Annotated in this window: 43 protein-coding genes, 1 other RNA gene and 1 pseudogene (2 of these 45 only partly in view); 25 read left to right on the top strand and 20 right to left on the bottom strand. The window is 39.5% G+C overall.

Annotation, left to right across the window (positions count from 1 at the left end; all coding sequences use genetic code 11):
• On the bottom strand, nucleotides 1–125 hold the 5' portion of the coding sequence (locus tag CSB87_RS14130; protein ID WP_031952361.1) for a PilT/PilU family type 4a pilus ATPase. The gene continues 994 nt to the left of window position 1, outside the view; 125 of the gene's 1119 nt are visible here — the first part of the coding sequence; its start codon is at nucleotides 123–125; the stop codon falls past the left edge of the window.
• A gap of 27 nt (nucleotides 126–152) precedes the next feature.
• Nucleotides 153–1190, bottom strand: coding sequence for a type IV pilus twitching motility protein PilT (locus CSB87_RS14135; RefSeq protein WP_106105082.1), 1038 nt, complete (start codon nucleotides 1188–1190; stop codon nucleotides 153–155).
• A gap of 126 nt (nucleotides 1191–1316) precedes the next feature.
• Between CSB87_RS14135 and CSB87_RS14140 the strand changes: the two genes are divergently transcribed.
• Together CSB87_RS14140 and CSB87_RS14145 are read left to right on the top strand one after the other, a co-directional pair.
• Nucleotides 1317–2009, top strand: a complete 693-nt coding sequence (locus tag CSB87_RS14140) for a YggS family pyridoxal phosphate-dependent enzyme (protein WP_004888366.1) — start codon at nucleotides 1317–1319, stop codon at nucleotides 2007–2009.
• A gap of 106 nt (nucleotides 2010–2115) precedes the next feature.
• Complete coding sequence (locus CSB87_RS14145; protein ID WP_004888364.1) at nucleotides 2116–2958, top strand: undecaprenyl-diphosphate phosphatase; 843 nt, start codon at nucleotides 2116–2118, stop codon at nucleotides 2956–2958.
• 123 nt (nucleotides 2959–3081) lie between these two features.
• On the opposite strand, the gene CSB87_RS14150 is transcribed toward CSB87_RS14145, so the two are convergent.
• Nucleotides 3082–6678 carry an AAA family ATPase gene (locus tag CSB87_RS14150; protein ID WP_004888363.1) on the bottom strand — a complete coding sequence of 1199 codons (3597 nt, stop codon included), beginning with the start codon at nucleotides 6676–6678 and terminating at the stop codon, nucleotides 3082–3084.
• A gap of 9 nt (nucleotides 6679–6687) precedes the next feature.
• Nucleotides 6688–7956 (bottom strand): exonuclease SbcCD subunit D, encoded by a 1269-nt coding sequence (locus CSB87_RS14155; RefSeq protein ID WP_004888360.1) that lies wholly within the window; start codon nucleotides 7954–7956, stop codon nucleotides 6688–6690.
• A gap of 163 nt (nucleotides 7957–8119) precedes the next feature.
• On the opposite strand from CSB87_RS14155, the gene CSB87_RS14160 reads away from it, so the two are divergent.
• Nucleotides 8120–8593 carry an OsmC family protein gene (locus tag CSB87_RS14160; RefSeq protein ID WP_023188451.1) on the top strand — a complete coding sequence of 158 codons (474 nt, stop codon included), beginning with the start codon at nucleotides 8120–8122 and terminating at the stop codon, nucleotides 8591–8593.
• 74 nt (nucleotides 8594–8667) lie between these two features.
• On the opposite strand, the gene CSB87_RS14165 is transcribed toward CSB87_RS14160, so the two are convergent.
• Nucleotides 8668–9045: a VOC family protein gene (locus CSB87_RS14165; protein ID WP_004641669.1), complete on the bottom strand. Its 378-nt coding sequence runs from the start codon at nucleotides 9043–9045 to the stop codon at nucleotides 8668–8670.
• Between the two features lie 379 nt (nucleotides 9046–9424).
• Between CSB87_RS14165 and CSB87_RS14170 the strand changes: the two genes are divergently transcribed.
• Together CSB87_RS14170 and CSB87_RS14175 are read left to right on the top strand one after the other, a co-directional pair.
• Entirely contained in the window at nucleotides 9425–9877 is a 453-nt protein-coding gene (locus CSB87_RS14170; RefSeq protein ID WP_004888356.1) for an ABZJ_00895 family protein, read from the top strand.
• 83 nt (nucleotides 9878–9960) lie between these two features.
• Nucleotides 9961–10866, top strand: coding sequence for a TIGR01777 family oxidoreductase (locus CSB87_RS14175; protein WP_004888354.1), 906 nt, complete (start codon nucleotides 9961–9963; stop codon nucleotides 10864–10866).
• Here CSB87_RS14175 and CSB87_RS14180 read toward each other — a convergent pair.
• Both CSB87_RS14180 and hemB read right to left on the bottom strand, forming a co-directional pair.
• Complete coding sequence (locus CSB87_RS14180; RefSeq protein ID WP_004888353.1) at nucleotides 10858–11973, bottom strand: NAD(P)/FAD-dependent oxidoreductase; 1116 nt, start codon at nucleotides 11971–11973, stop codon at nucleotides 10858–10860. The genes CSB87_RS14175 and CSB87_RS14180 overlap by 9 nt on opposite strands.
• 25 nt (nucleotides 11974–11998) lie before the next feature.
• Nucleotides 11999–13012, bottom strand: a complete 1014-nt coding sequence (gene hemB / locus CSB87_RS14185; RefSeq protein WP_009504019.1) for a porphobilinogen synthase — start codon at nucleotides 13010–13012, stop codon at nucleotides 11999–12001.
• Nucleotides 13013–13154: 142 nt separating this feature from the next.
• Between hemB and CSB87_RS14190 the strand changes: the two genes are divergently transcribed.
• From CSB87_RS14190 to CSB87_RS14240, 11 genes are all read left to right on the top strand, one after another.
• Nucleotides 13155–13652 (top strand): thioesterase family protein, encoded by a 498-nt coding sequence (locus tag CSB87_RS14190; RefSeq protein WP_004710212.1) that lies wholly within the window; start codon nucleotides 13155–13157, stop codon nucleotides 13650–13652.
• Nucleotides 13653–13919: 267 nt separating this feature from the next.
• Nucleotides 13920–15071: an EmrA/EmrK family multidrug efflux transporter periplasmic adaptor subunit gene (locus CSB87_RS14195; protein WP_006581382.1), complete on the top strand. Its 1152-nt coding sequence runs from the start codon at nucleotides 13920–13922 to the stop codon at nucleotides 15069–15071.
• A 6-nt stretch (nucleotides 15072–15077) separates the two neighbouring features.
• A complete protein-coding gene (locus CSB87_RS14200) occupies nucleotides 15078–16601 on the top strand; it encodes a DHA2 family efflux MFS transporter permease subunit (RefSeq protein ID WP_004888346.1) in 1524 nt (507 codons plus the stop codon).
• Between the two features lie 302 nt (nucleotides 16602–16903).
• Complete coding sequence (gene ggt, locus CSB87_RS14205; RefSeq protein ID WP_004888345.1) at nucleotides 16904–18889, top strand: gamma-glutamyltransferase; 1986 nt, start codon at nucleotides 16904–16906, stop codon at nucleotides 18887–18889.
• Between the two features lie 162 nt (nucleotides 18890–19051).
• Nucleotides 19052–19411: a transfer-messenger RNA gene (gene ssrA, locus CSB87_RS14210) on the top strand.
• An 88-nt stretch (nucleotides 19412–19499) separates the two neighbouring features.
• Nucleotides 19500–21779 carry a type I restriction-modification system subunit M gene (locus CSB87_RS14215; RefSeq protein ID WP_004888344.1) on the top strand — a complete coding sequence of 760 codons (2280 nt, stop codon included), beginning with the start codon at nucleotides 19500–19502 and terminating at the stop codon, nucleotides 21777–21779.
• The gene (locus tag CSB87_RS14220; protein ID WP_004888343.1) at nucleotides 21779–23164 is read left to right on the top strand and encodes a restriction endonuclease subunit S; all 1386 of its coding nucleotides are present in this window, start codon (nucleotides 21779–21781) and stop codon (nucleotides 23162–23164) included. The genes CSB87_RS14215 and CSB87_RS14220 overlap by 1 nt, the downstream gene beginning before the upstream one ends.
• Nucleotides 23161–26427 carry a type I restriction endonuclease subunit R gene (locus CSB87_RS14225; RefSeq protein WP_004888331.1) on the top strand — a complete coding sequence of 1089 codons (3267 nt, stop codon included), beginning with the start codon at nucleotides 23161–23163 and terminating at the stop codon, nucleotides 26425–26427. Before CSB87_RS14220 ends, CSB87_RS14225 begins: the two co-directional genes overlap by 4 nt.
• Nucleotides 26428–26510: 83 nt before the next feature.
• Nucleotides 26511–28886 (top strand): McrB family protein, encoded by a 2376-nt coding sequence (locus tag CSB87_RS14230; protein WP_004888328.1) that lies wholly within the window; start codon nucleotides 26511–26513, stop codon nucleotides 28884–28886.
• Nucleotides 28887–28898: 12 nt separating this feature from the next.
• Nucleotides 28899–30212, top strand: coding sequence for an McrC family protein (locus CSB87_RS14235; RefSeq protein ID WP_004888326.1), 1314 nt, complete (start codon nucleotides 28899–28901; stop codon nucleotides 30210–30212).
• 162 nt (nucleotides 30213–30374) lie between these two features.
• Complete coding sequence (locus CSB87_RS14240; RefSeq protein ID WP_006581380.1) at nucleotides 30375–31325, top strand: hypothetical protein; 951 nt, start codon at nucleotides 30375–30377, stop codon at nucleotides 31323–31325.
• Nucleotides 31326–31329: 4 nt separating this feature from the next.
• On the opposite strand, the gene CSB87_RS14245 is transcribed toward CSB87_RS14240, so the two are convergent.
• The 6 genes from CSB87_RS14245 to CSB87_RS14270 all read right to left on the bottom strand — a co-directional run bounded on the left by CSB87_RS14245 (nucleotide 31330) and on the right by CSB87_RS14270 (nucleotide 38095).
• Nucleotides 31330–31632 (bottom strand): hypothetical protein, encoded by a 303-nt coding sequence (locus tag CSB87_RS14245; RefSeq protein WP_004888323.1) that lies wholly within the window; start codon nucleotides 31630–31632, stop codon nucleotides 31330–31332.
• Between the two features lie 335 nt (nucleotides 31633–31967).
• Nucleotides 31968–33127, bottom strand: a protein-coding gene (locus tag CSB87_RS14250) for an IS3 family transposase (protein ID WP_085945698.1) whose coding sequence is annotated in 2 segments (ribosomal slippage) — nucleotides 31968–32893 and nucleotides 32893–33127 — 1161 coding nt in all. Because the reading frame shifts where the segments join, the coding sequence is not laid out codon by codon here.
• A gap of 118 nt (nucleotides 33128–33245) precedes the next feature.
• Nucleotides 33246–33530, bottom strand: a complete 285-nt coding sequence (locus CSB87_RS14255) for a hypothetical protein (RefSeq protein ID WP_004888322.1) — start codon at nucleotides 33528–33530, stop codon at nucleotides 33246–33248.
• A gap of 636 nt (nucleotides 33531–34166) precedes the next feature.
• Entirely contained in the window at nucleotides 34167–35513 is a 1347-nt protein-coding gene (locus tag CSB87_RS14260; protein WP_004888321.1) for an OprD family outer membrane porin, read from the bottom strand.
• 79 nt (nucleotides 35514–35592) lie between these two features.
• Nucleotides 35593–36978, bottom strand: coding sequence for an MFS transporter (locus CSB87_RS14265; RefSeq protein WP_004888319.1), 1386 nt, complete (start codon nucleotides 36976–36978; stop codon nucleotides 35593–35595).
• A 172-nt stretch (nucleotides 36979–37150) separates the two neighbouring features.
• The gene (locus tag CSB87_RS14270) at nucleotides 37151–38095 is read right to left on the bottom strand and encodes a dihydrodipicolinate synthase family protein (protein ID WP_000050871.1); all 945 of its coding nucleotides are present in this window, start codon (nucleotides 38093–38095) and stop codon (nucleotides 37151–37153) included.
• Between the two features lie 187 nt (nucleotides 38096–38282).
• On the opposite strand from CSB87_RS14270, the gene CSB87_RS14275 reads away from it, so the two are divergent.
• Nucleotides 38283–39173, top strand: coding sequence for a LysR family transcriptional regulator (locus CSB87_RS14275; protein WP_004888317.1), 891 nt, complete (start codon nucleotides 38283–38285; stop codon nucleotides 39171–39173).
• Nucleotides 39174–39187: 14 nt separating this feature from the next.
• Here the strand turns inward: CSB87_RS14275 and CSB87_RS20270 are convergent.
• Nucleotides 39188–39346 (bottom strand): annotated as a pseudogene (locus CSB87_RS20270) (hypothetical protein); the annotation flags it as partial.
• A 329-nt stretch (nucleotides 39347–39675) separates the two neighbouring features.
• Here CSB87_RS20270 and CSB87_RS14280 point away from each other — a divergent pair.
• From CSB87_RS14280 to CSB87_RS14315, 8 genes are all read left to right on the top strand, one after another.
• Nucleotides 39676–42306 carry a type VI secretion system Vgr family protein gene (locus CSB87_RS14280; RefSeq protein WP_106105083.1) on the top strand — a complete coding sequence of 877 codons (2631 nt, stop codon included), beginning with the start codon at nucleotides 39676–39678 and terminating at the stop codon, nucleotides 42304–42306.
• Nucleotides 42307–43212, top strand: a complete 906-nt coding sequence (locus CSB87_RS14285) for a DUF4123 domain-containing protein (RefSeq protein ID WP_106105084.1) — start codon at nucleotides 42307–42309, stop codon at nucleotides 43210–43212. It abuts the gene before it with no gap.
• Nucleotides 43213–43220: 8 nt separating this feature from the next.
• Nucleotides 43221–43649 carry a hypothetical protein gene (locus tag CSB87_RS14290; RefSeq protein WP_004888313.1) on the top strand — a complete coding sequence of 143 codons (429 nt, stop codon included), beginning with the start codon at nucleotides 43221–43223 and terminating at the stop codon, nucleotides 43647–43649.
• Nucleotides 43650–43663: 14 nt separating this feature from the next.
• On the top strand, nucleotides 43664–44095 hold the full coding sequence (locus tag CSB87_RS14295) for a hypothetical protein (protein WP_004888312.1): 432 nt from the start codon (nucleotides 43664–43666) through the stop codon (nucleotides 44093–44095).
• Nucleotides 44096–44297: 202 nt separating this feature from the next.
• Entirely contained in the window at nucleotides 44298–44723 is a 426-nt protein-coding gene (locus CSB87_RS14300) for a hypothetical protein (protein ID WP_006581205.1), read from the top strand.
• The gene (locus CSB87_RS14305) at nucleotides 44724–46400 is read left to right on the top strand and encodes a T6SS phospholipase effector Tle1-like catalytic domain-containing protein (RefSeq protein ID WP_004888305.1); all 1677 of its coding nucleotides are present in this window, start codon (nucleotides 44724–44726) and stop codon (nucleotides 46398–46400) included. It begins immediately after the preceding gene.
• Between the two features lie 191 nt (nucleotides 46401–46591).
• Nucleotides 46592–47299: a YoaK family protein gene (locus tag CSB87_RS14310; RefSeq protein ID WP_004888302.1), complete on the top strand. Its 708-nt coding sequence runs from the start codon at nucleotides 46592–46594 to the stop codon at nucleotides 47297–47299.
• A gap of 148 nt (nucleotides 47300–47447) precedes the next feature.
• Nucleotides 47448–49361, top strand: a complete 1914-nt coding sequence (locus tag CSB87_RS14315; protein WP_004888301.1) for a lipase family alpha/beta hydrolase — start codon at nucleotides 47448–47450, stop codon at nucleotides 49359–49361.
• 54 nt (nucleotides 49362–49415) lie between these two features.
• Here the strand turns inward: CSB87_RS14315 and CSB87_RS14320 are convergent, their stop codons facing one another.
• The 6 genes from CSB87_RS14320 to betB all read right to left on the bottom strand — a co-directional run.
• Nucleotides 49416–50750, bottom strand: a complete 1335-nt coding sequence (locus CSB87_RS14320) for a basic amino acid/polyamine antiporter (protein ID WP_004888299.1) — start codon at nucleotides 50748–50750, stop codon at nucleotides 49416–49418.
• Nucleotides 50751–50755: 5 nt separating this feature from the next.
• Nucleotides 50756–51634, bottom strand: a complete 879-nt coding sequence (locus tag CSB87_RS14325; protein ID WP_004888298.1) for a homocysteine S-methyltransferase family protein — start codon at nucleotides 51632–51634, stop codon at nucleotides 50756–50758.
• 216 nt (nucleotides 51635–51850) lie between these two features.
• The gene (locus CSB87_RS14330; RefSeq protein ID WP_006581207.1) at nucleotides 51851–52321 is read right to left on the bottom strand and encodes a hypothetical protein; all 471 of its coding nucleotides are present in this window, start codon (nucleotides 52319–52321) and stop codon (nucleotides 51851–51853) included.
• Between the two features lie 91 nt (nucleotides 52322–52412).
• The gene (mqo, locus tag CSB87_RS14335) at nucleotides 52413–54053 is read right to left on the bottom strand and encodes a malate dehydrogenase (quinone) (protein ID WP_004888296.1); all 1641 of its coding nucleotides are present in this window, start codon (nucleotides 54051–54053) and stop codon (nucleotides 52413–52415) included.
• 511 nt (nucleotides 54054–54564) lie between these two features.
• A complete protein-coding gene (betA, locus tag CSB87_RS14340; protein ID WP_004888295.1) occupies nucleotides 54565–56223 on the bottom strand; it encodes a choline dehydrogenase in 1659 nt (552 codons plus the stop codon).
• A gap of 95 nt (nucleotides 56224–56318) precedes the next feature.
• Nucleotides 56319–57671: the 3' portion of a betaine-aldehyde dehydrogenase gene (gene betB, locus CSB87_RS14345; protein WP_004888293.1), read on the bottom strand. The gene runs 120 nt beyond the window's last position; 1353 of the gene's 1473 nt are visible here — the last part of the coding sequence; its start codon lies beyond the right edge, outside the window; it ends in the stop codon at nucleotides 56319–56321.

Raw genomic sequence — 57671 nt, forward strand, 5'->3', positions numbered from 1 at the left:
AGGCTATTTTTTGAAATTGGAACAATTTGCCCGTTAATCTTCATCGATGGTGCAACACCATCTGTAATAAACAGATCGGATGATTTTTTTTCAACCATCAGGTTGAGCAAGTCATTAAAATCCATAATTGTATTCTCGCTGTTTTGTTATTTTTATAGGAATGATTCAGGCTGTTTCGCCGCTGTACGGGCTGTTTGTGGACTAATTACACCACGTGAAACCAAACCTTTTAGGCTTTGGTCGAGGGTCGTCATACCATGGTTAGCACCAGTCTGAATAGCTGAGTACATTTGTGCGACTTTGTTTTCACGAATTAAGTTACGAATAGTCGGAATACCAATCATAATTTCATGTGCCGCAACACGACCACCACCGTTCTTTTTAAGTAGGGTCTGTGAAATAACTGCCTGTAAAGATTCAGACAGCATGGCACGAACCATGTCTTTTTCTTCGGCAGGGAATACGTCAATCACACGGTCAATGGTTTTTGCAGCCGATGTGGTGTGAAGCGTACCAAATACCAAGTGACCTGTTTCGGCAGCAGTAAGTGCTAATCGAATCGTTTCAAGGTCACGCATCTCACCGACTAAAATAATATCTGGGTCTTCACGTAGTGCTGAGCGAAGGGCTTCATTAAAGCCATGTGTATCACGATGCACTTCACGTTGGTTAATCAGACATTTCTTGGACTGATGTACAAATTCGATTGGATCTTCCACCGTTAAAATATGGTCATAGCGGTTTTCATTAATATAATCGAGCATTGCTGCAAGCGTAGTTGATTTACCCGAACCTGTTGGACCTGTGACCAGTACAATCCCGCGAGGATAGTCGCAAATATCTTTAAAGATTTGACCTAAGCCTAAATCTTCCATGGTGAGGACTTTAGATGGAATGGTACGAAATACTGCACCAGCACCACGGTTTTGGTTAAATGCATTCACACGGAAACGCGCAACATTAGGTACTTCAAAAGAAAAGTCAGTTTCGAGTTTTTCTTCATAGTCACGGCGCTGTTTATCATTCATGATGTCGTAAACAAGACGGTGGACATCTTTATGTTCTAAGGCTGGTAAGTTAATACGACGAACTTCACCGTCAACTCGAATCATTGGTGGCATGCCAGCAGAAAGATGTAAATCGGATGCGCCATTTTTCACAGAGAAGGCGAGTAGCTCTGTAATATCCATAATTTCCCCAAGTAAATCAAAATATGTCATTATTTTGTAGAATAATATACGGCTTTCACCGAGGCTTACCAACACCTCGCTTTAGGTGAAAAGCAAAAAAGTTTTTTGAAAATGAGAACCTTGTCAATGAATTACCTGCAAGATGCGCGACAGCACGTATTACAGCAAATCAGAACAGCTTGTGAACTTGCTCAGCGTGCGCCTGAAACTGTGCAACTTTTAGCCGTGTCGAAAACTCATCCGAGTGAAAGATTGCGTGAAATGTATGCAGCAGGACAAAGAGCATTCGGCGAAAATTATTTGCAAGAAGCTTTAGATAAAATTGATGCTTTACAGGATTTGGATATTGAATGGCATTTCATTGGTCATGTTCAGCGTAATAAAACTAAGCATTTGGCCGAGAAGTTTGATTGGGTTCATGGGGTAGATCGTTTAATTATTGCCGAACGCCTATCTAACCAACGTGGTGATGACCAAGCTGCACTTAATATTTGTTTGCAAGTCAATATTGATGGGCAAGACACTAAAGATGGCTGCGCACCGGAAGAGGTTGCCGAGTTGGTTGCTCAAATGAGTCAACTACCGAAAATCAAGCTGCGTGGCTTAATGGTGATTCCGGCACCTGACAATACAGCTGCTTTTGTAGATGCCAAAAAATTATTTGATGCGGTAAAAGACCAACATGCTCATCCAGAAGACTGGGATACATTGAGTATGGGAATGTCGAGTGATTTAGAAGCCGCAATTGCCGCTGGTTCAACCATGGTACGTGTGGGAACTGCTTTGTTTGGAAAACGTGATCCTGTTGTAAAAAAATAACTTTAAGGTTTAGTTAAATATTTTGTGGCGAAACTGTAATCGGTTAATTTAAATTTAATTTTCCTCATTTATAAACCAGATATTTTAATATTTGAGTGTGTAATGTATGGATTTGTTGCATGTTTTCATTCTGGCAATTATTCAGGGCTTTGCTGAATTATTGCCGGTTTCTAGTTCCGCACACGTTATTTTAGCTGAAAAGTTAATGGGGTATGATCCATCTGCACCTGACATGACCTTCTTACTTGTGATGTTGCACACAGGTACGATGTTTGCCGTGATCGTTTACTTTTGCAAATCTTGGAAAAAGACTTATTTTTCTTCTTGGGAAAGTTTTAAAAAACAAGCTTTCTATATTATTTTAGCAACCCTAATTACTGGTGTACTCGGTTTAGCGCTCCAATCTATTATTAAACATGTATTCTTCGGCGGCGCGAGCAGTTTCGAAATTGAGCATTTGTTTAGTAACTCAAAATTAATGGCAGCTGCACTGATTTCGGCAGGTGTCCTGATTATTTTATCTTCGCGTTTAGATCGCGGACAATCAGGTGAAATCAGTTTGCGTAGTGCTTCTATTATTGGGGCAGTACAGGCGTTATGTTTACCTTTCCGTGGCTTTTCACGTTCTGGCGCTACAATTTCTACAGGATTATTTTTAGGGGTATCTCGCCAAAAAGCTGAAGAGTTCAGTTTTGCATTGGCTGTGGTATTAACGCCAGCAGTAATTCTAAAAGAATTATATCGTTTAGTTCACGCTCAAGGCTTACAAACCGTAGCTCATGGACAAGTATTCCATTCGATAGTTCCAAGCTTATTAGGGATGTGCTTTAGCTTTGGTGCTGGGCTTTTAGCATTAAAATGGTTGTCTTCATGGTTAGAACATGGACGCTGGCATTTATTCGGTCTGTACTGTATTGGTTTCGCAATTGTCGTACTCTGCGTGAATTAATTTTTTGATGTTTAAAAAATAAAAAATTAGTACAAGACCATACAATAAAAGAGGGGGCGTAATTCATACGCCCCCTTTGTTATATAAGATTCAATCAAATTTAAGATAACTACCTAGATTAAATTAACCTACGACTTCAATAGTGCTCGCGCCAGCGCCAAGTGGTTTCACCTGAATTTGTACTGGAATACGTTCATGCATTTCTTGAATGTGTGAGATGAGAATGACCTGACGTCCCTGATTTTGCAGTTGGTCCAAAGCATTCATCACCATGTGCAAAGAAGAAGCATCTAAAGTACCAAAGCCTTCATCAATAAACAGTGATTCAATTTTCATTGAACCCGACGCCATATTGGCAATTGCTAAAGACAAGGCCAGTGCAGTTAAGAATGACTCCCCCCCAGATAAAGAAGCGACTGAGCGGGTTTCTCCATCCATATCGTGGTCAATAATGGCAAGGCTTAAGGACTGATCTAGGCGTTTTAGCGTATAACGCTGAGAAAGCATCGCCAGTTGTTGGTTGGCATGTTCAACTAAAATATCTAGGTGATATTGCTGAGCGTAGTCGCGGAACTCTTTACCTTTGGCATCACCGATCAAGCCTGAAATTTTACTCCAGCGGTGTTCTTCTTGCTGAATATTTTGAATTTGCTCAGCGTATTTTTGCTGTTTGGCAAGGTTTTGCTGATGTAATTCAAGTTTCAGCTTTAGCCCGTCACGTACTTCAAGCTGTGCTTTGAGCTTTGCAATATTGTCTTGAATGAGTATAACGAGTTTTTCATATTCAATATCTGGCTGAGTTTGTAAGTGCTCGCTTAATTGCTCTTGCATCGTTTTAAGGGCAGAAGAGGCTTCACTTAATAAACGCTCGGCATGATTAAGACGGTTACGAATGTCTTGCTCTTGTGCAGAATTAATCTGTATGAGCGCCGTAAGATCAGATGCCTGAAAATCAGTATGGGCTTTTAACCAGTTTTGAATTTGCCCATCAATTTGCTGTTGATGTTGTGCAGTGTGTTGATACTGATGTTTAAGTTGATCGAGCACCTGTTTTTGCTGTTCAAAGTGTTGTCTGGTTTGTTCGAAACGCTGTTTAGCCTCATGATACGCTGTTTGTTGGTGCTGACGTTTAGCATCATGCTCAATTAACCATTCATGCGGTTTAATGTCTGTGCGGCCCGTCATTTGCTGAATGAGCGATACTGCTTTTTCATTATTTTGTTGACCTTTAAGCGTAATCTCTTGGAGGTTTTGATCGATCTCATCAATTTGCTTGACCATTTGTTCAAGACTAGCAGTCAACATTTTAAGTTCTTGCTGCTGTTGTTCAAAACGCTGTGAAAACTGTTCTTGTTGTTCAAGTTGCTTAGCACGTGCATCCAGAATAGCCCAAGTCTGCTTAGCTGTTTGGCTACTTGCTTGCTGCCATGCCTGCTGTTCGGTTTCCGACAAACACTCGACAATATGTTGAACTTGTTGTTGCCATTGCTGTGCCGTATTGAGCAAGCTTTCATTACGCTGAATCGTTTGAACAAGCTGATTGTGTTGTTTAATGGCTTGGGTTAAACGTACGTTTTCTGAGTCAAATGAACTTATGGCAGTTTGTGTCGCTTGTCTGAGTTCGTTAAGCGTTTGCAAGATTTGTTCAGGTGCTTGATTAAGCTCAATGTGTAATTGATTGAGGTTAAACCCTTGCTCAAGTTCTTGCTGTAAGTGCGTTTGTTTTACTTGCAGTTGAGTTAAGTATTTCTGAACTTGCTCAAGCTCGGCACGGCACTGAGTAAGTGCATGTTGCTGGGTTTGCCATGTATTAAACTTAGTTTGCTCGAGTGCAATAGCTTGTTGCTCTTGCTGTTGCTGCAAGTCGAATAAAGCTTTAGAGACTGCACTGTCATCAATACGGTAGGGGTGATGGGTACTTCCACAGACTAAACACGCTTCACCTTCTTTAAGATTGGCCCGTAACTGCTCAATATTTTCGGTGTGTAGTAAACGCTGCTGTTGTAGGATGTGTTGTAGTTTTTCACGTTCAGTTTTTGCTGTTTGGTAGTCTTGTTCAGCTAACTGGCAAACGGTTTTAAGCTGCTGCTCTTGCGCGGAGGCTTGAGTATGTTTTTCAGTGAATTGCTGAAGCTCAGTATATAGCTCATGATAAATTTTTATTTTCTGTTGAATCAGATCTAACTGCGTGACTTGAGCAAGTTTCTGATCTTTATCTTTTCGCTGTTGTTCAAGCTTTAACTCAATCTGTTCAACGGTGCCTAGTGAAGCTGTGAGTTGTTCGAGTTCACTTTTAGCTTCCGATAGCTTTTGGCGAGCAAGGCTAGGGTTTCCAATCTGTTGTTCAATTGTTTGGTAATTTTGAATAAATTGCCCAAGCTGATGTAGATGTGCTGAGAGGCCCTTATCTAATACAGCATATTGCTGAGTCTGGATCAGCTGCTGCTGTAAATGAATTTTGTTCTGCTCAAGCTGTGCAATCTGCTGTTGTACAGCGTTTTGCTGTTGTTGCAGTGGGCTTAGTTTTTGCTCAAGTACCTGCCTTTTTTCTTTGCACTTTTTATATTCATCGGCAATAAAAGCACGTTCTTGAATGGACTGTCGAACTTGATTTAAAGCATGTTGATGCTGTTGCTCAAAATCGAGGGTTTGTTTGAGTTGTTGTTCTGCAAATTGATATTGTTTTTGTTCCGTTTCAAAAATTTGTAGCAGGTCATTAAACTTGGTTTGAGCTTGCTGAATTTGTGGCTCAAGTTGTTGTAGTGTTTGTAAATTTTGAGCTTGCTGAAAAACTTGTGGGCGTATTTCAGAGAAAACTTCGAGACGTTTTAATTGCTCACGCTCACTAGTCAATTGTTGATGGTGATTTTGCTGAGTTTGAAACTGTTGCTGTTTCGCTTGAACTTCTTGTTCAAGTTTTGCTTTGCGTTCAAACCATTGTTGCTGTTTGTCTAAGACATGTTTTTGTTGTTCTAACTGTTGATAGTTTTGTTCAGCTTGCTGGTATTGCTCGGTAAATGCAGCAATCTCTTCATCAGACAAAATTTCAATGTGACCTAAAAATTCTTCCAACTGTTTACGCTGCTTTGCAATATCGGCTGTTTTACGAAAAGCCAGTTCACCAATTTTAGCAAAAATACTGGAGTTGGTTAGGTACTCAAGTAATTCACCGCGTTCGCTGTCTCGAGCTTTTAAAAATGCGGTCACTTCGGACTGGGCAAGTAATACGGCACGCGTAAACTGTTCAAAAGAAAGCTGGGTAATTTGTTTAACTTTTTCATCAACCGCTTTGGCTTTGTCAGCAAGTACCACACCATCGGTTAGGCATTTTAAGTGGCGCTGCACACTTTGTAATTTGCCATTTGGGTTTTCACGTGCACGTTTAATTTCCCAACGAGCCAAATAACGTTTTTGATCTTGTGCAATAAAGCAAAGCTCAGCAAAACCATGCCCTGTACCACGGCGTAAGACGGTTAAAGGCGAATTGGTCAGTAACTCGGAACCATCGACATCTTTTAACTTACCATCGCTGTCTTTTAGACGTGGAACCCGATTAAATAAGGCTAGACACATCGCGTCTAAAATGGTCGATTTACCTGCGCCAGTTTTCCCCACAATTGCAATAAGACCTGCATGGGCCAGAGGTGCGCTTTCAAAATCAATAAAATGTTCATCAGCAAGCGATGCCAGATTTTTTATTCGAATGGATAAAATTTTCATGACATATCCTTAATGGCTTGCATCATTTTCAAGATGTTTTTGTGCTTCTTGTACTAGGCTCAGAAAATCTTTTAAGACCGCATCATCGGCACTGTAACCTTGTTTTTCCCAGATGTTTTGAAAGAGTTTTTCTGGTGTTGGCGGTTCAAGTGCAATATGCTGGGTAGTATTTGAATCAGTCGTGTCTTTATTTACATATTGACGTGAAATACGCACTAAACGATAGCGGTCAGGTGGTAGAGCTGCTTCAAACTGCTGACGTAAATTCGGCTGTGGCGGCGTTAAACTATAATATTCAATATCGACATATTCACGGTGGTCAATATTTTCAATCACGCCGTGTGGTAAGGCTTTGAGTTGTTGCAGTACTTCGTTTAGCTCACCACGAATGCGGTGCAATTGTATGCAGCGCGGAATTTCGATAGCTTCAAATTGCAAACGGCTATCTGTCTCTTGAGAAGGGTCAATTTTGACCTCAACCACTTGATGCTTATAGTTAATTTCACTGAAAGAAAGTGGAATGGGTGAGCCGCTATAACGAATGTGCGGCTGGCCTACTTTTTGTGGTTTGTGTAAGTGCCCTAAAGCCACATAGTCGACCGCATCTTCAAATAACGTCGTTGAAAGTGCCTCTTCATTACCAATAATAATGGGGCGTTCAGAGTCGGATGTCTCGCCACCTTGCATATGGGCATGTGACATCAAAATAAGCGCTTGGTCCGGTGTCTTACGACGTTTGGCTTCGGCAATGAGTTGCTGGTGCAAATAGGCAATTGCGTTTTTGCTATTGGTGGTATGTTCGTTAAAGCCCGTAATTTCAGCCGAGCGTAAAAAAGGCAGGGCCAGGCACCACGCCACAATATCTTGATTTTGATTATAAATAGGTAAAAGTAGTCGGTCGAGATCTAGGGTTTTATCTTCATTCCAGCGAACTACGCCCACGGTTTTTGCATTGTATTTTTCTAAAAGCGGTTCGACTTGTTCAATACGGTAGCCTGAGTCATGGTTACCCGCAATCATGAGTGTTTGCATGTGCGGTGCAATACGATGTGCATCTGCTAAAAATTGGTAGAGTTGTTTTTGTGCCTGAGAACCCGGGTTAATGACATCAAAAATATCGCCAGCAATAAGCAGGGCATGAGGTTGTTTTTCTTGAATTTGAGTGAGCAACCAGCTTAAAAATTGTTGGTGTTCGTAATGTCGTGAGTGATTATAAAAAAACTGCCCCAAATGCCAGTCAGAAGTATGTAGAAAATGTACGGACATAGAAACAGACATCAAGCCAAAATAAACACAGATACGTTAGCATAAATTGGCAGGAGATTTTATCAAGACATTTTAAAGTGCTCGTTATTTAAGCCAGCAATGAAACCTGAATTATTTTGTCCCTTTAAGCTTTGCTTTGTTACTATCAGGTCAAACCATGAACTTTGAGAACAAAATGGCTATTCATAAATACGAAGTAAAAATACAGTGGGAAGGCAATACGGGTACAGGCACTTCATCTTATCGTTCTTATAAACGAGACTTTAGTATTCAGCATCCTCAAAAGGCTACTATTCAAGGTTCATCAGACCCTGCCTATTTAGGCGATGTGACCAGATGGAACCCGGAAGATTTATTGGTCGCGTCAGCTTCAGCTTGTCATAAGCTTTGGTATTTACACCTTTGTGCAGTCAATCATATTCACGTTGTGAGTTATGTTGACCATGCACTTGGGTTTATGGAAGATACAGATCCGGTCAAACGTGGTCACTTTACCCAAATTATTTTAAGGCCTGAGGTTGTGTTAGAAAAAGGTGCTGACCCAGAGCTTGCAGCAAAACTACATGAAGAAGCACATCACGAATGTATGATTGCCAACTCGGTAAATTTTCCAATTACATGTGAAGCCAGCTTTAGCTTTGTTGAATAATTAAAATAAAATAGCCACCGATAAAAAGCGGTGGCTATACATTAAAAATAAATTAGAGTTGTTAAATAAAATCTTTAAGCTGCATTTTCATCGACTTGGAAAATACCAAAAACGTTGTGGTCTAAATCGACAAAATAGCCATGCCAAGCGCGGCCCGGAATAGCGAATTTATCCATTGCGACAATACCACCTTGCGCTAAAATTTTTGCAGCTATCTCATCGAAATTTTCCACCTGAACCGAACAAGTAAATGCATTGGTGCCATATTCCATTGGCGGTGTTTGAGCAGGGCGTTTTAATAGACCACCCATAATTGAAGGTGTCTCTATGCGGTAATATTCAATAGGTAAGCTTTCATCGAGTTTAAATTGCCAGCCAAACACAGCTTGATAAAACTGCGCATCGCGGGCAGGGTTTGAAGACTGGATTTCGAAATAGGCAATATTGTTCATATTATTTAAATCGTATTTTTATGGTGTAAAAAGTATACGCATAGCCTTTATAGCCACGAAAGCACTATTGTGTATGGTGAGCGTAAAATAAATGAAAGTGCTAGAAAATAAAAACCGACGATTCGAGTGATGAGAGAATCGTCGGTCAAAGACTTCATCAAGGGTTTCGGCTGCTAACAAAACCTAATCCGAAGGAAGAAAGAGTCGTAATGAAAGGTCACCGAAACAATTTTGCGGATGCCGTGCAAAGGAAGTATTCGGTTGCTGCGACCTTGTTACCCTATATAACGTCAAGAGATCAGGATTGGTTGACAGAAAAATGAAAAAAAATCGAAAAAAATTTATAATTATTTTTTGAACCCATAAATTAGGCAAAAATATGACCAAATTACGCTCTTACTTTCTCTGGTTTTTTGCTTTGTGCATCGTGCTTACCTTAATTGTCGGTGTGATTGCAGCACTATTACCAGCGAGTGTAGGCGGTATTTTAACAGCCGTTCCATATTTAGGCGCAATGATTTTTGTCTTATTTAGATTTTTAAAGAAAGAACGCCGTGCACCGACTGTACCAGAAAAAAAGAAATTTACTTTAGGCTTTACCCTCATATTTTGGGGCTATAACTTGTGTGGTGTTTTGTTCGGTCTGTTTTTATTTGCCAGAAAAGACCCTGAGATTTTGCAAAACTTTATGCTTTACCTCAAGCAGCCTCAGTTCTTAAGTATTATGGTCATTATGATTTTAATGTTGGCTATTCCGTTGTATTTAATTACTTACTGGTTTTATGGCAAACAGGCACAGCGTATGGCAGACAAAATGTTTAATGTGCAATAGATCACTACGAAAACTCATACGATTAAATATAAATGAGTCTTATACAATAAAATAAAACTTGAATCCTCAGCTTAGGAGGAAATATGAATAAGAATGTATTAATTACTGGTGCCAGTGGCTTTATTGGAACGCATTTAATTAAGTTCCTATTACAAAAAAATTATAACGTGATTGCGGTGACACGGCAGGCTGGAAAGGAATCTGACCATCCTGCCTTGCAGTGGGTGCAAAAGTTCGAAGATATCTCAACCCATAAAATTGATTATGTAGTGAATTTGGCGGGTGCAAATATTGGTGAGAAACGCTGGACCGAGTCACGTAAAAAACAACTCATTGAAAGCCGTGTGAATACAACCCGAAAACTTTATGCGTGGCTCAAGCAATCTCAAATTTTTCCCGAAGTGATTGTCTCTGGCTCTGCCATTGGTTATTACGGCATAGATGCTCAAGAAAAGTGGACAGAGGTGTGCACTGAACAAAGCTCGCCACAGCCTATTTTTATGTCCGAGCTTTGCCAAGAGTGGGAGCGCGCAGCGTTAGCAGACGCTCAGCAAAATACTAAAATTATTCGTTTAGGCGTAGTGTTCGGGCAGGGTGGTGGTATCTTGCCTAAAATGTTATTTCCTATACGACTTAATTTAGTCGGTCAAATTGGTCACGGGCGCCAGCCTGTGGTTTGGGTACATATTGAAGATGTGTTAAATGCCATCGAGTTTATATTTCAGCATCCTCAATCCGCTCAAATTCATAATGTGGTAGCGCCAGAAAATGTGACCCAACAAGCTTTTGTTGATCAAGCTGCACAAGTTTTAAATAAGAAACCAATGTTGTCAGCGCCGAGCACAGTTTTCCGCTGTTTGTTAGGAGAGCAGTCGCAATTGATTTTGAATGGGCAATACGTTAAACCTGCTGCCTTACAAGCTGAAGGATTTGAGTTTGCTTATCCTCAATTAAAAATGGCTTTAGAGAATATACTCGCCTCAGGCTAATATTTTATTTTGCAAACGCTCTGGTGAATATGCTTTGGCATCAACTAATGTTGGTTGACCTAGCATAAGCTGACGAAGCAATTGTGCAGAACCTGCGCCCATACACAAACCATTTCTAAAATGACCAAAGTTTGCCCAGAGGTTGTCCATTTCAGGCATTTTGCCAATGTATGGAACACCGTTTGGTGAACTTGGTCTGAGGCCTGCCCAGCGATGTACAATCGGGAAATCGGCCAGTTCAGGCACCATTTCTAAACATGCTTCTAAAATATTGTGCTGAGTCGTTTCGTCGGTAGAGGTGTCAAAACCACGATGTGCCATACTTGACCCACACACGATATGACCGTCCATACGTGGAATCAAATACATGACTCGATTCATACACATGGTCGGTAGCCAGTGAGCAGGGGTTTTAAATAACAGCATTTGACCTTGCACAGGTTCGACTGGAATTTCGAGTTGTAATTGAGAGTTCCAGTAATGGCTCCAAGCGCCTGAAGTTATTACAAAATGGTCTGCTGTATGTTTGCGACCATCTTCGGTTTGGAGCGCTTGTATCACATCACCTTGTTGAATCAGTTTTTTAACCGGAGTGTGTTCAAAAAACTCAACATTTGGATGTTGCTTTAAATAGCGAATCAGGGACTGTAATACACGCGGATTACGAATATTAGACAGTTCAGGAAAATAAATCGCTTCTTGAAACTGATCGGAGATATGCGGATTGACTTGCTCTAGGGCATCTCTTTGTAGATATTCACAGCGCTGCATCGGTTCTTGATGCTGCTCGGCGTAGGAAAGCCCGACGTCAAAATCTTCTTCATCAAAAATCAGCATGCCTGTGTCATGAATTTCAAAATCAATCCCTGTAATAGGGTAGAGCTTTTGGTTCCATGCTTGATAAGAGGCTTTACCAAATTGAGCGAGTTGGTTCACTGCATGCACATAGCGCCACGGGTACATCGGAGAGAGGATACCTCCACCAGCCCAAGAGGCTGCTTGTCCCGCTTGTTGTTGATCAAAAATGCTGATGGTACAGCCGTGTTCAACCAACTCCAGCGCAGACATTAATCCACTTATGCCCGCGCCAATGATTGCAATATGCATGCAGTGTTATCCTTTCTCTGCGAACTTAGTTCATTTCCTTGAGTTTTTCAGCAGCGGTTTCTGCAAAGTAAGTCCAGATTCCGTCTGCACCTGCACGGCGGCAGCACATGAGTGATTCTAAAATCACTGATTCTGATAACCAGCCATTTTGAATTGCGCCCGCTAACATTGCGTATTCGCCACTCACTTGATAAATGAATGTTGGAATACCAAAGGTATCTTTCACTTCACGTACCACATCCAGATATGGCATGCCCGGTTTTACAATCACCATGTCGGCGCCTTCTTGAATATCAAGCGCAACTTCGTGTAATGCTTCGGCACGGTTACCAAAGTCCATCTGGTAGTTATATTTATTACCACCTTTTAGGTTGGTTGCAGAGCCAACAGCATCACGGAATGGACCATAGAAGCTTGATGCATATTTCGCAGAGTAGGCCATGATGTTGGTATAGATGTGACCATTGGCTTCTAAAGCTTGACGAATTGCGCCAATACGGCCATCCATCATGTCACTTGGTGCAACGACATCGGCGCCTGCTTCTGCGTGACTCAATGCTTGTTTAATCAAGCATTCTACAGTCTCGTCATTGAGTACATAGCCAGTTTCATCAATAATGCCGTCTTGACCATGAGTCGTATATGGGTCGAGTGCACCATCAGTAATTAAAACCATTTCTGGCAATTCTGTTTTAAGCAAACGACAAGTGGTCTGAACTAAACCATCTTCACGCCATGCAGCTTCTGCGGTAAGGCTTTTATCTTCTTGAGGTGTTACAGGGAAAAGAGCCAGTTTTGATACACCTAATTCCAGAAGTTTTTCAGCTTTTTTCAGTAATAAATCTGCCGACAAACGCTGAATGTTTGGCATACTTGGAATATCTTGGGTCTGATTTTGTCCCGGTAATACAAATACTGGATAAATCAAGTGATTGGTAGTGAGCTGTGTTTCGCTGACCATCGCACGCAACTGGTCATTTTTACGGATACGGCGCATGCGAGTAGCTGGAAATGCAGGACGATTGAACGTATAAGTCATAACAATCTCGATGTTCGGTATTACACTAGGATAGGTTGGCGGATATTCCATTACTGTCAACCGACTGCTGTATTGTAGACCCATAATGCTAGATTTGTACAAAATTATGGGTATTTATCATGCTTTTAAATTTAGGCAACGTATGAGTGATGAAAAGAAAAATTGGACGGGGAACATACAATTAGGCGCTAAAACTGACCTAAATGTGGTTCTCAACCAATTGTGTAAAGCGTTTAATAATTGTCCTTTTTTTAAGCATAGTGGAATGATTATGCGTGTGGTAGATGGGCATATTGAAGGCTATGTTGAAATGAAACCTGATCTCATTGGCAATTTGGCTTTTCAGGTTTTGCATGGTGGTGTGGCTGCAACTTTGCTCGATAGCATTGGTGGAATTGTGGCAATGGAACATCTCTATCGTCGCTCAACGCCGGAAACCCTGCCTGAAACCATTAAACAGGTTACACGCTTGGCGACCGTCGATATGCGTGTAGATTATTTGGCGCCGGGACGCGGTAAGTATTTTATTGCGCGTGCAGAAGTGTTACGTTTAGGTCGTAAAGGCTGCACTATGCGTATGACGATGGTGAATGATGAAGATAAACCCATCGCTGCGGGGATCGCTTCATATGCCTATTAGGCGATGAATTGAACACTTTAAAAGCGCCATGTGCGCTTTTTTTAGTGCTTGAAAAGCTAGAATTTTCATAAAAATCTTGAGATAAACATTAATTTAATTAGAACGAACGCATGAGTTATATTTTTTTATTCTCACATCATGAGGTTTTAGCGTTAAAATTGACTGCTTTGACAATGCGATATGTCTTGTTTATAGAATAATAAAAACTCTATAACAAGGTGTAGTGCAAGATTGATGGCAAAGCCAACTCATCTTTAGGAACATACCATGACTGATGCACAAAGCAATGTACAAGAAACAGTGCCAACAACATCTGCCTCGGATGACAACAACCAAAACAAGCGCAAAAAATTTCTTGGTTTTTTTGCGCTGATTTTATTGATCGCCGCTATTTTATATGCAATCTGGGCATTATTTTTAAATCACTCGGTGAGTACAGATAATGCTTATGTCGGTGCAGAAACCGCGCAAATTACCTCAATGGTGAGTGGTCAGGTCGCTCAGGTTTTGGTAAATGATACTCAAACAGTACATCGGGGTGATGTGCTGGTTCGTATTGATGACCGTGATGCCAAAATTGCATTGGCACAAGCCGAGGCAGAGCTTGCCAAAGCAAAACGCCAATACAAACAGACTGCGGCAAACAGTAGCTCATTAAACTCTCAAGTTGTGGTCCGTGCTGACGAAATTAACAGTGCCAAAGCACAAGTTGCCCAAGCACAGGCCGACTATGACAAAGCTGCTTTAGAGCTTAATCGCCGTGCGCAGCTTGCTGCTTCTGGTGCGGTATCTAAAGAAGAACTCACCAAAGCACAAAGTGCAGTTGAAACTGCTAAAGCAGGACTAGAGCTTGCTAAAGCTGGCTTGGCACAAGCGACTTCTAGCCGTAAAGCTGCCGAAAGCACTTTAGCTGCAAACGAAGCCTTAATTCAGGGTGTAAGCGAAACATCGACTCCGGATGTACAAGTTGCACAAGCACATGTGGAACAAGCTCAGCTTGACTTGGAACGTACCGTAATACGTGCACCAGTTGATGGTGTCATTACACGTCGTAATATTCAGGTTGGACAACGCGTTGCACCGGGTAGCAGTATGATGATGATTGTGCCGCTGAACGATTTATATGTAGATGCTAACTTCAAAGAAAGTCAGCTGAAAAAAGTCCGCCCAGGTCAGCCAGTCACATTAACGTCTGATTTATATGGCGATGATGTTGAATACCACGGCAAAGTGGTGGGCTTCTCTGGTGGTACAGGCTCTGCCTTTGCCTTAATTCCGGCTCAAAATGCAACAGGTAACTGGATTAAAGTAGTTCAACGCTTACCAGTTCGTATTGCACTGGATCCGAAAGAACTTGCTGAACACCCACTACGTGTTGGCTTGTCGATGGAAGCAAAAGTCGACTTATCTGCGAAGTAAACGCTTATGAAAACGCAAACACCTTTTGCCGAGTTAAGCGGTGGACGTTTACTACTGGCAGCGTTTGTTATTGCCTTGTCGAACTTTATGGTCGTACTTGATACGACCATTGCCAACGTTTCTGTACCGCACATTACCGGTAACCTTGCTGTTTCAAGTACACAAGGGACATGGGTCGTTACTTCATATGCAGTTGCAGAAGCGATTTGTGTACCTTTAACGGGCTGGCTGGCTGGCCGTTTTGGGACGGTACGGGTCTTTATTCTTGGTTTAATTGGCTTTACGGTCTTTTCTTTCCTGTGCGGTTTGGCAACATCGTTAGAAATGTTGGTGTTTTTCCGTATTGGGCAGGGCCTTTGTGGTGGTCCACTTATGCCACTCAGCCAAACCTTGCTTATGCGTATTTTCCCACAAGAAAAACATGCGCAGGCAATGGGCCTATGGGCAATGACCACAGTCGTTGGACCAATTTTAGGGCCAATTTTGGGTGGTCTGATTAGTGACAACCTATCTTGGCACTGGATCTTCTTTATTAACTTACCGGTCGGTATTGTCTGTGTATTAGCAGCAATGCGCTTGTTAAGAGTAGCAGAAACAGAAACCATTTCTTTACGAATCGATACCGTTGGTTTAGGCCTGTTAATTCTCTGGATTGGTGCGTTACAGCTTATGCTCGACTTAGGGCATGAACGTGACTGGTTTAATAGCACGAGCATTGTGGTTTTAGGCTTAACTGCCGCCATTGGCTTTGTGGTGTTCCTGATATGGGAACTCACCGATAAACATCCTGTGGTAGATGTCAAAGTCTTTAGGCATAGGGGCTTTGCTATTTCGGTACTGGCCTTATCGCTTGGCTTTGGCGCATTCTTTGGCAGCATTGTATTGATACCACAGTGGCTGCAAATGAACCTTTCCTATACCGCGACGTGGGCCGGATATTTAACTGCAACCATGGGCTTTGGTAGTTTGACCATGTCACCGATTGTGGCAAAACTTTCGACCAAACATGACCCACGTGCGCTGGCGAGCTTTGGTTTAATTTTGCTGGGCATTGTGACTTTAATGCGGGCATTCTGGACCACAGATGCCGACTTTATGGCACTGGCTTGGCCGCAAATTTTGCAAGGTTTTGCTGTACCATTCTTCTTTATTCCACTGTCTAACATTGCACTTGGTTCAGTGCTCCAGCAAGAGATTGCATCTGCTGCAGGCCTCATGAACTTCTTAAGAACCATGGCAGGGGCGATTGGTGCTTCAATTGCAGTGACCGTATGGGATGACCATGCCAAAGTTGCCCGTAGTGAAATGGTATCAAACCTGAACCCAACCGAAGTACAAAACACACTTCTGCAAAATGGTTTTACGACTGACTCGACGCTTGGAATTATTTCAAACCTTGTCGATAAAGAAGCCATTACTATGTCAGCAAACCATGTGTTTTTGCTATTTGCGATTGTGTTTGTCTTTGCTGGGCTGGTGATTTGGCTGTGTCCAAAACCCAAACAGGTCAGCGGCATGCCTTCTCACTAAACATCAAAAAGCATCTCTTCGGAGGTGCTTTTTTTAGGCCTACTAAAAAATAGCGAGTTTATAAATAGAAAAATTTGCCTGTATTTTAAGAAATAAAACATGCCAGAGTTGAGCAAATCAGTTATAAAAGAGTGTGATATCAAGCGAGGAGGCATAACACAGGGCACAGGATTAATGCCCTTAATCATTTAATATTATTAAAACTTTATTTTTATCAAAGATTAAAAAACTGAAGACCTGAAAACAAAGAAGCTTGCATGGCAATTGCATGGATAGGCAGGCGTATATATTGGAGTTATCACGTGAATAAAAGATATTCATTTTTGTTCAGTAGCTTATTAGCAGTCGGTTTATTACAAGGATGTGGAGATGACTCCTCGTCAGATCAGCCCAAGGATGATTCAAATACAACCCTGCCCAATTTAATTGTAGATAATGACCCCACCAGTTGTAGCAAACTGGCACAAGACGGTTCAAGCGTGGTGGTCGGTTCAAACCAAAATGGTGACCCAGCAGCGCCAGAGGGTGCATCGGGTTATAGACTCGGTAACACGGTTAAATACGCAGATAAATATATGGTGGTGGCAAACACGCCACTTGCAGTAAAAGCAGGTTGTGATGTTTTAAAAGCAGGCGGTAGCGCAGTTGATGCAGCCGTAGCGGTACAAGCCGTGCTTGGTTTGGTCGAGCCACAGTCGAGCACCATTGCTGGTAGTGGTTTTATGATGTATTACGATGCCAAAACCAAGCAAGTCACTGCTTATGATGGCCGTGAAACCGCACCAGCGGCAGCCAACGAATTTTATTTAATTCGCCAAAATATATATGACCCAAATTCACCTCCGCCTGTACCAAGTGCGCGCCGTAGTGGTCGCTCGATTGGTGTGCCGGGTGTGATGCGTTTGCTTGAACAAGCCCAAAAAGAACATGGCAAACTTAAATGGAACCAGCTTTTTGGTGAAGCGATTGGTTTGGCTGACAATGGTTTTCGTATTCCGGGGCGTTTGGCAGATGCTATTGCAAGTAATGCAAGCAATTTAGCACTCGATGCAAATGCAATGGCAACCTATTTCTACCCAGATGGATCACCACGCAAAGTCGGTGAGACCATGACCAATAAAGCCTATGCCAGAACACTTGAAGCACTCGCTTCACAAGGGGCAAATGCTCTCCACACTGGACCTATTGCACAAGCCATTGTGGCAAAAGCAGGGCAAACCGTAGGGGATGACCCAGCAAAAACTCCAATTACCCCAAGTTTGATGACCTTGCAGGATTTATCGAACTATCAGGTGAAAAAACGCGACCCGATTTGTACAACGTACCGTGACCGTTACTACGTATGTACCATGCCGCCTCCATCTTCGGGAGGAATTGCAGTTGCACAGACGCTGGGTATTTTAGAAAACTTTGATATGTCGCTGTATCCACCTAAGAACCCTGAAAATGAAGGTGGTGTGCCCGATGTCATGGGTGTGCATTTAGTGTCTGAAGCAGAGCGTTTGGCCTATGCTGACCGTGATAAATATGTCGCAGATACCGACTTTGTTCGTTTGCCGGCACAGGGTATTCCAAGTTTTATTGATAAAAATTACTTAAAACAACGTGCAGCACTGATTAACCCGAACCAAAGTATGGGCGTAGCACCAGCAGGTAATTTCAATACAGCGGCAGGTGTAGATACCACTGTTGAACATGGCACAACTCAGTTTACGATAGTAGATGCCTATGGCAATGTGGTTTCAATGACATCGACTGTTGAATCGAGCATGGGCTCATTCCACATGGTGGATGGCTTCTTGCTGTCAAACCAGTTAACTGACTTTAGCGCGAACCCTTATGACAGCACTGGGGCGCTGGTTGCCAACCGTGTAGAAGGTGGCAAACGCCCACGTAGTACTATGGCACCAACCTTAGTGTTTAAAGGCACCACGCCAGATGAGTTTTATATGGCAACGGGTTCACCAGGCGGCGGTACGATTATTCAATATGTAGTTAAAACTTTAGTGGGAGCGTTGGACTGGAACTTAAATGCACAGCAGGCCACTTCGCTTGTAAACTTTGGCGCGACCAATAGTCCAAATACCAATATTGATAGCTCGAATGTACAGCTTTCCTTAGTTGACCTAATTGAAGGTTTAAAAGCAAAAGGGCATGGCATTTCTAATACTGCGCAAACCAGTGGTATTTCAACGATTATGAAAGTAAATATAAATAATCAAAGCAAATACGCAGGTGGGGTAGACCCACGCCGTGAAGGGATTGTGTTAGGCAATGGTGCTTTATAGGCTAAACTTTAAAAAAAAGCTGTCATTTTTGGCAGCTTTTTTATAAGGGGCCTTGAAAAAAACAAAAGGCACTCAATTATGTAAGTATGTTCATCAGTGGCAGACTGTTGATAAAATGCACAGCATTTTATTTTATTTATGCTATGATGTGCAGACATTCATGGGGATGTTATTGGCTTCGACGCCGGTGATGAAACTCATAGATGCATGCCGAGAGCGCATTTTCTCTCGTAAATAAAATTTGCATTTAAATAGTCGCAAACGACGAAACTTACGCTCTAGCTGCCTAAGGGCCGCTTGTCCGCTTCCTAGAATACTTGTGGTCTGGGAACCCGACTGAAGCGCACGCACACAAGTCCGTATAGAGTCAAGCCTCGGGGCTTTATACCAAACTTAGAGGATCGCACCTTGTACCCTGTTCGTCGGGTCACTTGGTGTTAAAACAATAGACGATATCTAAGCATGTAGTATTCTCGAGCGTAGTGCTGGCGGACGCGGGTTCAACTCCCGCCATCTCCACCAAGATTCGAAAAAGCCCCAAATATTAATTATTTGGGGCTTTTTTATTGACCAATTAAAATTAACGGTTGTACATAAGGTTTTAGTAAACATGACAAATACGAACTTTTCTCAGGTTGCTGCTTTTATTTGGTCTGTTGCTGACCTATTACGAGGAGATTTTAAGCAATCTCAGTATGGGAGAGTAATTTTACCTTTTACATTACTACGCCGTTTAGAATGTGTATTTGAATCTAGTAAAGCCAGTGTTTTAGAGGCAAATGAGAAAGTGAAGGCTATGCCTTTACCAGAAGAAGCAAAAGAAAAAATTTTATTAAAAGCAACAGATGGCCTATCTTTTTTTAATACCTCAGAGCTTGACTTGAGTAGTTTAGGGCAAAAGAATATTCGAGCAAATCTTGGTAATTACATTCAACACTTCTCAAAAGATGCGCGTGAAATCTTTGAACATTTTAAGTTTGATGAGTTTACGGGTTTACTGGATGATGCAAACTTACTTTATAAAGTCATTCAGAAATTTGCTTCAACCGATTTAAGTCCAGAAAATATTTCTAACCATGATATGGGCTTAGTATTTGAAGAACTTATTCGACGTTTTGCTGAAAGTTCGAATGAAACCGCAGGGGAGCACTTTACTCCACGAGATATTGTACGACTCACCACTGGCCTAATTTTTAGCCAAGATGATGATGCCTTAAATAAAGAGGGTGTGATTCGAACCATTTATGACCCAACTGCTGGAACAGGTGGTTTCTTATCCTCAGGTACGGAATATGTTTATGAACATAATCCTGAAGCAGTGATGCGTGTTTTTGGTCAGGAATTGAATCCAGAGTCTTATGCCATTTGTAAAGCGGATATGCTCATTAAAGGGCAGGATGTCCGTAATATTAAGCTCGGAAACACATTATCTAACGACCAACTCGCTTATGAAAAGTTTGACTATATGCTGTCTAACCCTCCATTTGGTGTGGACTGGAAAAAGATTGAAGACGAGATTAAAGATGAGCACCAACAAAAGGGCTTTAATGGTCGTTTTGGAGCTGGTTTACCCCGTGTATCTGATGGTTCACTGTTGTTCTTGATGCATTTGATTAGCAAGATGCGCGATGTGGATAGCACTGGTCAAGGCAGCCGTATTGGAATTATTTTAAATGGTTCACCATTGTTTACAGGTAGTGCTGGCAGTGGTGAAAGTGAAATTCGTCGTTATATTTTAGAAGCGGATTTGCTCGAAGCGATAATCGCCTTACCTACAGACATGTTCTATAACACAGGTATTGCGACCTATGTTTGGGTGCTCAGCAATAAGAAAGATGCTGAACGTAAAGGCAAAGTGCATTTAATTAATGCGTCGAACCTCAGCTCGAAAATGCGTAAGTCACTTGGTTCAAAGCGTAACTATCTAACAGAATCAGAAATTAGGACAATTACCCAAAACTATGGCGCGTTTGAAGCAGTAGATACACTGACTTTAGATGGTGAAAGTGAACAGCAAAAACCATTCTCAAGCAAAATTTTTAACAGCTATGAGTTTGGCTATCGCCGTGTGACCATTGAACGTCCGTTACGTTTATCAGCGCAATTGTCTGATGACCGAATTGCAACTTTACGTTTTGCGCCTAAGCCATTTAATGCCGTGATGCAAAAAGTCTATGAAAGCTATGGCAAAGATTGGACTGAGACAAGCTATGGGCAGTTGAGTGACGATGCTCAAGTTGAAATTCGTGCTCTGATTAAAGCTGAATTTAGCGAACTGAAAGAAAAAGATATTAAAACTGTACTTGAGCCAAAACTCTGGCTTGAACAACGGGCTTTAATGCGTAAAGCACAAAGCTTACAAACCAAGATCGGTACAGCACAGTTTGATGATTTTAATATCTTTGATGAGCTACTTAAACAGGCTTTAAAAGACAGTAGCATTAAACTCGAAGGCAAAGAGAAAAAGCAGTTCTTGGATGCCGTCACTTGGAAAAATCCAGAAGCTGAACCATGCATTAATAAAGTGATTAAGGGTAAAGAAAACCCGCTATATGGTCAGTTTAGCTATAAAGCTAAAGTAGTTGAGTTTGTACAGGATGGCGATTTGCGTGATGCAGAAAATATTGCGCTTGACCACCCAAGCCAAAGCACCATCGATTTAATTGAGTCTTATTTTAAGCGTGAAGTACAACTGCATGTGCCTGATGCATGGATTAATGCCGATAAGCGTGATGCACAGGATGGCGAGATTGGCATAGTCGGTTATGAGATTCCGTTTAACCGTCATTTTTATGTGTATCAACCGCCACGTGATTTGGCGGAGATCGATGCTGACTTAGATGCGGTGAGCCGTGAAATTATGGCACTGCTGCAAGAGGTGCATTCTTAATGATGAGCTATTCTGAATTCAAATATAGTGATTATTTTAAAACTGAATTACCTTCGCACTGGCAAGAAAAGCGGTTGGGCTTTCTTTCTATGCAAACAAAAAATGCTTTTGTAGACGGACCTTTTGGTTCAGATTTAAAATCGGATGATTATTTGGATGAAGGTATACCTTTAATCCAATTAAATAACATACGAGATGGAAAGCATATTCTTCGCAACATGAAATTTATCTCGCAAAATAAAAAAATAGATTTGATTCGACACTTAGCATTACCTCAAGACATAGTGATAGCTAAAATGGCTGAGCCAGTGGCTAGAGCAGCCGTTGTATCAGATGAATATGATGAATACGTAATTGTTGCAGACTGTGTCAAATTAAGCCCTGACTTAGAATTAGTGGATTTAAATTTTTTAATTTGGGCGATTAATTCAGATTGTGTAAGGGAAAACGCTGAACTCGTTTCAACAGGCACAACACGTATTAGGATTAACTTAGGTGAATTAAAAAAACTTAAAGTCCCTTATCCTTCTTTATCTGAACAAGTCAAAATTAGACAATATCTCGACCATGAAACCGCAAAAATTGATACCCTTATTGCCAAACAAGAAGAGTTGATTGCACTGCTTAAAGAAAAACGCCAAGCAGTGATTAGTCATGCTGTGACTAAAGGTTTAAATCCAAATGTACCGATGAAAGATTCAGGTGTGGAATGGTTAGGGGAAGTGCCTGAGCATTGGACTGTGAGTAAATTTGGTTATATTTCTCAAGTAGTCCGTGGTGGTTCGCCACGTCCTGCTGGTGATCCAGCATTGTTTAATGGTGATTATTCACCATGGGTAACAGTTGCCGAAATTACAAAGGATGATGAGCTATATCTTACAAGTACAGAAACTTTCCTGACAAAGAAAGGTAGTGAGCAGTGTCGAGTTTTTCAATCAGGCACTTTGTTGCTTTCGAATAGTGGTGCAACACTTGGAGTTCCTAAAATCTTGTCTATCAATGCTAATGCAAACGATGGTGTAGTTGGATTTGAGGATTTAAAAATAGACATAGAGTATGCTTATTTTTATTTATCCATTTTGACAAATGATTTACGTGAAAGAGTTAAGCAAGGTTCAGGGCAACCAAACTTAAATACAGATATCGTCAAAGCTATTCCGATAGCAATTCCACCTGAAAATGAAATTAAGAAAATTGTTGTAGACATCAAAAAGAAAATTGATCATTTCTCTAAGTTAATGGGATCGGCTGAAAAGGCTATTCAACTCATGCAAGAACGCCGTACAGCCCTTATTTCAGCAGTCGTAACAGGTAAAATTGACGTTCGTAACTGGCAACATTTGAATAAAAATAATAATCAAGATAACATGGAGTTAAGTGCATGAGATCAGATGTAACTTTAGAAACGATTTTCCAGAAAGATATTATTGATCAAATGCAAAGCCGCGGTTGGCAGGTGGGTTCAGCGCAGGGCTACAACCGTGAAAAAGCACTTTATGAGCAAGATGTTTTAGACTTTGTACAAAAGACCCAAGACTTAGAGTGGCAAAAATTTAAAAGTATTTTCCCCAATGATACTGAGCGTCATTTTTTAGATACCGTCGTAGCACAGCTTAAGAAAGCGGACATTAACGCCACAGATATTGAATCCCGCAGTTATGGGACTTTGGGCGTATTGCGTCATGGACTGAAAACCCGTGGTACACGCTTTTCATTTTGCCAGTTTAAACCTGAACATGGTTTAAACCCACACTTAAATGAAATTTATAAACAGAATATTTGTCGTGTTGTACCTGAGTTGGTGTATAGCCCATATGCTAACAAAGCCGAACTCGAAGCAACAGGTAAACAAGCAAAAAAATGGCGCATCGATTTAGTCCTGTTTATTAATGGCTTTCCTGTGGCAACACTGGAACTCAAGTCAGAGTTTAAACAAGCCGTGCAAAATGCCATGGCACAATATAAAAAAACACGTCTGCCAAAAGACCCTGAAACCAATAAGCCAGAACCGTTATTGACCTTTAAACGAGGTGCATTGGTACATTTTGCGGTGAGCCAGTATGAAGTCTATATGGCAACTCACCTCAATGGTGACAATACCTATTTCTTGCCATTTAACAAAGGCACCAAAGAACAGGGGGCAGGTAATGACGTACCTGAAGATGTGAATGAATATGCCACAGGTTATCTGTGGAATGAAGTTCTAACCCCAGATAGCTTGCTTAATATTATTGGTAACTTTATTCATTTACAGATTGAAGAAAAAGAAGATTGGGAAGGGCGTAAATATAAAAAAGAAAGCCTGATTTTTCCCCGTTATCACCAATGGAAAGTCGTGACCAAATTAGTCGAAGACTCCTTGGCACAAGGCACAGGACAAAAATATTTGATCCAGCACAGTGCAGGTTCAGGTAAATCTAATTCAATTGCATGGACCGCACATCAACTGTCTAGCCTATATGATGCTAACAATAAAAAGATGTTCGATTCTGTGATTGTAGTGACTGACCGAACGATTCTCGATGCACAGCTACAAGATACTATTTATCAGTTTGAACATGCTGACGGTGTGGTCGGACGAATTAATAATAAAGAAGGTGATGGTTCCAAATCTGAAAAATTGGCAAAAGCTTTAGAGATGGCGCAGCCAATTATTATTGTGACCATTCAAACTTTCCCATTTGTACTGCGTGCTATTGAAAATAGTACCAGCTTAAAAGAACGTAAATATGCCGTAATTGCCGATGAAGCACATTCTTCGCAAAGTGGTTCAACTGCACGCCAGCTAAAAGAAACTTTGATGCTTGAGGAGCGTGATGAGGATGATCAGCTTACTTCAGAAGATGTATTAGATGCGGTCATGGCTTCACGTAAAGGGAGTGAAAATTTAAGTTTCTACGCCTTTACGGCAACACCAAAAGATAAAACATTACAGCTCTTTGGTCGTTTGCCGAATCCTGAACTACCGCCATCCAAAATCAATAAGCCCGAAGCCTACCATGTCTATTCAATGCGCCAAGCGATTGAGGAAGGGTTTATTCTGGATGTTCTAAAGAACTATACCAACTATAAAGTCATTTATAAGCTTAAGCAAAAGATTGAAGAAAAAGACGATCAGGTTGATGCCAAGAAAGCTAAGATCAAACTCAATCAATGGGTACGTCTACATGACCATAATATCTCGCAAAAAGTACGAGTGATTATTGAACATTTTAAAAAGAATGTAATGGGCTTATTGGGTGGGCAAGCTAAAGCCATGGTCGTTACCAGTTCACGAAAAGAAGCGGTACGCTATAAGCAGGCTTTTGATAAATATGTGGCAGAACATAAATATACCAATATCCAAGCGATGGTAGCATTTTCAGGTGAGGTTGAGTTTTCGGAAAATGATGCAGATAGTAGTCATTTAATTGGGAAAAAATTTACTGAGAGTAATATGAACCTAAACTTGAAAGGACGTGAAATGCGTAAGGCATTTGATAGTGATGACTTTCAAGTAATGATTGTGGCAAATAAGTTCCAAACAGGTTTTGATCAACCAAAACTTTGTGCGATGTACGTCGATAAAAAATTAGGTGGTGTGGAATGTGTACAAACCTTATCACGCTTAAATCGTATCTATCCTGGTAAGGCAGAGTCTGGCACATTTGTACTAGATTTCTTTAACGATCCGCAAGATATTTTGGATGCGTTCCAACCTTATTACCAAACAGCAGAACTAGCAGACGTTTCTAATCCTGATATTGTCTATGACTTAGCTGAAAAACTTAAAGCGGCACGTATTTTCTTAATGACCGAAGTTGAACAATTTGTTGATGCTTTCTATAGCAAAAATAAATCCAATGCTGCACTTGCCAATATCTGTAAACCTGCGATGCAACGTTGGCAGCAAAGTTATACGAAAGCAATTAATGATTATGATGTGACAAAAAATCGTTTGGAAATTACTAAACGAACAGGCGAACCCGTTTTAATTGCCAATGCTGAAAATGAATTTGCCGAAGCGAAAAAAGCGCGTGATGCACTCGAAATCTTTAAAAAGGATTTAGGTAGTTTTACGCGCTTTTATGAGTTTATGTCGCAGATTGTAGAATATGACGATAAAGAACTCGAAAAAATCAGTTTATTCGCTCGTAACTTACGTCCTTTATTGCGTGAGCAAGCGGCTGATGAAGATGTGATTGACTTAAGTAATGTTGCTATGAGCCATTATCGACTCTCTAAGATTCGGCAGCAGGATATCCAACTTAAAGCCAATAGTACTGAACATAAATTAGAACCAGCTAATGATTTGGGTACGGCAAAGCCAAAAAATAAAAATGAAGAATTTTTATCAGTCATCTTGCAGCGTGTAAATGAAGTATTTATTACCGATAAGCTGACAGATCAGGACATGATTAATTATGTATATACGGTAGCAGACAAGATGTCTGAAAACACTAAAATGATGAAACAAATTCAAAATAATACTCGTGAACAAGCAATGTTGGGGGAGTTTGATAGTGCTTTAGATGATGCTGTTTTAGATAGTAATACTGCACATAATGAACAAACTATGCAGTTGATGAGCGATCCAGCTAAGATGCGTCAGTTTGCGAATATTATTTATGATGTATTAGCAAGCAAAGAGAATAAATCGGTAAATTAGTTTGAGTGCCGTAAAATTAAAAAAGGGGAAAGCTGATTAGTACCTCAATCAGTTATAGATAAATAGTATTTAGTGAATAATTTATGAATAGTAATGAACTTTATCAATTATGGGATGAGTTTTTAGAGTCATGGCCTGTACAACGAGTAGAAGCAATGACATTAGAAGAATATACCAAAGCTGGTGATCCTGATTCATTTATGAATTGGGTTGAGTTTAGAACCAAACCACTTGCAACTATTTCGGGTACATCTTCTTTTATATTTGGAATTTATAGTAGAAAAGATCAAACAGCTAAATCAAATACAAAAAATAATATCTATGAAGATCAATATGCTTGGCGAGTTGCTTATGGTCGCACCAAGGAGAGTGCTTTTCAGCATGTAAAGACTCAAATTTTAGCTGTAATTAAAGCGATTCAGAATAATGATCTTCATAAAATAGAAGACATAGATCTAATTAAAACAGTGAAGTGGAAAATCGCGTTTTTATATCAAGATCGAAATAACTTAAAAATTATTCCAACTTTTGCTGAGCAAAGATTACGTTATTTAACTGGTGTAGGCCTTAAAGATAAAGATTTCACCATAGAGAAGGCGTACCAGCAATTAATAAGCGAGAAAGGAGATCAGGACTTATTTGATTTTAATAGTGCTTTGACTCAAAAATATTTGGAAGCAAATCCAAAAGATAAGTTTAATACGCAAATTGCATATGATTATATGCATGAACGTTATCCTGAATTTGAAAAAAATACTGAATATTTATTTGTTATAGAAAATAAATATAACTATGAATTAGCTTTAGAAACAACAAATTTTGATAAATCTAGTCCACGACTATTTCTTAAATGTATACCACCTAAATATATAAAAGGATTACAAGTAAATTCAATTCTTAAAGGAAAAAGTCCTAATAGTAATTTAGAGAGTACAAAAACACTCACAAGAAATGATGAGTTTGTACAAGTGATAGTTACAAACATGCAGCAACTTGAGGCATTTTGTAATTGGTGGGATGAGTTAAATGAAAGTAATCAAGATAGCTCGGAAGCATCAAAGCTGGAAGTAAGTCAAATGGAAGAAATAGCACAACCTTTAAACCGTATTTTATTTGGCGCTGCTGGTACAGGTAAGACATACCATACGATCAATCATGCACTTTCAATTATAAAGAATAGTTCCTTAGAGAAAATTTTAATCGAAGAAAGAAAACTTGGTCGTAAAGTTTTAAAAAAACAGTTTGACGAGTACAGAGAACAAGGAAGAATAGAGTTTGTAACTTTTCATCAAAGTTTCAGTTACGAGGATTTTGTAGAGGGGATTCGTGCAGAAAGTAAAAAAAATGAAAAAAATGAATATATTGTTCACTACCCTATAATATCGGGCATATTTAAAAGAATTTGTGAAAATATAAAAAAAGAGAAAGAAAGGATTGATTTTGGTGATGATTACGTTAGTGATGAGAGTATTCAAAAAGCACTAAATGAGTTAATTGAAAAAGTCAAAAAACAGGAAACTTCATTTTTTACAAAGACTGGCTATGAGTTTATATTAAGATTAAACCAAAATGGAAAACTTGCTGCACGAGCGGTATCGGGTAAAGGCAGTACAACCTCATTATCTCATCCAGCAATTGCTAGATATCTCAAAGATCAATCAGATGAAATAATTGCAAATAAAAGTTATGAATGGGCAATCGCGAAAGAGCTACGCCAAGAAGTAAAAAAAGAAAAATATAAATCTGATTATATTCAAGAACCTTATATTTTAATTATTGATGAAATAAACCGTGGGAATATTTCTCGTATTTTTGGTGAGTTAATTACTTTAATAGAAGAATCAAAACGTACAGGGGCAGAAGAAGAACTATCTGTCACTTTGCCATATTCTAAACAGGAATTCACTGTACCAAGTAATCTTTACATTATCGGTACTATGAACTCTTCTGACCGTTCATTAACCGGTTTAGATGTTGCCCTACGCCGTCGATTCACTTTTATTGAAATGCCACCTAGACCAGATTTACTTAAAGATAAAAATGGACAACCTATTCAGATTAATGCCGTAAATCAAGAAGGCGTGAATATGTCTGTAAACATTTCTGAATTGCTTACAGTTATTAACCAACGTATTGAAGTACTGTTGGATCGAGATCATTGCATTGGGCATGCTAACTTTATGTCGCTAAATAGCCAGTCGACAGTAGAGGAATTGGCTCAAATTTTTAAACAAAAAATTATTCCACAACTTCAAGAATATTTTTTTGATGATTGGTCAAAAATTAATATGGTATTAAATAGGAATGGTATGTTGGAAGCTACTTCTTTAGAAAGATCAAAGATTTTTCCAAACGTTAATACAGAAGAAATAGGTTTCTTTGATGAACAAAAAATATGGAATTTGGTAGAAAGTGAATTTGATAATATTCAAAGCTTTGCAAAGATTATTAAGCATTAATTGAGAAGAGGCATGTCTGATTTTACCGTTAGAGAATATGCTTTCATAAGTATTGCTTATGATGGATGTCCTCAGTCAACACTCGATCACGCTTATATTCCTAAATCTGCATTTGAATATTTGTGCGAACTTTCAGCTTCTTTTTCAAAACATGGGGCAAAAGTATTTGAATTAGCTGGGCATAGAAAGCTTAGACTAGATCAATATGTTGGAGTTATCGAAACCAGATGTGGTACGCGTATTGAAATATTGCCCAAGCATGTTGATATAATTCTTAGTGAGTCTAATCAAACTGCGATTGAAAAAGAACGCGAGCTCTTAAAAAAGATGCTCAAAGTATCTCTACATTTACCATACCGTGATGCTGGGGAAGCTAGCCTAAATCGCTTTAAACAACCTATACATGAGTGGATCATAGAACAGTTTCTTTGTAATTTTGAAAAACTTATTCAATATGGTTTGCGTTTTGATTATCAACGTGTTCAGGAAGAACAAAAGTACTTAAGAGGACAATTACTGCATGTCAAACATATGCGACAATCCCCAGCAAGAAAGCATATTTTTCCGATTGAACACGACATCTATGAAGTTGATCGCCCTGAAAATAGGTTAATTAAAACTGCATTAGATGTCGTTTGTAAAAAAACACGAAGCTCTAAAAATTGGAAACTTGCTCAAGAGCTTCGCTTAATGACTGGAGAAATTCCAAAGAGTCAAAATATAGTTCAAGATTTCAAGCAGTGGCAATCAGGGCGTTTACTCGCACTATATGTAGATATAAGACCATGGACTGAGCTGATTTTAAGTGAATATATGCCTGTATCTACTCATGGTGGTTGGCGTGGGATGAGTTTACTATTTCCTATGGAAAAACTTTTTGAGCATTATGTTGCTTATCATTTACATCATGAGTTAAAAGAGTGGGATGTAAAAACACAAGTATCGAATCAACATATTTGTACTTTTAATGAAAAACCACTTTTTAGATTGAAACCTGATATTTATATTCAGCACAAGTGTTCCCCGTACAAAATTATTTTAGATACCAAATGGAAATTATTAGACCAAAATGATCGAAATCGACGCTTTGGATTGAAAGATAGTGATGTGCAACAAATGTTTGCCTATAGTCATTATTATTTAGACCATGCCAGTGAAGTAATTCTAATTTATCCTTATCATAAAAATAAGTTTGAAGACGAAATTTGCTTTAAATTTAATGTTCAAAATGATCAAGCTATGCTGCGGGTTATTCCATTTAATTTAGATAAGCCATATGACTTTATAAAATCTATTTCTTTATCAAATTTTGAGAGTAAACTTTAAACGATTGATAAGAAAGAGATATATCGGATAGTTTTTGAATAATATGTGAAAACATACTCTGAAAATTGGGGAAATTTCAAAACATGATTACTCCGCTGGGGAGCGGTTTAAGAAAGGGTAATCATCGATTCTTAAATAATTTATAAGATTTGGTTAGATCAAATGAACAACTTTATAACGAGATGTGTAAATAATCTGAGGCAGTGGCATGAAGTTGCGCTGACAATGACTAAAGCGATAGTTGCAATAGGAGTGTTGTGCTTAGTTGCATACCTTTTAACAATTAGCTATATCCCTTCAGAAATTAGCTTTGGCGATACACTTATTTTTTTACTGATTTTTGCAGCTTTTTCTATTGTTTATACCGCATTCTGCATGATGTTATTTTTCTTTGGTATTTCTTTACTGCCAGTGACTTATTTCATCTTAAGTGTGGTTGATAGATATCTGCCATCTCATATCAAAATCGGAGAAAAACTTCCATTTCCAAAGATTAGTATTATTACATTGGGCGTATCTGTTTACCTTCTCTACATTATTCGTGGTTTATTTTTCCTAGATTGGAAAATTAATGCTTATATTGGCATTACTATAAGTCTAATTTCTTTCTCTTATTATGCTTTTTATGTTAATCAGAAGAGAGTCAAAGAATACCGTTTAAAGTTTGAAAATTTAAGAGAAATTATTGATGATCCTAAAGCGAGTAAAAATCTAAAAAATTTTGCAGAAACAAAGTTAAAGCAATTAGAAATATGGATTAAAAATTCTATACAGTCAGCTCTTTTTCTTATTCTAACTCCACTAATCTTTATGTCTTTGATTGAAGACGTGGGCAAAATTTTTTTATATTACACTATGGAAAAAACTGGTGTAAGAATAGAAAAGGCAACCTTATATATTAAAGAACCGTATGCAAATTTAATTGAATTGCCACAAACAACAACTAAGGAGCTGAATCAGTATAAAACCTTTATTTTTAAAGATGTTAAAGTGTTATTTCAAGGCATTGGTAAAAGTACTTTAGTTTCTTACAAAGTGAAAGATATAGAAAAGCAGTTAGTGATTCCAAATGAATATATTACTGTAGAGCGAAGCAAGAAAATTGAAGAGTAATTAATTATAAAGAATAAGAAATAGTTAGAGCTATGAAAGCAAGGATATAAACAATTGCTATTGTTGTTCTAGCCATAGCGTTTGCATCACTACTTTTTTCCGTAAGTGGGGGGAAAAGTGGTAATGCTGCATTTTTTAAAATAAAGAATATTAAGGCGTACCCTGCAATAAGTGAAAATACATATTCAAATCCCAATTTTTCCTTAAAGTAAGCAATTAAAGCCATTATTAACATGAATAGGGCTAAGCTCATTAAAAGATATCTCTTAGAGGGAGAGTCTTTTATAAAGAAATCTTCAATTGACATAGAAATGGCTCGCTTTGAAATATTAAATTTTAGATGAACAATTTTTTTAAAATCAACTGATTAATTTTTTTGAGTATTCTTTCTATGTAAAAAGAATAGACTAAGTTTTTTGATTAACCTAGATACTTCAAGACAAATGGTAGGAATAAATCCTTAGAAAAGGAAGTAACGAAATTCCCCCCAAGGCCCCCGTGCCACAACAGAACTTTAATTTTTTGCGCTGATTTAAAGTCTGATCCTAGACAGTATCGTGGACAACAAATCCCTCTAAATTCTTAAAATATTTCTTCTCAAAGGCTTCAGGGCTTAACCAGCCATTTGCAGAATGTCTGATCCTAGACAGTATCGTGGACAACAAATCCCTCTAAATTCTTAAAATATTTCTTCTCAAAGGCTTCAGGGCTTAACCAGCCATTTGCAGAATGTCTTCTGACCCGATTGTAATAAATCTCAATATAGTCAAACAAGACAGCATTCGCTTCTTTTCGAGTGGCAAACACACTGCCATGGACCACATGACCTTTCAATGTATGAAAGAAGCTTTCAGTCACTGCATTATCCCAACAGTTTCCACGTCTAGACATACTCTGAGTACAATCATTTGTCAGTAACAGCGCTCTAAAATCACGACTACAGTACTGTGAACCTTGGTCCGAATGAACCATAACACCAGTTGGATAACCCTGACGAGCCATTGCATAGTTAAACGTATCACACACCAACTGGCGGTCTATTCGATGGCTGGTTTGCCACCCCACGATACGACGACTAAATAGATCCAGCATCACACATAAATACAGCCAACCTTGCTTGGTACGGATATAGGTAATATCCGTTGTCCAAACCTTGTTAGGCTGAATGACTGTAAATTGACGCTCTAACAGATTGGGTGCTGTAGGCAAACGATGGTTTGAATCAGTCGTATGCTTGTATTTACGCGCAATCCTGCTGCGTAAACCCAGATTTTTCAGCATTCTTCCAACAGTGCGTTCACTCATGCTGTAACCTAAATCATGCATGTCATGTACCAATGAAGGTGCACCCAATCGTGCATGATGCTGCCAATATACGGCTTTTAAATCATTATATTTCTCTACCGTATTGGCCTGACGTTTTCGCCAGGCATAATAGCCTGAAGTGCTGACACCTAGGTATTTACAGGCAGAAGATACCGTGACTTCATTCATATCTAGATCTTGAATTACCGTGTACTTTTCTTGGCATGATCTGTTAGAAAGTACACATGCGCTTTTTTTAAGATGTCATTGGCTTCCTTGAGCTGTTTGACTTCTTTCTCTAATTCCAAGATCCGCTGTTGTTCTGGTGAAAGTTGACGTTTGCTTGAACCCACTGGATTGGTTTCACGAATCCATTTGTCTAAAGTTGAATAACCCACACCTAATTTCTGGGCGATTGCAGCTATAGGCTCGTGTGAGTTTGAAAGTGCATAATCAATTGCTTGCTGTTTAAATTCAGCACTAAAACGTTTGGCCATTTCTTGGATCTCCAAAGTTAACGTTACGTTATCTTTAGAGGGAAGTACTGTCCATTATTTTGGCTAGGATCAGTCATCCACCATTGCGACACAGAGATAAGGGAGCTAAGCCAAACGCTTAGCCCATGTCGTTTTTATCGCACCGCCGCATCACACTAAAAAAAGTAGGGGCAAAGTCCTGTGGGAGAGCAGGACTTTGCAAACTGACATGTTCTAGGCGTTGCATAAGCTGAGGTGAATACACTTGTTCAAGCCGTTGGTAAATACAGTCGCAACTGGCTTGGGTGTGCCCACCCGACAGGCAAATTTTTTCAAACTCCTGCTGCGTGCGGAGGTCACAACCCGAAACGCCGTAATCGCCGACAACAAGGCCTAAAACCAAAATAGTTTTATAAAATTTCATATTATTCTCGTGATGATTTGGGGATATCTCAATGAGAAAAAATAAACTGCTATATTTTAAGTTTTAAAATCATTTTTTAGGCAATAGTTAACCTGCCTATAAAAGCAATAAAATAAAATGATTAAAATTTTAAAATAAAAATAATTTATAAATTTGAAAATTTAGATAATAGAAAACCTAAATTTTAAATAAATAAAAAGTTTATAAGGGAGAGGGGATAAGTTTATATAGTGGCATGGTCAACTCCTTAGAATTTATGGAGCTCTACCACCGAAAATCACCGTCAATTGATTAGGGTGGTAGAACGAAAAGGGGTTAGCAGACTGGGATCCATGGAACCAGCACGCGCAAGCGCGTCCCCCTCTCGTCCTACCGCAAAGAAAAGGGACGCAAGGGTCTAACGACTTATAGTAGAACTATAACCCGCCGTGGATCTACGGTCTGCTAAAACCGTCTGGCAATGTAGGCCAGCGAGACCATAATAATCATAAGTTTTTAATAGGTCAATTCAATTTAAATAAAATATTATAAAAATTTTAAATATAAATTTATATTTTAATTAAGCTCAAAAGTTAATGTATTTAAAGCCGTAAATTAATAAAAATAATAAAGCTAAACTAAACGTTTAGCTTGTTCTTAAAATATATAACGGTAATTAATAAATACACGGTGCTGGTCCCAATCTTTCCGAGACATGCCATTTATTTTTTCACCTAGGTTTGCATTTTCAAATTTTGACTCATAATGCAAAAATGAATAACGCACATCTAAGTTTTTCACCCACGGCAAGGCATAACTCACCGTAAAGTCAAAGTAACGCTCTTTACCCTCAATATCACTGCTGATGTTACTTTGGTGCGCGCCAAAGCCATAAATATACTTCGCCTCGGTTTTTAAACCTTTCACGTAGTCTTTCCAGTTATATTTCAAGCGAAGGGCAACGGCGGTTTCATCGTTATTGGTAAAATCAGGGCCAATGGTCGCCGAGGTCGGAAACGGGTTGGTGCCGTGGTCTTGCGTTAAAACCGAGTTACGGTCGGAATGCACGGCAAAGTTATCTTCAATCCAAAAGCCATCAAACTTTGAAACGGCAATGCCACCTTCGAGATTATTCTTGGCCATATTTACATCGACAAAGTAACCATTGCCACGGTTGTTAATGTCTTGGCCTTTGACACAGTCCAGCTCGGACTCGGCACTGCATTTAAACAGCTTGCCATCATCACGCGAGAAAAAAGCACCCGTGTTGAATGTCCACACAAGGCTATGCAGAGGCAATTTATATTGAGCAATCGCCCCGTACTTTTTTAAATAATCTTTGCTATTTAAATATTCGGCATTCACGCTCCAGTTTTTGTATTGATACTTGGCACCAAGCAAACCGACATAATCAATTCGCTCGTCATTTTCAGTCACCAGTTTTTCAAATGAGTCCATGCTGCGCGGTTTCCAGCGATCATAGTAGGCGATGTAAGTCTGTAGCTGATCATTCAGCTGAAACTGACCACTCGCCCCCGAAAAAGTGTCGGGTACCGCGCGGTTGTTGGTGCTTTTAAGCAACAGCGAATCGTACAACTGGCGGCCTAACTTAATTTCACCTTTGTCGCCGAGTTTTGCTTTGATGTAGAGCTGCCCTAAAGTTGCAAAGTTTTGATCAAGCTTGCCGTTATTTTCGACTTCTAAAAGCTGAGCACTAGGCTTGCCAGAGTCAAATAACTTGGTGACTGCATAGATTGAACCATCTACCCCAAGCCAGTCCCACAAGTAAGGTGACTGATAATTTAACTCCAGGCCTAAGGCACTTTGCTCATATTCACTCGACGAAGGCGAAGGGTTCGCAAGCGTGGGGTGGGCGGTGCCTTCATCGTTCCAGTAACGGGTGTTGAGTTTTAATTCTAACTTGCCAAATTCTTGAGGAAGCTCTGCATAAGCATTGCTCACGCTGCCTAAACCGATACAGCCCCATAGCAAATATTTATTCATTTTAAATTCCTTTTTTAAGCATGAATAAGCCCTTTGCCTAACGCTGAGGTTAGGCAAGCTTTTTTATGAAATGGATGAATTAAGGAGATAGTTTTTCGAGCACTTGGCCTTTGGTTTCAATGGCAAACAAGAATGTCACCAGACCACCAACGAGTGCCACAACAGCCAGCACACTAAACACATATTGAATGCCATAGCCACCAACCACGAGGCCCACCATCACAGGCCCAATTGCAGAGCCAGCACGAAGCCAAGCAGTACTAAAACCAATGCCCATCGCACGGAGGCGAGTTGGGTAAAGTTCGGCAGCGTAAAGATATAAAGAGAATGAAATAGTCTGCAAAATGGCATAACTCAGCGTTGCTAAAATCACCACTTGCATGGCCGATTTTGCGCCTAAAATCGAAAGGCTCATGAGTGGAATAATCGCCAAGAAAAATGCTGCACTGTACCAAGGGCGGCGACCGACTTTATCAATCATTAACGCACAGATAATAGAAGCAATCACACCTACGCCCGAAGTAATCCAGCCATAACCCAAACTGGTTTGCAGCGACAGACCAAAGTGTTGTTTGTAGAGAGATGGCAGCCAAGTCACCATGGCATTGTTCACCATGTATACGCAAAACCACATGCCCCACAGGGTAAAGGTACGTTTACGGTAAATACCACGGAATAGCTCGCGCCAGTCGGTTTTTGCCATGCCTTGCGGGTTAATTTCTTTAACCACAGGTTCAGCCAAAGTTTTACCGCTTTTGATGGCACCGTCTTCAAAGCTTTTGACGACTTGATCGGCTTCTTTAAAACGACCTTTTGAGGCAAGCCAACGCGGTGACTCAGGTAAGAAAAACCGTAAAGGAATGACCAAGATTGATGGAATTAAGCCCACAATAAACATGACTTTCCAGCCGTAAATTGGCATCAGGAAAAACGCTGCCATACCTGCAAACATAAGACCGAGTGGAAATAAAACTTCATAGAGCAAGAAAAACTTACCGCGCTTTTCTGCACCAATAAACTCATTAATATAGGCACTCGCAACAGGCACTTCGCCACCTGTACCAACGCCTTGTAAGAAACGGAAAATTAACAGCGACATTCCGCTCCACGCAAACAGACAAGAAATATCCATTGCCACAAACAGTAAAATGGTAAAAGACAGCACTTTTAAACGACCGACTTTTTCGGCAAGAGAACCAAAAAAGATCGCACCGACCAGTTGCCCGACATAGCCCGCGGCAATGATCGCACCGACATAGGCAGGCGTGAGGTGCCATTCGGTAATGAGTTGGGGTAAAGCAAAGGCAATCGCAAGAACAGTATAAGCGTCAAAAAAGGTCGCGATACCGATGGTAATTCGCATAAATTGCAATCGTCCGGTGACGGGTAGCCGTTCGAGTCTTGCAATAATTTCCGCATTTTTTTGATGATGACTAATTTGTTCTACATCCGCTAGATTTGTCATCTTATATCTCCTTATCACTACATTCCTCGTAGTTTTGTTGTTCTATTTCGCACTACCTGTTCACCACAGTTTGCATGCTTTTTATTATTGTTTTTAAGAGACATGCCCGATGTTTGGCCTCAGGCAGCGTACAGGAAAAAAAGGCTAGCGTATATGCTAGCCCGAATGGAATTTAAGCAACGGCTTGGGTTAAATCGACCTTGCCAATTCCGGCTTGACGCATTGCATCATGAATTTCTTGCTCAGCACCATCTGCTAGTGGAAGCAGAGGTGAACGCACAGTGGCATGGTCCAAAATTCCGCGAGCAACCAGTGCATGTTTAAGTGCGACTGTTCCTTCCATGTGTGAACCGCGGTGATAAACATTGCGAGTCACTGGTAATAATTGGTCGTGAATCGCACGTGCTTTGGCGTAATCTTTGGCTTTACCTGCTTTAATCATTTCAATTAATAGTTCAGGGGCAATATTGCCGTAGCCAACCAAAGCGCCGTCTACATCAAACATGGTGTGAAGCAAATATTCATCGTGGCACGTCAACACCTGTAAGTCTGGACGTTCACGGCGAATAATCGGAATTTCGACATCCCAGCGGCGCATGTTACGCACACCATTTTTCATGGCAAATACGCCCGGCTGTGCAGAAATATCAAGTAGAGTGTCTAGGTCGTAAGTGGCCTTCGTTGCATCTGGATATTGGAATAAAATAGATGGCAAACCACTTTCTTCATAAATCGCTTTATAGCGGTCTTGTGGTGCGCCTTTTTGATAGCCAAAACGCAACCAGCCATGTGAAGGGTAAATCAAACCTGCTGAAGCACCTGCACTCACTGCACGTTTTGCTTCTTCTGCTGCAACCGAAGTACCTTCGAGCGTAATCCCTGCGATTACCGGAATTTTGTCATCTACCGATTTAACAAAGCTTTCGATGACCTGCATTTGTTCTTTTTGCGACAAGAATGTTCCTTCACCTGCATGCCCAAGAACAACCAAGCCTTTCACACCATCAATACTGCCTAACCATGAACCTAAACGTTGAATTGCATCATGGTCTACTTGTCCGTCACGGGTAAAAGGAGTCACAGGTGCTGGGGTTAATCCACGTAAATCTAAACTCATAATCGTACTTCCTATACAGTGTAATTAAATATTCTCTGGTTCTTAATCTGACTTAAATCGTGTTGTAGAGAACATGATTGGAGTATAGAAATAGGTGAGCTATGTAGGAATTACCAATTCTTGAATTTCAGTTATACTGAAAATGTATGGCTCAAAATGCTGCCTATTTACGATTTAGGAAGAATCGATGAATTATGAATTATGGAAAATATTTTTAGATGCGGTGGAACTCGGTAGCTTAAGTAAAGTCGCGATGCTGCATAACACCAACCAACCGCAAATCAGTCGGCAAATGAACGAGCTTGAGGCCCAATGTGGCGGACGTTTATTTAACCGAACTGGACGCGGCGTAGAACTCACCGATTTAGGCCAGCATTTACTTCCTAAAATTCGTTCATGGCTGAACGTAACCGACCAACTGAATAATGAAATTTTGCACTCGACCGACACCCCAATTGGTACGGTGCGCATAGCTAGCTTACCGTCTACAGCACATCCGTTGTTATCGACTTTGTATAAAGTGCTTCAAGAGAAATATCCCCTAATTAAACTTTCAGTACGTGAAGGGCAAGGCGTGCATTTAGAAAAATGGCTAGAAGATGGCAGCGTCGATTTAGCCATACTCTATCGCTTTAACCCAACGCCTAAACAGGGCGATGTTTACCTTACCCAAGCCGATACCTATTTGGTCGGCTGTGAAGGAGATGTGTTAACTCGTGAAAATGAAGTCGACTTTAAAAAGATAAGCCAGTTACCGCTGGTCACGTTTTGCAGGCCAAGTAACTGGCGCAATTTTTTAGACCACATGGCTTATGAAAATGGGGTAGAGCTGAATATTGTGTTTGAAGCCGATTCGATTAGTTTACAAACCCATTTGGTTTCCGAGTCTCGCATGTATACCATGCTGGGGCCGCAAGCGTTAAAGAAAGCTAGCCAATACACTCCAATTCAAGCTGCAAAAATTATTAACCCCGCGCTCAAGCGTTATATTTCTTTGTCTATTTCTAAACATGGCTATTTAACGCCTGCGTGTAAGGCGGTGATGGAAGAAATCAGGAATCTTGCCGATTTGCTTTAAAAAAACTTGTAACTTCATGACTGGCACTGCTGCATCGTACGCAGCATGGTTTTTACAAAATCACGCGGCACTTCTGGGCTTTGTAGACTTAACCTTCCAAGCTTCTGCATGAGTTTTGGGGAGTATTGGCGTTCTAAACGATGATAAATACACAGACAGGTCGCGCAACTATAAATTTTAAGTAAAAGTCACTGTTTCATCATAGTCGGAGCGGTTTTAGAGGCCAAATTGATTTGACGATAGAAGCATTTATGTTTTTGAAATGAATATTATTAAGTAAAATTTTAATAATATTTTATTTTTAATTAATAATAAAAATATTGCAGAATATTTATTCAATAAAGTGAAATAATTTATTTAAGATAACTTTTTAATACAAAAATATTATTATATTTATATCTTTGATTTTATTAAAATTTACTAAAAATTCGCATGTTTACTTGTTTGATGGTTTTGTATCTGTTTGTTAATATGAGTAAGTTAATTTGTGGTTAAAATAACAATGTTAAATAATATTTTTGATTTCTTAGATAAAATTGGTTTTGCTTCACAAAAACGGGCTCTACATATTTATTTTACTAATCCTGAAATAAATAATCAGGTTTTTTTACAACGTATTGATGGCTTTCATTCTATAAATGAAGGGCTTTCTGCTGAGCTTATTTGCTTATCAATAAACCCTTATATTTCTTTAAAACAATTTATTGGATGCCAAGTTGCCGTAGAACAAGTAACAGATTCAGGCAAATTATTTAGAACGACAGGAATTATCATAGGGGCGAGTCAAGGGCAAAGTGATGGCGCACTTTGTTTATATAAACTGACTATGCAAGATGCGACCAGTTTATGGCACAAACGACGTAATAGTCGGGTGTTTATGAATAAAAGTGCAGTAGAAATTATTGAGATTATTTTTAAAGAGTGGCAAAACAAAAGTTCTTTATTTGCCGCAAGCTTACAACTAGATAGCAGTGGCTTAACTAAGAATTATGATATTCGACCTTTTTCTATGCAGTCGAATGAAAGTGATTATGCGTATTTAACCCGTCTCATGCGGGAAGAGGGTATCAACTGGTTAATTGATGAATCAGAGTCTATGGTCTTGAGTAATAGCCAGACGATTGAGCCTCAAAAACTACGCCTTATTGATCATAATAATGAATATAAAGTCTTAGAGCGTCGAGCTATTCGCTATCATAGAAGCGATGCAACTGAACAAAATGACAGTATTACCAGTTTTATTGCACAAAGACAGCTGCAGCCCACGGCAATCCATCTTCAACGTTGGCAAGCAGATAACTTAAGTCAAGAAGATGCAAGTGGAAGTGTTTTAAGCGCACATCAGCATAGTTCACAACGTGATAATGAAAGTTTAAGTCTTGAACAGGCATGGACAATTGCACCTGCTTGGATTACGGACTTGAACGGAGAAGATCAGGCAACCACTTCAAGCAATAGTCAGATTGAAAAACTAAATAAACAATTAAATCAATATCAAGCTTTGCAGGCAAAGTATTTTATTGCTCGAAGCAGCGTACGAGATGCTCAAGTTGGTTATTGGTTCAAGTTAAATGAACATCCTGAACTTGAAAGAAATCATGAAAGTTCTGATAAAGAGTTTTTGATTTTAAGTAAGCGGTTTTATAACCAGAACAATTTACCAAAAGATATACGTGATCAAGTTGAACAACTATTAAGTTTGAGCCATTGGCAAGTCAGTCATGATCGAGCGCAAGAACGTCAAGCCAATGAACTCATGGTTGTACGCCGCTATATCGATATTGTTCCAGAGTTTGACCCATTAATACATCGTCCCTCGGCCCATGTGCAACGGGCCAAAGTAGTGGGTTTAGATGGAGAAGAAATTCATGTAGATGAATGGGGGCGTATCAAGGTTCGTTTTTTATTCACCCCTACCGATGACCATCAACATGATGGAGGTGCAGGAAGCAATGACAATGATACTGACTCGGCTTGGGTAGATGTATTAACGCCATGGGCAGGGGAAGGATACGGTGCACGCTTTTTGCCACGAGTGGGTGAAATCGTCGTAATTGACTTTTTTGATGGAAATATTGACCGTCCATTTGTTACAGGGCGAGTCCATGAAGGGCAACGGTCACCTACCAAATTTGATATTAAAGGCCAGCTACCGGATACCAAAAAGTTAAGTGGTATTCGTACTAAAGAAGTAAGTGGGTCTGGTTTTAACCAACTTCGGTTTGATGATACGACTGGGCAAATTAGTACTCAGCTCCATAGTAGTCATGGGGCAAGTCAATTAAATTTAGGTAATTTAAGTCATCCTAAAGAGCAGGCTGAAAGTGATGGAAGAGGTCAGGGATTTGAATTAAGGTCTGATTTATCTGGTGCGATTCGTAGTAAAGGACTATATGTTTCAACTTTCATTCAACCGGGTGCTCAAAAAACACAACTCGAAGCAAAGGAAGCGATTGAAAATCTTTCCGAGGGCTTGGAGCGTATGAAAGCTTTATCTGAATATGCAGGTAAGCAGCAAGCTGAGGCAGCAGATATGCTTCAAAATGTTGAGATCTATATCAAAAAAATAGAATCTCAATGGAAAGACCTAAAAGCCATGAAAGATGCACTCATACTTTTAGCTGCTCCTGAAAGTATTGGTTTAACATCAGGAAAAGATATCCATATTCAAGCATCTGAAAGCATTACGCTTGGTAGTGGAAAATCTATTAATACAAGTACAGATGAAAATCTAATTTTAAATGCGAAGAAAAAAGTAAGCTTATTTGCAGGACAAGAAGATTTAAAAATTTATGCTGCTAAAGGTAAGTTTGATATTCAGGCTCAAGATAATGTACTAGATGCATCTGCAAGATTAGATATCAAAATTACTTCATCAGAAGGAAAAGTTGAAATCAATAGTCCTAAAGAAATTGTCTTAAGGGCTAAAGAGAGTGCACTAAGAATTGATGCATCAGGTGTAACAGTAATTACTCCGCAAAAATTTACAGCTAAAGCTGGTCAGCATCTTTTTACAACTGGAGCAAGTGAAGCACCGACCTTACCGATTTTTCCAAATAACGTGTGTTGGGAATGTTTGGCGAGACGAGCAGCACAAAAAGGTGCATTTATAAACAAAGGAGATGGTCAATAAATGGCTGCTAAATTACCGCTTCAGACATTTTTTAAAACATTCCAGCAACACTCTTTAGCAGAAGTTGGATTAAACGTTTTTACACTTGCAGATGCTGCACAAGATAATAGTTTCTTAAAGAAATTTGAGCACCTACGTCAAAAATGCCTTTTGTTAGAAGCGAGTGGTGAGGAAGCAAAAGCGGTGTCTCCTCATTTACTTCAACTCCCTCAAGATTTTTCATCACAAGAATGGCAATGGATACAACAAAATATTGCAGGCACGCCTCGCATGACAATTATAGTAAGCCCTTTGTCCTTCAATTATTTGTTTGACCACCTACGAAAATTTTTAGAAGTAAAATTTGAAGGTGGACTCGAAATGTTTTTGGCATTTTGGGACCCTGTAATCTTAGCTACCTTGGTTGGCCATAAAGAAAATAAAACTTTGTATGTCGAAGGGCCTGTATTTAATGCTCAGCAGATTGAAGACTTACTTACTCCTCTTCAAAGTTGGTGGTATTGGGATAGGTTAGGAAAACTTCAAGTAATTTGGGGAATAAACGAACGGGTTGAACAATTACCTTATGTGCAAGTTCCTTTACATTTTACCGTTGAACAAGAAGAAATGATGGTTGAGGCAACTTTCCCTGATAATCTTATTTATTATTTAAAACTCAATAATGAATTTCTTATTATTGATATGACAGATAATGAATTATATCAATTTGTTATTAAATCTATTCCTGAGGCTAGAGCGTATAACTTATTTGGTACACGAGATATTTTAAATTTTATTTGTTTAAAATTGATTTATAAAGAAAACTTTTTAACAGATAAAGGGTTAAATCAAAAACTAGAACGCTTAAAAGATAAAAAAATATCTATGGATGAAGTGATGGTCCAACTTGTAGCAAATGCGAGCTAATAAATTTTATGATGAATAAAATGCAACGGTCGAATAGATTATTTTTAATACTTGGTTTGATATTTAGTCTTGTAGGTTGTGTTAGCCTTGGTCCAAATGCGACTTATTATATGGGTACAACATCCTTTAATTATGATCCTTCATATAATAGTTATATGGTTAAGATGAATGGTTCTGAAATTGGAGGTGGATTTGGGAATGCAACCCTTACTAGTTCAATTAAAGTAGGAGAACAAGTCATTACATGGAAAAATGCAAGCACAGGTGAAAAACATACTGCTAAAAATCAAGTGACTATCACAAAAGAACAGTTAAAAGGTAAAAAGTATTTAGCTGTACATCTTTATCCTGATGATACCGTAGAAATAACGATTTCAAATAACTGGCCTATGCCAACTGAAAAAGGTCTTAGCTTATTAGACCAATTCAGACGGTAAAGAGATTAAATACTATGGTTTTAAAGAAAATATTACTATTGCCTATGAGCTTGATGTTAAGTATGGCTGGTTGCGCTAGTTTTGGTCCAAATGCAACTTATTATATGGGAACCACATCTTTTAACTATAATCCTGCTTATACAAGCTATGACGTGACATTAAATGGTTATGAAATTGGAGCTGGTTTTGGTGGGGGGATGAGTTCAGAACCAGTAAAATTGGGACCACAAACAATTACATGGAAAGATGCAAACACAGGGGAAGTACATACTTCAAAAAATATAGTCATTATTACCAAAGAGCAGTTAAAAGGCAAAAAATATTTAGCAGCTCACTTATATCCCGATGATACGGTTGAAATATCAACTTCAAATGATTGGCCTGAACCTATTCAAAAGGGATTAGATTGGCGAACTGAAATCTGGAAGAAGATTCATATAAATTAAAAGACTTATACAATGAATATAAAATTTAAATAGGATAAAAATATTAAATGATGAGGAAATTCATAAATATTATTTTCGTAAGGTGGTATATATTTCACTTTTTAATTAGTGAGTAAATAAACTTATTGTAAGTTCTTAAATTTATAAGAATCATAAGTTTTTATAAATTTAATAATTGGGTTACAGAGAGAGGTTTAATGAAATGAGTTTAAAGAAAATATTGTTATTACCAGTAAGTCTAATGTTGAGTGCAGCTGGTTGTGCAGGTATTGGTCCAAATGCAACTTATTATATGGCGACAACATCTTTTAAATATGATCCTCGATATACAGATTATATGATGGAAGTAAATGGCTCTGAAATTGGAGGAGGATTTGGTAAAGCAATATCTACTAACCCAATTAAAGTGGGAGAGCAAATCATTACATGGAAAGATGCAAATACGGGTGAAAAACATGCTGCTAAAAATCAGGTAATTATTACGAAAGAACAGTTAAAAGGAAAAAAATATTTAGCAGCTCATATTTATCCTGATGATACTGTAGAAATAACGACTTCAAATAATTGGCCTGACCCAACAGAAAAGGGGATGAAGTGGAGAGAAAAAATAAAAAGAGAGGGTCAATAAATGTTAGCCGTTCAATTAAAACGTACAGTTAATATAAATAATGATGTTGCAAATAATCAGCCATCTTGCAAGCAAGATTGTCGCGATGTCGTGAATATTTCAGTTTTTTTTGATGGTACTGGAAATAATGAGGATGCTGATAAAAAAGAAAAAAAATGGTCCAATCCTGCCCGTTTATGGCGTAATGCTCGAACACATAGTGATAAAAACGAAGCAAAAAATGATTATGCAATATATGTCTCTGGTGTTGGAACCAGATTTAATGCTGAGTTAAATATCTTTCAAAGAGCGATTTCTGACTTTCAGGATCACTATAGCCTGTTAGGTATGGGCGTTGGTTTAGGTGGTGCAAGACGACTAGATTATGGTGAAGACCAGTTAAATGATGCTTTAAAACAAGTCTTAATTTTTAATGCACAAAAGGCAGAAAAAGATGTTAAAAAATATGTAGGTGAAAAAAAGAATTATAGCTTTGCAGAAGTCGACAAAAATTTAAAAGATCACAGACTAATTAAGAAAATTAATATTTCTGTGTTTGGTTTTTCGCGTGGTGCTGCACTTGCCCGTGCATTTACAAATCAATTTATAGGGCAGTGTGAATCAAACTGCGATGGGCTTACCTATGGACAAGGCAAATATCCAATTGAGTTTAAGTTTTTAGGAATTTTCGATACGGTTGCTTCATTTGGTTTGCCTGCTACAAATTTAAGCAATAGCTTACCTTTTTTAGAACGTGATTTGGTGGTAGATGAGCGGGTTCAAAACTGTTCACATTATATCGCTGGTAATGAACTGCGCTTTGCTTTCCCAGTAGATGTTATTCATAAAGACAATAAGTTAGCAAACCCTAACTGGAAAGAGGTGGTATATCCGGGGGTACATTCTGACGTGGGTGGGGGGTATGAACCAGATAGTCAGGGAGTAAATGACAATTTTGCCCGAATTCCGTTAAAACATATGCTTGATGACGCTGTACAAGCAGGTGTCAGAATGTATAGTTATGAAGAACTGCAACAGAACTTTAAGGATTTATTCAAAGAACAGTTTGAAATTCAACCAGACTCTCAAAAATATTATGATGCTGTAAAAGCAGCTACGCCGAGTCAAGGAAGTGTTCAAGAGCAGATTAAAGGGTGTATGAAACTTTATTACAGTGCATATGGTACCATTGCCCGTGCTGGAAAAGAACTTTCTGTGAGTGAGCGTGTACGTCAGGAAAATAAATTTCGTGAATACATACCAGTTGGCCCATCCGATATGGCAACTGAAATGCAAAGGTTGAAGAAACTAAAAGAAGCAACTGCTTCTAAGAAAGATGGTTTTAATATTTTTAGAGTTTTTTCACCTGTCTCAACTGCATATGAATATATGATTAGTATCGAAGATTGGCAATTTGAGAGTTGGAATACAAATGTCAGTGATGATATTAAAAAATTCTATTTAAATTATGTTCATGACTCTAAGTATGGTTTTTTAAGTAACGTAGAACCATTTAGTTATTTCCGTCAAAGAAGGGTCTATGAGTCACGTCGTAGTGCCAGTGGAGAAGAGCGGGATAAAAAAGCTGCCGAACAGAAAGTAACTTGTAGTGCCCCTAAACAAGAGATACCGCAAACGCAGTTTATTGATGCTTATGAACAAGCTCAACTAACAGAGAACTTTTTAAATGCATCTTAGTGATGCATTTAAAATCCCTTATCTTTAAAAATAAAAAGTCCAATTGCATTGTATCTTGTATAAATACACTCTGTCTTAAAATGAACAGCTAGGTTTTTACTTTAAGATCTGTTGTTATTAATGAATGGAATTTATATTAAATTTCTGACAAAAATTTTCTAATTAAAAACCAATATTTGATAGGAAAGGTAATGCCAGAGACCTCAATTCAACAAGAAACACAAAGCACATGGGCGCTATGTCGAGATCCTGTTTTACTGACTATGGTCGGTGGGGCAATTGATACCATTGGCTTTATTGCGTTATTTGGTTTTTTTACCGCGCACGTAACGGGTAACTTGGTACTGGCAGGAGCGGCTTTAGTGAAGGGCGGTACAGGTGTCTGGATTAAACTTGCGGCTATTCCATTGTTTATTTTGACGGTGGTGATTACCAAACTTTTAATTGACCGAAGTCAGGCTAAACACAAAACGCTGTCTTATTTATTTTTATTTGAGGCTATTTTTCTCTTTGCCTTTATGGTTGCTGGGCTTTATTTCGAGCCATTTAAAAATGCCGATGCGATTACGGTTGCAATCACAGGTGGTCTCGGTTTAATTGCCTTAGCTATTCGTAATACTTCAAGTAAAACACTCATTAAAAATATTAGCCCAAGTACCATGATGACAGGCAACACCACCCAGCTTGGGATTGATATTGCCAACTTGCTTAAAAATAATAATGAGGCCAATCGGGCAAGTCTGTTTAAAAGTGCCAGTATTGTCATTGGCTTTGTGATTGGTGCTTTAATGGGGGCGGTACTGTATGTCTATTTTGACTTTTGGAGTGTAGCGCCGTTTATTTTACCCATCCTTTATTTTTCTTATTTGGCTTCACAGCAGAAGTTTAAACAAGCTTAAACATTGCGATTGAAATAGCCTGAATTTAAATAAATTCGGGGTTTTATTTTTTCAATAAAGCAAAATCGAAGTTGAGCTGAAATTGTTCGTTCACAGCTTTACGGGCATAATGATGAGTGGGGAAATACATTCGCGAAAGGAATGCACAATGACAAAATCCAGCCATTATCTAGTGCTTACTATAATGGGACTGCTGAGCGGTTGTCAGGTTATTCATTTAAAAGAAAGTAACTTAAGCAGTGCTTTAAAAAGTAAAAATGAAAGTATTTTGACTGATAATACTTTAAGTCATCAAACCCAAAACCTGCTGTATTTGGTCAAAGAAAATGAAAAGTCTTGTCTGCAAAATTTTAATGTTTGTTTAAATAAAATTCAGGGATTGTCAGAAAATAGCAGCCGAGAAGAACGCTATGCTGCGCTCAGTGAAATTTACTTGGCAAAAGCTTTAGATGTTGGGCGTAGTAGCCAGTGTAATGTCACTCTTAAAAGTAACAGTTGTGTCGAGCAAGAGCTGGCGTTGTTTGATAAAAGCTTGCGCTATAGCTATGTCTATTTGTTTGATTCTGAAGAGTCGCCTTTTGATCGGGTATTTGACCATCGACAAAATCAGGTACGTATTTTTTATAACGTCGCCTTGTCGAAGCTCATGACCACGTATTTTAATCATTTAAATACGCTTCATTTTCCACCTTTACTAAAAGCAGATGGGCATGAGTACCATGTCAATTTTGACCATGCAGTAGATGTACAAAACATTGAGATCGATACCTTTCGCTCTAGCTATAACATGAACTTTTCAGGGTTTAATACCGTCAACCGTAAGGATGGGTTAGGCGCTGAATTTATTGTGGGGCGTAAGGAGCATGATGTAAATCATGGTTTTATTTTAGACCCCGACGCTTTTTATGCTCACCAGAGTAATCCCAATATTCATTTACCACGCTTCTTTCCGGTCACGGCCATTGCCTACCCAAAACAAAAGGCCACAGCCGATCAAGTCATTGATGGGGCAGAGTTAGAAATTGCCATGTTTGACCCATACCGACAGGACCGTGTAAAAGTTGAAGGCGTGGACTATCCGCTCACTGCCAACTATTCGGCACCTTATGGGCTTTGGCTATCAAAATATAATTTAGGTGCAGCAGGTTATTGGTCTTTAATTAATAAAGAAGCCAATTTAATCATGCCGCATTTATATATGCTGGAACCTTTTAATCCCAATAAAAAAATTATTGTATTTATTCATGGCTTGGCAAGTAGCCCAGAGGCGTGGGTAAGCCTAACCAATGACATTATGGGCGATGCCGAATTAAGAAAAAACTATCAAGTTTGGCAGGTGTTTTATTCAACCAATATGCCGATTTTTGAAAGTCGTTTTCAGATTTACTCTTTGCTGAATCAAGCTTTTCAAAACGTCGCCAAAGACAGTTACGCTGCGCACGATGCAGTGTTGGTTGGGCATAGTATGGGCGGAGTGATTAGCCGCCTATTGGTAAGCGATGCTGATGTTGCAGTGCAAGCCATGCAAAAAATGAATGAAGCACAGCTAAAGCGTTTAAAAGAAAATCCGGTTATTCGAGAACGTTTTCAGTTCAAAACTTTGCCCTATTTTAAGCGGGTTGTTTTTGTTTCGGCGCCGCATCATGGTACTGACTACGCTGACCGATGGTTTACCCAAATTGCTCGCCGTATTATTCGTTTACCCGCCGACTTTTTTATTGCGGTCGAAATGAGAGATGAGAAAAATACAAAACTCAGAAAAGGTTTAATTGAAAACGGAGCAAGTAATTTAAGTCGTTCTTCTAACTTTATGCAGTTGACCCAAGCCATTCAGCCATCGTCTAACGTGGTCTATCACTCAATTATGGGCAATATAAATGGCACCACAGATAAGTCAAAAATGAGTGATGGAATTGTGCCGTATCAAAGTTCGCATTTGGGTGGGGAGCAGTCGGAGCTGATTATTAAAGGTGGGCATTCGATTCAAACTAGCCCAGAGGCAATTTTAGAATTACGTCGTATTTTAAGGTTGCATTTAAAGCAGTCGCAGCCTTCAAAATAGAAATTTTGTTTTTAGAAAACCACTGCTGAAATGGCTCAACAGTGGTTGAAATAATTAATTAAGCTGGTTTTGTTTGAGCGATTTTTTATGCTCAAAGTAGCTAATTGAAAAAATAACCAAGCCAACCAAATACAACACACCAGACAACAGAAGTAAGTCTAAACCTGCTGCATAAAGCAACCAAAGTGCATAGATTGAAGCGACACTTGCAATGGCAATATGTGGCGTGCGTTTATGGCGAATCGATTCTTTAAGATAAAACGCCGATACCAGAAAATAAGGCAGCAAAATCATTACCGATGAAATCAGTAAAAGCTGAGTGTAGTTTTTATTGAAAAAATACACGGCAATGAGGGAGCCTTGCACCACAATAGTGGTCAGCCATAGTGATGAAATCGGTACATTGTTCTGATTATTTTTTAAAAATAATTTAGGGAATGCGCCATTTTTTGCAGCTAAAAATGGAATTTCAGTGGCAAATAACGTCCAGCTTAAATAAGACGAAGAAACTGAAATAATCAAGCCGATAGTAATAATGATGGTACCTGGTAGACCGATGAGTTGCTGCAAAATGGTCGCCATAGATGGGTTATGCATGCCTGCAAGCGCTTCACGGCTCACCACACCATAAGCCAATACTGTGACCATGACGTAAAAACTTAATGCCAGCAACACACCTAAAATGGTCGCTTTGCCAATGTCATGACGGTTTTTGGCACGTGATGATAAAACTACTGCACCTTCAATACCGGTAAATACCCAAAGGGTAATGAGCATCAGGTCTTTTACTTGCTGCCAAAGGGGAACTTTTAAAGAAAAGTCATTTAAGTTGAGTTTGAATAAATCAAACTTAAAGGCAATAAAGGTAAAGAAGATGAAAACGACCATTGGAATAATTTTGGCAATGGTCGCCAGTAAATTCACAATGGCTGCTTCCTTAATACCTCGGCTTACTAACCAATGTACCAGCCATACAAAAATGCTTGAGCCAATCAGAGAGTAGAGTGTATTACCTTCACCAAAAATAACGTGGTCTTTGCTGTCGGTAAACATGCCAACACCTGAAAAGGCAATCACTACATAACCGACAATACCAATGGTAGTACATAACCAATAGCCCCACGCCGAGCAAAACCCGATGAGGTCTCCAAAGCCTTCGCGTGCATAGTTATAAATACCACCGTCTAGGTCTGGTCGTTGACGGGTTAAATGCAACAATGAGAGAGCCAAGAAAATAATGCCGACTCCGGTAATGAGCCATGCAATAAGAAGGGCAGAGCCGTTGGCAACTTGAGCCATATTTTGGGGAAGGCTAAATACGCCTGACCCCACCATAGAACTAAATACCAGCGCTGTAAGAGACAGTAATCCGATTTTGGCAGCAGACATGGTATTTATTCTTTAAAAAATTGAGAAAGTTCAGCAATGTGTTCTGGTCCAATACCACAGCAACCACCCACTAAACTTGCACCTGCTTGCTGCCATTGTTTGGCAAAAGCAAGATAAGCTGGAGCGTCTAAGTCTTTGCGAATTTCATCCAGACCATCGTTAGCAGTAGCGCTTTCATCTTGCGGTGGGAAAGCGTTGGCATAAGCACCAATTTGTACAGACACTGGAATGAGCGCTTTAATTTCATTAATCGCTTGCAAGATCACTTCAGGTTGGCAGCAGTTAAACAACACCGCTTTAGCATTTGACTGCTTAATAAAGTCAGCCACTTGCTGCATATTTTCGCCTGAACGAAGGAGTGCTTGTTCTTGTTTAATTTCATCTTGCAGCGTAAATGACACCCAATAGTCCTTACCATCTTGTGGTAACAAGGCATGCACTGTTTCAACTTCTTTTAAGCAAGACTGGGTTTCAGCGAGCCAGAAATCTACTTCTGGTGCCAATGTTTTAATGATAGGCTCAGCTAGGTTTTTAGCCTGTTCTGGTTGGAACAAGTCTGCACGGTAAGAACCAAATAACGGTGGTAAGCAGCCTGCAATTTTGACATTTTTGCCGCTTTCTTTAACTGCATTTTTCGCTTGTTCGATGGCAACTTTAATTAAACGTACGCCGTCAGTTTCAAAGCGTTCCTGACCAATGTGAAATGGTACAACCGCGTAGTTGTTAGTCGTGATGACTTCTGCACCAGCATTGATAAAGTCAAGGTGGACTTCTTTTACTGTTTCAGGTGCTTCAATAAGTGCTAAAGCAGACCATTCTGGTTGACGAAATGGAGCGCCACGGCGGGCCAATTCACGGCCTAAACCGCCATCTAAAATTTTCATAAAATATAACGTAAAGGGAGAAAAATAATTCAGCTAATCTAGCGTGTAGATGAATGCTATTCAATCGCTAATATGCTCGTTATATTTCTAAATAAATTAGATTGTTATGAATATTTTTTCTTAAAAGGAATTCTGCAAATGCTGTTCAGTTTTACTGATGAACTTCATGTGAAAAAGAACACGTATTTATTTGAAAATATAGAATAAAAAATGATCTTACAAAGCACCATATTGTTGCCAACTTTCACCGGTATGCTGTGTTTTATAATACGCTTTAAGTTGTTCGAGCTGCGTAAAATGTATGCCTGACCACACCAATAAACTAATGAATATGAGTACTTTAGATAAACTGCGAACTTTACTTAGGCGAGTAAAAGCCAACACAACAAAAAATAAGGCTGGTAAAAATATAAAGAACTGAATAGGGGAGAAAAATAGATGAGCGGTGCTGAAATATAACGCGAGTGTGCTCATGAGCATATTTAAAACTGAACAGATTTTCTGGTACTTGCCGAGCTTAAACGTATAAGCAGTGATAATAAATAATACGGCTGAGCTGACGTAAATAGCTGTACCACCAATCATCCACATATAAAATCCGCTTAACAAAAGATAAGCCAGTAGCAAAACAAGTACGAGCTTAAAACAAAACGTTAAGAGGCGAGGTGATGATTTTAAAAGCGTCATGGCAAGTTTAAATATCTCAACTGAGGTCTAAAAAAACAAAAGGACGAATCGAAATTCATCCTTTTCATATTTTACTTATACATCATCAAACTTAGTTTGCTTTTGCAACAGGGGCAGCAGCAGTTTCATCGTTTGCCGCTTTGAACGGAGATGTATAGTTTAAGCCAAGCGTAGAACTTGTGTACTGACGAACTTTGTCGAGTAGCACAGGGTCTTTGCTTAAGTCTTGCTTATAAGAAACCACAATTTCATGAAGCTTCTGGTTCCACTTACCTTCAGTTTGCTCTGGGAAAGCTTTTTCAAGCAAGTTAAGCATGATGTATGGAGAAGTCGAAGCACCCGGAGACGCACCTAACAATGCAGTTACAGCACCATCTTTAGAGGCAAAGATTTCTGTACCGAATTGAAGTGTTGCAGGTTTACCTGGTTCTTTCTTGATGATCTGAACACGTTGACCACCTTGGCTTAAGCGCCAGTCTTCAGCTTTCGCATCTGGGTAGTACTTACGAAGTTCGTTTAGGCGGTCCTTGTCCGACATCATCACTTGGCTTACCAAGTACTTAACAAGATCAAGGTTTTCTAAACCAACAGTCGTCATTGGTAAGACGTTGTTTTTGTTTGTTGATGCAAGCAAGTCAAGCTGAGAACCATTTTTCAGGAACTTGTTTGAATACGTTGCAAATGGACCAAACAATACATATTTTTTACCGTCGATATAACGTGTATCAATATGTGGTACAGACATTGGAGGCGCACCAAGTTCAGCACGGCCATATACTTTCGCAGTGTGCTGAGCAGTAATTGCAGGGTTGTCAGTAATTAAGAACTCACCACCTACAGGGAAGCCAGCATATTGTTTTGCTTCTGGTAAACCAGTAAGTTGCAATAATTTAACTGCTGCACCGCCTGCACCGATAAACACAAAACGTGTTTTAACGTGGTCTGTTTTACCAGTTTTCAAATCTTTGAAAGACACCGTCCAAGTTTTGTCATCATTTTGGCTGATGCCAGTCACTTCAGTTGAAGTCTGTAATTTGAAGTTCGGATTTTGGCTTAAGTGTTTCACTAACTGATTCGTGATTGAACCGTAGTTTACGTCTGAACCAACTTCCATACGAGTCGCTGCAACTTTTTGAGTTGGATCACGATCGTTCATCACTAAAGGTGCCCATTGTTTAATTACAGCTGGGTCTTCAGTAAATTTCATGCCTTTGAACAACGGGCTTTGAATCATGGCAGCATAACGTTTTTCTAAGAACTGAACGTTATCGCCCCAAACAAAAGCAATGTGTGGAACTGGGTTAATGAATGTTTTCGGTTCAGCTAAAACACCTTGTTTTACCTGATATGACCAGAACTGTTTTGCTACTTCAAACTGAGAAGCAACTTTTTCAGCTTTGGCAATTTCCATCTTACCGTTTTTCTCTTCGGTATAGTTCATTTCCATAAAGCCAGAGTGGCCTGTTCCGGCATTGTTAAAGCCGTTTGAACTTTCTTGAGCAACTTGGTCAAGACGTTCATACATACGAATTTGCCAATTCGGTTCAAGCTCAGTGAAATAAGTACCGAGAGTGGCACTCATGATGCCGCCGCCAACAAGAACGGCATCAACAACTGGCTCATCTTTTGCAGTTTGTACCTGTTTTGACGCAATCGGTCTAAACAAGAAAACAATACCTGCAATTAAAATAAGAATGATTAATACCAGAAGGTATTTCAAAAACTTTTTCATGCAAGGGGAACCTTAAAATAAGTTATTTGAGTCACTTAAGGTGTGAGGAAACCTAGACAGCGTATCCAGACAAAACGGATATAAATGCGAAAATAAAATTCTCCAAAACAGAGAACTTTGAAAAAAGAAAAATTACTTGGGATTATCGCAAACACTCTATATTTTAGACTAATTTTGCATTGACAAGACAATTTTTATAATAAATGGGTTCTATTAAAATCATAAATATGATTTATATTTGATCAAATTAGGCTTTTATAAGATTGTTTTTAGATTTTATTTTAATTTAAATAATTGAAATTTAATAAATAAAATAATATTGATTAAACTTGAATCACTTAATAGTAATATGCCTATAAAAATAAATTAATTTTTATTTTCATACCCGATTTATGTAAATGTTCACCTTATAGTCGCTTATTTTTTGTCATACATAGTTCTTATTAATGCTTCTGCGTTACGTATTAAATTTAGGGCATATTCCTATATAAGAAATATGCCCTAAATGGTTTTATGAAGCTACATAGAAAGGTGCAGTTGAACGTGGTAATGCTTCACGTCCACGAATTTGGTCTGCAATTTTCTCAGCTATCATAATGGTAGTTGCATTTAAGTTACCGGTAATAATGAGCGGCATGATTGAGGCATCAACCACACGCAAACCATTCATACCGTGTACACGGCCTTGACCATCTACAACAGCCATTTCGTCTTCGCCCATCTTACAGCTACAAGACGGGTGGTAAGCTGTTTCTGCATGGTTACGAACAAAGTCATCAAGCTCTGCATCTGTCTGCAAATGTTTGCCCGGACTAATTTCATCACCACGATATGGATCAAGCGCAGGTTGCTGCATGATTTCACGCGTAATACGGATTGCATCACGGAACTCACGCCAGTCTTGTTCAGTCGACATGTAGTTAAACAAGATACTTGGGTGCGCAAATGGGTCTTTCGATTTAAGTTTGATACGACCGCGTGAAGGCGAACGCATTGAACCCACGTGTGCTTGGAAGCCATGTTCTTTTACAGCATTACTACCGTTGTAGTTAATAGCTACGGGTAAGAAATGGTATTGAATGTTTGGCCACTTAAACTCATCCGAACTACGGATAAATCCACCCGCTTCAAACTGGTTGCTTGCACCAATACCTGTACCATTGAATAACCACTCGGCACCAATGGCAGGTTGGTTATACCATTTTAAAGCCGGATATAAAGAAACGGGTTGCTTACATTTATACTGTAAGTACATTTCCAAGTGATCTTGCAAGTTTTCACCCACACCCGGCAAATCATGAACCACATCAATGTCCATTGATTTTAAGAAGGTACTTTGACCTACACCTGAGCGCTGTAAAATTTGCGGTGATGCAATTGCGCCTGCACAAAGTAATACTTCGCGTTTAACCAATGCGCGTTGCAGGTTGTTTTGGTCAGCACCAATAATGTATTCAACACCAATCGCTTGCTTTTGATTAAACAAGATTTTGTTGGTCGTTGCATGAGTCAAAATAGTCAGGTTTGGACGGCCTTTCGCCATATCCAAATAACCACGTGCGGTACTTGAACGACGGCCTTTAGGCGTAACCGTACGGTCCATTGGACCAAAACCTTCTTGTTGGTAACCGTTTAAGTCGTCAGTACGTGGGTAACCTGCCTGTACACCTGCTTCAACCATGGCATGGAACAGCACGTTGTTGCCATTTTTTGGTGTAGCCACTGATACAGGACCGCTATCACCATGATAGTCATTGCCACCAATGTCACGAGTTTCGGCTTTTTTGTAGTAAGGCAAACAATCGGCATAAGTCCAGTTTTCAAGGCCTTTATGGGTTGCCCATTGTTCTAAATCCATGGCGTTACCGCGGATATAGCACATACCATTAATTAAAGATGAGCCACCTAAGCCTTTACCACGACCACACTCCATACGACGGTTGTTCATGTGTGGCTCTGGGTCAGTTAAATAAGCCCAGTTATAGCGACGACCTTGAAGAGGGTAGGCCAAAGCTGCCGGCATTTGTGTACGGAAATCCAAGCGATAATCTGGTCCACCTGCTTCTAACAGTAAAACGGTGGTATCTTTGTCTTCAGTAAGACGCGCAGCGAGTACATTTCCGGCAGATCCTGCGCCAATAATAATGTAATCATATTCTTTAATATTCATAACTATCCTTTTTTTACTAACAGTTTGCCTGAGCAATCTATAAAGACTGCTCGGCATATGTGATTTAGGTTGAAGGTTTTAGTGCGATTGAGGCATTAAAAAATGCTTTGATAATCGCCAAGTTCAACTTGAATAGATTTGATACGGGTATAGTGCCCAAGCGTGGTTAAGCCATTTTCGCGGCCCACACCAGATTGCTTGTAGCCACCGACTGGCATCTCGGCAGGTGATTCACCCCAAGTGTTAATCCAGCAAATACCAGCTTCAATTTGGTGAATAATGCGATGAGCGCGGCTAATATCTTGAGTGACTACGCCAGCAGCTAGACCAAAGGTCGTGTCGTTGGCACGTTGAATCACTTCTTCTTCGGTTTCATAGCTTAAAATGCTCATAACTGGTCCAAAAATTTCTTCTTGAACAATCGCCATCTGGTCAGTGCAGTCGCTAAATACAGTCGGTAGTACATAAGCGCCTTTGGCAAGTTCGCCTTCGGTCGCACGACCACCACCGATTAACACTTTAGCGCCTTGTTGTTTGCCCGACTCAATGAAAGACAACACTTTTTCCATATGAGGGAAGCTAGTGAGCGGACCAAAGTTTGTGTCTTCAGCCATTGGGTCACCAATGCGAATGCGTTTTACACGTTCTACAACCGCTTTTTCAAAGTCGGCTAAACGTGATTTTGGAACAAATACACGGGTACCGTTGGTACATACTTGACCTGAGCTAAAGAAGTTCGCCATAACCGCAATATCTGCTGCACGGTTAATGTCAGCATCTTCACAAATAATGAGTGGTGACTTACCACCAAGCTCCATGGTCACTTCTTTAAGGGTAGAGCCAGCAGCGCTTGCCATGACTTTTTTGCCAGTTTCCACACCACCCGTGAATGAGATTTTTTCAATCACAGGATGTTCAGTCAGCCATTGACCAATTTCACGACCAGCACCCTGTACTACGTTAAATACGCCGTCTGGTAAGCCAGCTTCTGTATAGATTTCTGCAAGTTTTAATGCAGTAAGTGGCGTTGTTTCGCTTGGCTTGAAAATCATGGCATTGCCAGCAGCAAGGGCAGGGGCAGATTTCCATAAAGCGATTTGGATTGGATAGTTCCACGCACCAATACCTGCAACCACGCCTAAAGGTTCACGGCGTGTATAAAAGAAACTTGATTCGCGAAGTGGAACTTGTTCGCCCTGAATAGCTGTTGCAAGTCCTGCGTAGTATTCGAGTACATCTGCACCAGTCACAATATCGACGGTAGATGTTTCGCTATAGGCTTTACCGGTGTCGAGTGTTTCAAGACGGGCAAGCTCATCATTACGTTCACGGAGAATATCGACAGCGCGACGTAAAATACGTGAACGCTCCATAGCGGTCATGGCTGCCCAGATTTTTTGTCCTTGTTGAGCACTTTTTACAGCAGCTTCAATATCTTGTTCAGATGC

It is taken from the genome of Acinetobacter sp. AR_0276, from assembly GCF_003000705.1.
Taxonomy (GTDB): domain Bacteria; phylum Pseudomonadota; class Gammaproteobacteria; order Pseudomonadales; family Moraxellaceae; genus Acinetobacter; species Acinetobacter nosocomialis.

Coding starts and splice junctions, on each gene's coding strand:
- CSB87_RS14135 (WP_106105082.1), bottom strand. CDS start 1,190: ATGGATATTACAGAGCTACTCGCCTTCTCTGTGAAAAATGGCGCATCC.
- CSB87_RS14140 (WP_004888366.1), top strand. CDS start 1,317: ATGAATTACCTGCAAGATGCGCGACAGCACGTATTACAGCAAATCAGA.
- CSB87_RS14145 (WP_004888364.1), top strand. CDS start 2,116: ATGGATTTGTTGCATGTTTTCATTCTGGCAATTATTCAGGGCTTTGCT.
- CSB87_RS14150 (WP_004888363.1), bottom strand. CDS start 6,678: ATGAAAATTTTATCCATTCGAATAAAAAATCTGGCATCGCTTGCTGAT.
- CSB87_RS14155 (WP_004888360.1), bottom strand. CDS start 7,956: ATGTCTGTTTCTATGTCCGTACATTTTCTACATACTTCTGACTGGCAT.
- CSB87_RS14160 (WP_023188451.1), top strand. CDS start 8,120: ATGGCTATTCATAAATACGAAGTAAAAATACAGTGGGAAGGCAATACG.
- CSB87_RS14165 (WP_004641669.1), bottom strand. CDS start 9,045: ATGAACAATATTGCCTATTTCGAAATCCAGTCTTCAAACCCTGCCCGC.
- CSB87_RS14170 (WP_004888356.1), top strand. CDS start 9,425: ATGACCAAATTACGCTCTTACTTTCTCTGGTTTTTTGCTTTGTGCATC.
- CSB87_RS14175 (WP_004888354.1), top strand. CDS start 9,961: ATGAATAAGAATGTATTAATTACTGGTGCCAGTGGCTTTATTGGAACG.
- CSB87_RS14180 (WP_004888353.1), bottom strand. CDS start 11,973: ATGCATATTGCAATCATTGGCGCGGGCATAAGTGGATTAATGTCTGCG.
- hemB (WP_009504019.1), bottom strand. CDS start 13,012: ATGACTTATACGTTCAATCGTCCTGCATTTCCAGCTACTCGCATGCGC.
- CSB87_RS14190 (WP_004710212.1), top strand. CDS start 13,155: ATGAGTGATGAAAAGAAAAATTGGACGGGGAACATACAATTAGGCGCT.
- CSB87_RS14195 (WP_006581382.1), top strand. CDS start 13,920: ATGACTGATGCACAAAGCAATGTACAAGAAACAGTGCCAACAACATCT.
- CSB87_RS14200 (WP_004888346.1), top strand. CDS start 15,078: ATGAAAACGCAAACACCTTTTGCCGAGTTAAGCGGTGGACGTTTACTA.
- CSB87_RS14215 (WP_004888344.1), top strand. CDS start 19,500: ATGACAAATACGAACTTTTCTCAGGTTGCTGCTTTTATTTGGTCTGTT.
- CSB87_RS14220 (WP_004888343.1), top strand. CDS start 21,779: ATGATGAGCTATTCTGAATTCAAATATAGTGATTATTTTAAAACTGAA.
- CSB87_RS14225 (WP_004888331.1), top strand. CDS start 23,161: ATGAGATCAGATGTAACTTTAGAAACGATTTTCCAGAAAGATATTATT.
- CSB87_RS14230 (WP_004888328.1), top strand. CDS start 26,511: ATGAATAGTAATGAACTTTATCAATTATGGGATGAGTTTTTAGAGTCA.
- CSB87_RS14235 (WP_004888326.1), top strand. CDS start 28,899: ATGTCTGATTTTACCGTTAGAGAATATGCTTTCATAAGTATTGCTTAT.
- CSB87_RS14240 (WP_006581380.1), top strand. CDS start 30,375: ATGAACAACTTTATAACGAGATGTGTAAATAATCTGAGGCAGTGGCAT.
- CSB87_RS14245 (WP_004888323.1), bottom strand. CDS start 31,632: ATGTCAATTGAAGATTTCTTTATAAAAGACTCTCCCTCTAAGAGATAT.
- CSB87_RS14255 (WP_004888322.1), bottom strand. CDS start 33,530: ATGAAATTTTATAAAACTATTTTGGTTTTAGGCCTTGTTGTCGGCGAT.
- CSB87_RS14260 (WP_004888321.1), bottom strand. CDS start 35,513: ATGAATAAATATTTGCTATGGGGCTGTATCGGTTTAGGCAGCGTGAGC.
- CSB87_RS14265 (WP_004888319.1), bottom strand. CDS start 36,978: ATGACAAATCTAGCGGATGTAGAACAAATTAGTCATCATCAAAAAAAT.
- CSB87_RS14270 (WP_000050871.1), bottom strand. CDS start 38,095: ATGAGTTTAGATTTACGTGGATTAACCCCAGCACCTGTGACTCCTTTT.
- CSB87_RS14275 (WP_004888317.1), top strand. CDS start 38,283: ATGAATTATGAATTATGGAAAATATTTTTAGATGCGGTGGAACTCGGT.
- CSB87_RS14280 (WP_106105083.1), top strand. CDS start 39,676: ATGTTAAATAATATTTTTGATTTCTTAGATAAAATTGGTTTTGCTTCA.
- CSB87_RS14285 (WP_106105084.1), top strand. CDS start 42,307: ATGGCTGCTAAATTACCGCTTCAGACATTTTTTAAAACATTCCAGCAA.
- CSB87_RS14290 (WP_004888313.1), top strand. CDS start 43,221: ATGATGAATAAAATGCAACGGTCGAATAGATTATTTTTAATACTTGGT.
- CSB87_RS14295 (WP_004888312.1), top strand. CDS start 43,664: ATGGTTTTAAAGAAAATATTACTATTGCCTATGAGCTTGATGTTAAGT.
- CSB87_RS14300 (WP_006581205.1), top strand. CDS start 44,298: ATGAGTTTAAAGAAAATATTGTTATTACCAGTAAGTCTAATGTTGAGT.
- CSB87_RS14305 (WP_004888305.1), top strand. CDS start 44,724: ATGTTAGCCGTTCAATTAAAACGTACAGTTAATATAAATAATGATGTT.
- CSB87_RS14310 (WP_004888302.1), top strand. CDS start 46,592: ATGCCAGAGACCTCAATTCAACAAGAAACACAAAGCACATGGGCGCTA.
- CSB87_RS14315 (WP_004888301.1), top strand. CDS start 47,448: ATGACAAAATCCAGCCATTATCTAGTGCTTACTATAATGGGACTGCTG.
- CSB87_RS14320 (WP_004888299.1), bottom strand. CDS start 50,750: ATGTCTGCTGCCAAAATCGGATTACTGTCTCTTACAGCGCTGGTATTT.
- CSB87_RS14325 (WP_004888298.1), bottom strand. CDS start 51,634: ATGAAAATTTTAGATGGCGGTTTAGGCCGTGAATTGGCCCGCCGTGGC.
- CSB87_RS14330 (WP_006581207.1), bottom strand. CDS start 52,321: ATGACGCTTTTAAAATCATCACCTCGCCTCTTAACGTTTTGTTTTAAG.
- mqo (WP_004888296.1), bottom strand. CDS start 54,053: ATGAAAAAGTTTTTGAAATACCTTCTGGTATTAATCATTCTTATTTTA.
- betA (WP_004888295.1), bottom strand. CDS start 56,223: ATGAATATTAAAGAATATGATTACATTATTATTGGCGCAGGATCTGCC.